41 protein-coding genes are annotated in these 42,249 nt (G+C 29.0%); 5 read left to right on the top strand and 36 right to left on the bottom strand.

Translation table 11 applies throughout. The features are described from left to right. On the top strand, positions 1 to 245 hold a 245-nt coding region (locus I4V63_RS15500), incomplete at its 5' end, for an ATP-binding protein (protein ID WP_243280412.1). A 156-nt stretch (positions 246 to 401) separates the two neighbouring features. On the opposite strand, the gene I4V63_RS00205 is transcribed toward I4V63_RS15500, so the two are convergent. From I4V63_RS00205 to I4V63_RS00195, 3 genes are all read right to left on the bottom strand, one after another. Continuing rightward, a complete protein-coding gene (locus I4V63_RS00205; protein WP_195999305.1) occupies positions 402 to 809 on the bottom strand; it encodes a hypothetical protein in 408 nt (135 codons plus the stop codon). A gap of 31 nt (positions 810 to 840) precedes the next feature. Beyond that, the gene (locus I4V63_RS00200) at positions 841 to 1,584 is read right to left on the bottom strand and encodes an SDR family oxidoreductase (protein WP_195999304.1); all 744 of its coding nucleotides are present in this window, start codon (positions 1,582 to 1,584) and stop codon (positions 841 to 843) included. A 72-nt stretch (positions 1,585 to 1,656) separates the two neighbouring features. Then, positions 1,657 to 2,592 carry a metallophosphoesterase gene (locus I4V63_RS00195; protein ID WP_195999303.1) on the bottom strand — a complete coding sequence of 312 codons (936 nt, stop codon included), beginning with the start codon at positions 2,590 to 2,592 and terminating at the stop codon, positions 1,657 to 1,659. Positions 2,593 to 2,762: 170 nt separating this feature from the next. On the opposite strand from I4V63_RS00195, the gene I4V63_RS00190 reads away from it, so the two are divergent. Further along, entirely contained in the window at positions 2,763 to 3,929 is a 1,167-nt protein-coding gene (locus I4V63_RS00190) for an amidase domain-containing protein (RefSeq protein ID WP_195999302.1), read from the top strand. 164 nt (positions 3,930 to 4,093) lie between these two features. Here the strand turns inward: I4V63_RS00190 and I4V63_RS00185 are convergent, their stop codons facing one another. The 18 genes from I4V63_RS00185 to glyA form a co-directional block, all read right to left on the bottom strand. Further along, on the bottom strand, positions 4,094 to 6,193 hold the full coding sequence (locus I4V63_RS00185) for a sodium-translocating pyrophosphatase (RefSeq protein ID WP_195999301.1): 2,100 nt from the start codon (positions 6,191 to 6,193) through the stop codon (positions 4,094 to 4,096). Between the two features lie 394 nt (positions 6,194 to 6,587). Continuing rightward, positions 6,588 to 6,734, bottom strand: a complete 147-nt coding sequence (locus tag I4V63_RS00175; RefSeq protein ID WP_195999299.1) for a hypothetical protein — start codon at positions 6,732 to 6,734, stop codon at positions 6,588 to 6,590. A 37-nt stretch (positions 6,735 to 6,771) separates the two neighbouring features. Next, on the bottom strand, positions 6,772 to 6,921 hold the full coding sequence (locus I4V63_RS00170; RefSeq protein ID WP_195999298.1) for a hypothetical protein: 150 nt from the start codon (positions 6,919 to 6,921) through the stop codon (positions 6,772 to 6,774). A gap of 180 nt (positions 6,922 to 7,101) precedes the next feature. After that, positions 7,102 to 9,081, bottom strand: coding sequence for a YgiQ family radical SAM protein (locus I4V63_RS00165; protein WP_195999297.1), 1,980 nt, complete (start codon positions 9,079 to 9,081; stop codon positions 7,102 to 7,104). A gap of 193 nt (positions 9,082 to 9,274) precedes the next feature. Next, positions 9,275 to 9,913, bottom strand: a complete 639-nt coding sequence (locus I4V63_RS00160) for a hypothetical protein (RefSeq protein ID WP_195999296.1) — start codon at positions 9,911 to 9,913, stop codon at positions 9,275 to 9,277. 169 nt (positions 9,914 to 10,082) lie between these two features. Then, entirely contained in the window at positions 10,083 to 10,811 is a 729-nt protein-coding gene (locus I4V63_RS00155; protein ID WP_195999295.1) for an N-acetylmuramoyl-L-alanine amidase, read from the bottom strand. A gap of 76 nt (positions 10,812 to 10,887) precedes the next feature. Beyond that, positions 10,888 to 11,400: an AmiS/UreI family transporter gene (locus I4V63_RS00150; RefSeq protein ID WP_195999294.1), complete on the bottom strand. Its 513-nt coding sequence runs from the start codon at positions 11,398 to 11,400 to the stop codon at positions 10,888 to 10,890. 36 nt (positions 11,401 to 11,436) lie between these two features. After that, positions 11,437 to 12,639: an ammonium transporter gene (locus I4V63_RS00145; protein ID WP_195999293.1), complete on the bottom strand. Its 1,203-nt coding sequence runs from the start codon at positions 12,637 to 12,639 to the stop codon at positions 11,437 to 11,439. Between the two features lie 480 nt (positions 12,640 to 13,119). Next, entirely contained in the window at positions 13,120 to 13,968 is an 849-nt protein-coding gene (locus tag I4V63_RS00140; RefSeq protein ID WP_195999292.1) for an urease accessory protein UreD, read from the bottom strand. A gap of 1 nt (position 13,969) precedes the next feature. Continuing rightward, positions 13,970 to 14,581 carry an urease accessory protein UreG gene (ureG, locus tag I4V63_RS00135; protein WP_195999291.1) on the bottom strand — a complete coding sequence of 204 codons (612 nt, stop codon included), beginning with the start codon at positions 14,579 to 14,581 and terminating at the stop codon, positions 13,970 to 13,972. Positions 14,582 to 14,687: 106 nt separating this feature from the next. Beyond that, entirely contained in the window at positions 14,688 to 15,389 is a 702-nt protein-coding gene (locus tag I4V63_RS00130) for an urease accessory protein UreF (RefSeq protein ID WP_195999290.1), read from the bottom strand. Beyond that, positions 15,379 to 15,843, bottom strand: a complete 465-nt coding sequence (ureE, locus tag I4V63_RS00125; RefSeq protein WP_195999289.1) for an urease accessory protein UreE — start codon at positions 15,841 to 15,843, stop codon at positions 15,379 to 15,381. Before ureE ends, I4V63_RS00130 begins: the two co-directional genes overlap by 11 nt. 18 nt (positions 15,844 to 15,861) lie before the next feature. Beyond that, a complete protein-coding gene (gene ureC, locus I4V63_RS00120) occupies positions 15,862 to 17,577 on the bottom strand; it encodes an urease subunit alpha (protein WP_195999288.1) in 1,716 nt (571 codons plus the stop codon). Further along, a complete protein-coding gene (locus tag I4V63_RS00115) occupies positions 17,577 to 17,912 on the bottom strand; it encodes an urease subunit beta (RefSeq protein ID WP_195999287.1) in 336 nt (111 codons plus the stop codon). The genes ureC and I4V63_RS00115 overlap by 1 nt, the downstream gene beginning before the upstream one ends. A gap of 16 nt (positions 17,913 to 17,928) precedes the next feature. Then, positions 17,929 to 18,231 carry an urease subunit gamma gene (locus tag I4V63_RS00110; protein WP_195999286.1) on the bottom strand — a complete coding sequence of 101 codons (303 nt, stop codon included), beginning with the start codon at positions 18,229 to 18,231 and terminating at the stop codon, positions 17,929 to 17,931. Between the two features lie 72 nt (positions 18,232 to 18,303). After that, a complete protein-coding gene (locus tag I4V63_RS00105; protein ID WP_195999285.1) occupies positions 18,304 to 19,020 on the bottom strand; it encodes a carbonic anhydrase in 717 nt (238 codons plus the stop codon). 311 nt (positions 19,021 to 19,331) lie between these two features. Then, positions 19,332 to 20,084 (bottom strand): exodeoxyribonuclease III, encoded by a 753-nt coding sequence (locus I4V63_RS00100; protein WP_195999284.1) that lies wholly within the window; start codon positions 20,082 to 20,084, stop codon positions 19,332 to 19,334. A 224-nt stretch (positions 20,085 to 20,308) separates the two neighbouring features. Further along, positions 20,309 to 21,547 (bottom strand): serine hydroxymethyltransferase, encoded by a 1,239-nt coding sequence (gene glyA / locus I4V63_RS00095; RefSeq protein ID WP_195999283.1) that lies wholly within the window; start codon positions 21,545 to 21,547, stop codon positions 20,309 to 20,311. A 139-nt stretch (positions 21,548 to 21,686) separates the two neighbouring features. On the opposite strand from glyA, the gene I4V63_RS00090 reads away from it, so the two are divergent. Continuing rightward, a complete protein-coding gene (locus tag I4V63_RS00090) occupies positions 21,687 to 22,445 on the top strand; it encodes a threonine/serine exporter family protein (protein ID WP_195999282.1) in 759 nt (252 codons plus the stop codon). Between the two features lie 4 nt (positions 22,446 to 22,449). Then, on the top strand, positions 22,450 to 22,905 hold the full coding sequence (locus I4V63_RS00085; protein ID WP_195999532.1) for a threonine/serine exporter family protein: 456 nt from the start codon (positions 22,450 to 22,452) through the stop codon (positions 22,903 to 22,905). A gap of 42 nt (positions 22,906 to 22,947) precedes the next feature. Here the strand turns inward: I4V63_RS00085 and I4V63_RS00080 are convergent, their stop codons facing one another. From I4V63_RS00080 to I4V63_RS00010, 15 genes are all read right to left on the bottom strand, one after another. After that, positions 22,948 to 23,091: a hypothetical protein gene (locus I4V63_RS00080; RefSeq protein WP_195999551.1), complete on the bottom strand. Its 144-nt coding sequence runs from the start codon at positions 23,089 to 23,091 to the stop codon at positions 22,948 to 22,950. Between the two features lie 169 nt (positions 23,092 to 23,260). Next, complete coding sequence (gene aspS, locus I4V63_RS00075) at positions 23,261 to 25,048, bottom strand: aspartate--tRNA ligase (RefSeq protein ID WP_195999281.1); 1,788 nt, start codon at positions 25,046 to 25,048, stop codon at positions 23,261 to 23,263. 18 nt (positions 25,049 to 25,066) lie between these two features. Continuing rightward, the gene (gene hisS / locus I4V63_RS00070) at positions 25,067 to 26,314 is read right to left on the bottom strand and encodes a histidine--tRNA ligase (RefSeq protein WP_195999280.1); all 1,248 of its coding nucleotides are present in this window, start codon (positions 26,312 to 26,314) and stop codon (positions 25,067 to 25,069) included. 4 nt (positions 26,315 to 26,318) lie between these two features. Next, on the bottom strand, positions 26,319 to 27,752 hold the full coding sequence (locus I4V63_RS00065; protein WP_195999279.1) for a coproporphyrinogen III oxidase: 1,434 nt from the start codon (positions 27,750 to 27,752) through the stop codon (positions 26,319 to 26,321). Positions 27,753 to 27,767: 15 nt separating this feature from the next. Next, a complete protein-coding gene (locus I4V63_RS00060; RefSeq protein WP_195999278.1) occupies positions 27,768 to 28,385 on the bottom strand; it encodes an MBL fold metallo-hydrolase in 618 nt (205 codons plus the stop codon). A gap of 209 nt (positions 28,386 to 28,594) precedes the next feature. Further along, on the bottom strand, positions 28,595 to 29,044 hold the full coding sequence (gene dtd, locus I4V63_RS00055; protein WP_195999277.1) for a D-aminoacyl-tRNA deacylase: 450 nt from the start codon (positions 29,042 to 29,044) through the stop codon (positions 28,595 to 28,597). 13 nt (positions 29,045 to 29,057) lie between these two features. Then, entirely contained in the window at positions 29,058 to 31,235 is a 2,178-nt protein-coding gene (locus tag I4V63_RS00050) for a bifunctional (p)ppGpp synthetase/guanosine-3',5'-bis(diphosphate) 3'-pyrophosphohydrolase (protein ID WP_195999276.1), read from the bottom strand. Positions 31,236 to 31,399: 164 nt separating this feature from the next. Then, the gene (locus I4V63_RS00045) at positions 31,400 to 31,918 is read right to left on the bottom strand and encodes an adenine phosphoribosyltransferase (RefSeq protein ID WP_195999275.1); all 519 of its coding nucleotides are present in this window, start codon (positions 31,916 to 31,918) and stop codon (positions 31,400 to 31,402) included. Positions 31,919 to 31,980: 62 nt separating this feature from the next. Then, positions 31,981 to 32,835 carry a DHH family phosphoesterase gene (locus tag I4V63_RS00040; RefSeq protein ID WP_195999274.1) on the bottom strand — a complete coding sequence of 285 codons (855 nt, stop codon included), beginning with the start codon at positions 32,833 to 32,835 and terminating at the stop codon, positions 31,981 to 31,983. 348 nt (positions 32,836 to 33,183) lie between these two features. Continuing rightward, the gene (gene secF, locus I4V63_RS00035; RefSeq protein WP_195999273.1) at positions 33,184 to 34,056 is read right to left on the bottom strand and encodes a protein translocase subunit SecF; all 873 of its coding nucleotides are present in this window, start codon (positions 34,054 to 34,056) and stop codon (positions 33,184 to 33,186) included. A 6-nt stretch (positions 34,057 to 34,062) separates the two neighbouring features. Further along, positions 34,063 to 35,316, bottom strand: coding sequence for a protein translocase subunit SecD (secD, locus tag I4V63_RS00030; protein ID WP_195999272.1), 1,254 nt, complete (start codon positions 35,314 to 35,316; stop codon positions 34,063 to 34,065). Positions 35,317 to 35,571: 255 nt separating this feature from the next. Further along, on the bottom strand, positions 35,572 to 37,770 hold the full coding sequence (locus tag I4V63_RS00025; protein ID WP_195999271.1) for a DNA topoisomerase III: 2,199 nt from the start codon (positions 37,768 to 37,770) through the stop codon (positions 35,572 to 35,574). A 65-nt stretch (positions 37,771 to 37,835) separates the two neighbouring features. Then, positions 37,836 to 39,146, bottom strand: coding sequence for an MATE family efflux transporter (locus tag I4V63_RS00020; RefSeq protein ID WP_195999270.1), 1,311 nt, complete (start codon positions 39,144 to 39,146; stop codon positions 37,836 to 37,838). A gap of 73 nt (positions 39,147 to 39,219) precedes the next feature. Continuing rightward, positions 39,220 to 39,624, bottom strand: coding sequence for an arsenate reductase ArsC (locus I4V63_RS00015; RefSeq protein WP_195999269.1), 405 nt, complete (start codon positions 39,622 to 39,624; stop codon positions 39,220 to 39,222). A 52-nt stretch (positions 39,625 to 39,676) separates the two neighbouring features. Then, positions 39,677 to 39,994 (bottom strand): metalloregulator ArsR/SmtB family transcription factor, encoded by a 318-nt coding sequence (locus I4V63_RS00010; RefSeq protein WP_195999268.1) that lies wholly within the window; start codon positions 39,992 to 39,994, stop codon positions 39,677 to 39,679. Between the two features lie 181 nt (positions 39,995 to 40,175). On the opposite strand from I4V63_RS00010, the gene I4V63_RS00005 reads away from it, so the two are divergent. Then, the gene (locus I4V63_RS00005; protein WP_195999267.1) at positions 40,176 to 42,188 is read left to right on the top strand and encodes a penicillin-binding transpeptidase domain-containing protein; all 2,013 of its coding nucleotides are present in this window, start codon (positions 40,176 to 40,178) and stop codon (positions 42,186 to 42,188) included. Positions 42,189 to 42,249: the final 61 nt, after the last annotated feature.

Raw genomic sequence — 42,249 nt, 5'->3', positions numbered from 1 at the left:
TAATCTCAATAGAAAATAAAGGTATTACTATACCTGATAATGAATTAGAAAATATATTTGCAAAATTTTATAGATTAGATAAATCTGGAGATAGAAGTAAAAATAGCTATGGCCTAGGTTTAGCAACAGTGGAAAGAATTTTGACCCTTCATAAAAGCAAATATTCTATAAGTAATACTGAAAATGGTGTTATTTTTAAATTTACATTAAAAAAGCAAGATTTAGTAATTGATGAATTTGAATAATACTACTAAAAAATAAAGTGTTCTTAATTCAAATATAAATTAATTAACCTAATTATAAATCAATATTTTTATTAATAAAAATGACAAGTTGCAAGTTGAAAAATATAATTACTTTATGTTAACTTTATTTTCTAACTTGTCACTTGTCACTTTAGCCTAAACATACACTCTTTGAATTTTTTTGAATATAATTTCTTTCTTAATTTCTAAAGTATCTTTATTTATTTCAATTTTGAAAATATTAGGACACCCTTCTTCTCTCCATCTTTTCATATATTTCGCATTAGCTTCTAAAATATAAAAATATTTCTCATCGAAGTCATCGGAAAATTCCAAAAAAGATAACTTACTATATCTATCAAGTTTTATATTTTCTTTATCTATATTATTCATTATCGGCACAAAATATTTTAGTGGTATTTCATATTTATATATACCTGAAATTTCTTTTCCTTCAATTAATGCTCTTTTTAAGAATCTTTCTTCCTTTTCACTTAAATTTTTAAATCCAAGTTTAAATATTGGTTCATTTAATCTATTTTTCTCTATTTTAACTTTGATCATTGACATCACCAACTTCACTTTCCTTAGTTTATTATAAAAATCCGCCGTCGATCCTTATTATTTGCCCAGTTAAATACGAGGTATTACTTTGGCATAAAAATAATACAGTGTTACTAACCTCATCAACAGTCCCAAATCTTCCCATTGGAATTTCATTCATTAATTCTTCCTTTTCAGTATCTTCTAAAAAACTATTCATTTCAGTATCAATTACGCCTGGCGCTATTGCATTTACTCTTATTCCAAAAGAAGCAACTTCTTTTGCCAAAGATTTAGTAAATAAATTTAATCCACCTTTTGTAGTTGAATATACAACTTCACAAGAAGCACCACTTTCTCCCCACATTGATGAAATATTAATTATATTCCCACTACCTTTAGAAGTCATAAATGGTAATGTCGCCTGAGTTAAATACATTGGAGCTAATAAATTAACATTCATTAATTGCTCTATAATTTCCTTTTTAAAATCCATAAATAATCCTACTTCTGATTTAGCTGCATTATTTATTAATATATCTATTTTCCCAAAACTTTCTATAACTTCATTTATTAAATTAAGACAATTATTATAATCTGAAATATCCTTCTTTATTACCTTTGCATAACCGCCATTATCTGTTATTTCTTTTAATGTATTATTAGCTCCTAAATCATCCTTTGAATAATTTATAACAACACTTGCACCATTTAAAGCTAACTTTTTTGCAATAGCACTTCCTATTCCCCTTGATGCTCCAGTTACAAGTGCTACTTTTCCTGTTAAACTGCTCATTATAGTCTCCTCTCTAGTTTTAATTATATTATAATTTAATTCTTTCTTTATATCAAAAATAATTAAATAAATCTACTTTTTTCTCTTTCTTAATCTTTCTTCTTTTGCATAGTTTAAATACTCGGATATCTTAACTGGTCCTGCAATATTTTTTCTAGTAACCCAAAGAGAGCCAGTATCCTGCGCATCTATAATCCATTTAACTAATTTAATCATCCCTTTTTCTATTTCAATTGCCGTTATTGCATATGGATAAACACAGCATCCATCATTAAAATATGGTGGTTCATAAAGTCCTGGAAATCTTGTATTATGAGTATGCCCACATAAAAGCATAGTACAGTTATCCCTTGCCCAATCTTGTAGTTTTATATCTATTCTACTTCTTTTAGTCTTACTCTTTGCTGACCTTGTAGGATCTTTAAATCCAGCTATTCCATTTAAGAATTTCCATATATATCGTACTAAAAATTCATTTATTCTCCAAACTTCATTATTCCAAAAATCAAGTTGATGTCCATGTACAACTAAAAACTTTTCTCCTAATGGCTTATACATTAAATTCATTCCAGGATAAAATGTTACATTTTTAATGAATTTAATAAATTCATCACCATAATCTGCTCCAATTTTTTTTAAAGCCTTTTCCTCCTTGTCCTTAAAATTTCCACATTTCTTAACAATATCATGATTGCCAAATATACAATAAATACTATTCTTTTTATTGAATTTATTTAAAATTTTGAAGATATCATCATAAAAAAATGAAATTTCATTAAAATCTTTATTTTTCCATAGTTCATCTCCATCTCCAACCTCTATATAAATATAATCATTTTTTAAATAATATTTCAATGCAGTTATATATATATTTCTATTAGGTAAAAGTGAATCTGAATATGTTCCATCACCCCTATGAACATCTGAAATAAACACTATTTTACTATTATCATCAAAATCTAATGTAAATCCATTTTCATATATGTTTTCTAATTCCTTTACTGACATGCTATCCTCATTTAAATTATTTCTAATATATTATGAATTATAAATACTAATTGATAACCTATTAATAATTTATATATAAAAAATGTATTAATAGCACAAACTATATTTAATATTATTTATAAATTTACTAAAGAAAAAATAAACTTAATTCATAAGGAGTAATGATTGTTATGAAACTATATCTTTACAAGAAAAATTATTTTTATAAGATACTTTCATTTATATTAATTATATGTAATCTAGGATCTGTAACTGCTTCGGCTCATGTATCATTAGACAAATGTAATTTATCTTTAGAAAATACAGATATAACACAAAATATTGATGATAAAAATCATCAATTAATAGAAGAATTCCAGCCACTTGTTGAAAATATATTTTTAAATAGGAATTCTGCAATTCTAACTGGAGATAGTGAAGGCTTAAAGCTATTCTATGATTTAGATAAAAAAGTTGGCAAATGGGCTTATGAAAAAGAAGTTACTAAAACTGATTACTTTAATCATTGGTGTAAAAAACAATGTGTTTCCTTTACAAAAATAAATTCAATAATAAAAGTATGCAATGTAAAAGAAATAGAAAAAGATGTTTATAATGTTGTATGCTACGCATGTACAACGTTTTGTTATAGCTATGAAGATCAACCTACAATTGAAAATTTATTTAAACTAGGTACATGTCATTATATTAATTTAAAAAATAATGGTAATAGATATATTATAACTAAAGAGTGGTATACTGATCCACTAGCTGATTCCTTAGATTTAGAAAATCTTAACTGTGATGATATTAAATCAACTATTTTAAATCATACTAAACCTGATTACACACCTGATGAAAGAACTCAAAAAGCAATAGATTATGCTCACGAGTATTGTGGAATTAGTGATAATGAAGAACATTTATTTAAATATAATAAAGATTATAAAAACTTTAATCCAGATGGTGGTGATTGTGCAAACTTTGCTTCTCAAATTATGTATGAGGGAGGTGGATTTAAGAAAAATGATACTTGGTCTTATTGTAACAAATCTGCTACAAAAGCATGGGTCAATGCACAAGGATTTAAAAATTACTTAATAAGTAGTGGACGCGGCTCTTATATTGCTAAAGGTAACTATTGTGAAACTTATAAAGCAGCCTTTAATTTACGTCCTGGTGATATTGTTGCATATGAGAAAAAAGGAAGAATAACTCATGTTTCAACAGTAACAGGGTTAGATTCAAAAGGTTATCCTCTAGTAACGTGCCATAATACGGATAGAATGCTTGTACCATATGATTTAGGTTGGAGTAATAGTAATATAAAATTTCATTTAATTGATGTACACTATTAGATAGTTAAGAGTTAATAGTTTTATATAGTTTTGAGTTAATAGTTAAGGTTGAAACTCCTTAAGAAGCTCCTTAATTATATATTTTTTAAATTCAGCTTAGCTGAATTTATTCCTTAACTATTAACTCTTAACTATTAACTCTTAACTATTAATTATTAACTACTTTAAAATATGTGGAATGATAATATAACCATGCCAAATACAATTGATACTATTGACATTAACTTAATTAATATATTTAAAGCTGGTCCTGAAGTATCCTTAAATGGATCTCCTACTGTATCACCAACAACGGCTCCTTTATGACATTCTGAACCCTTACCACCATAATTTCCTGATTCAATATGTTTCTTAGCATTATCCCATGCTCCACCAGAGTTAGACATCATTACAGCTAATACAAATCCACATATAGTTGCACCTGCTAATAGTCCAGCAACACCATTAGGACCTAAAATAAAGCCTACTATCAACGGAGTTGCTATTGCTATTACTGCAATAACTATAAGCTCCTTTTGAGATGATTTTGTACAAATATCTACACATGAAGCATAATCTGGCTCTGCTTTACCATCCATTAACCCTTTAATTTCCTTAAATTGTCTTCTTACTTCAACAACAATCTTGCTAGCAGCTCTTCCTACCGCACTCATAGTACAAGATGAAAATACAAATGTAACCATTGCTCCAATAAATGCACCAATTAAAACTTGTGGATTCAAAACCGATAAATCAAATTCAAATGCTATATTATTACTTGAAGCTAATACCTCTATAGAATTTTTATATGATGCTATAAATGCTAAGGCAGTTAATGCAGCTGATCCAATAGCAAAGCCTTTTCCTGTTGCAGCTGTAGTATTTCCTAACGAATCTAAAGCATCAGTTCTATCTCTTACCTCTGAAGGTAATCCAGCCATTTCAGCAATTCCTCCAGCATTATCTGCAACTGGTCCATAAGCATCTGTAGCTAATGTAATACCAAGTGTAGATAACATACCAACTGCTGATATTGCTATTCCAAATAACCCCATATTAAAATTATTAAATCCCCCTGAAGAAACAAAACTTATTAAAATAGAGCACCCAATTATTATTACAGGCGCTGCTGTAGATTTCATCCCCACTGATAAACCAGTTATAATAACTGTTGCAGCACCAGTTTCTGAAGATTTTGCAATACTCTTTGTTGGATTATAATTATCACTAGTATAATATTCTGTGAAGAAGCCTATTAACAATCCCGCAACTAAACCACAAAGAATTGAAATATAAATACCTATGTGTCCCCTTCCTAATACATTAGATACAACAAAGTAAGATGCAATTGCAATAACTATTGCTGAAAAATAAGTACCTCTCCTTAACGCACTTAACAATGCCTTTTGAGAAACATCTTCTTTAGATTTTACAAAGAAACTTCCAAGAATAGATGCCACTACTCCAATAGAAGCTATTACTACTGGAATTACAGCTCCATTTACTGATAGCCCTGCTGCAACTGCTAAAGCACAAGAAGATAATATAGACCCAACATATGATTCATAAAGGTCAGCTCCCATACCAGCAACATCACCAACATTGTCACCAACATTATCAGCTATAACAGCTGGATTTCTTGGATCATCTTCTGGTATTCCTATTTCAACCTTACCAACAAGATCGGCACCCACATCTGCTGCTTTAGTGAATATACCTCCACCTACTCTTGCAAATAAAGCCATTGATGAAGCCCCCATGCTAAACGTTAACATTGTTGTTGTTATTATTGTTATTCTTTCATCTAAAGGCATTGCACCATAATAAAAATTTAATATACCAAACCAAATACTAAAATCAACTAATGCTAAACCAACAACAACAAGCCCCATTACTGAGCCACTTGAAAATGCAACCCTTAATCCGCTATTTAAGCTCTTAGTACAAGCATTTGCTGTTCTACTATTTGCATTTGTAGCGATTTTCATACCTAAATAACCACTTAGACCTGAGAATATTCCACCTGTTAGAAATGCAAATGGCATAAAGATACTAACAAAATTGAATCTTGATAAAATAAATAAAATGATAAACATGATTACGAAAAATATAGCAACACCTTTATATTGGCGTTTTAAAAAAGCGTTTGCCCCTTTTCTTATACTACTTGCAATATACTTCATCCTATCAGTTCCTTCATCAACCTTAAAGATTGTATAAGTATAATATGCAGCAAAGAGTAATGCTAATGTCGCTCCTACAGGTGCAAAAACTATTAATTTCATAATCCTCTCCCCCTTGATAATATTAATATTATTCCTTCTACATTTCTATATATAGTTTTTACTCTTCATAATAGAACTTTTAACCATTAATATTTTGAAAAATTTTAAGCATATATAATTAAAAAATTTAATATAATCTAACATAATGAAAAGAGAAATGGAGCAATGAAAAAATGAGTAAACAAAAACGTGGAAAATACATTAAAACATTACCAAACTGGCGTGGCACATGTCCAATTTGTGGAAGAAAAAGAGTAAAATTGGTATGGTCAAAGAAAGACGAAAATGGAAAAACTATAAATGTATGCAAACAATGTTCTCTAAAATAGATATTATATATTTAAAAAGGGGTTGTATAATTTTATACAACCTCTTTTTAAATTTATTATATTTTTTAAAAACCTTTTTTCTTTGCTTCTATACCACTTTCATTAAGAGCAGGTTCTTCAATTGTTGTTACATATTTATTTTTTGGATTATTACTTTGTGTTTTATTTCCATTTTTTAAATAATTTTCTTTAGTATATTCTCGCTTGTTCATTTTAACTCCTCATTTCTCAAATAAAATTTTATATAATTTAGAATTTTGGATTTATCTCATCTCTTTGAATATGTTTTAAGTCTTTTAATCTTAAATGTGTTGTTTCCATTATTTTATTCCAAGGTTCACCATCAATGATCATTTTTTTTGCTACATCTCTACTTAGTAATGTATCTATTTTTTTCATTTTAAAAACCTCCTTATCTTTTGATACTATTATTTTATGGCTTTTTCAAAAACTTATTCGAGTTATAAATTTCATATTATTAACGCTTTAATGCATTTTAGAATAATTATCCAAGCTTAATATTTCTATTTATAATAAAACAGTGTAGTAAACAACTTTACTACACTGCTTTCTTTTTAACTATCTACGACTTTTTTTATTTTTAGAATTTCTATTATCTTTTCCTCGACGAGAAGAATTCTCTTTTCCTCTTCTTGAAGAATTTTTATCATTTGCCTTACCATTTCTACTTGAAGATGATTTATGTTTTCCATTATTCTTAGACTTTGGTCTAGCTAATCCATGAGCTTCCTTATATCTTTGCTCTTTAGATTTAATTAAACACTTAGGCCCATTACCAATTAAATCTTCTCTTCCTGCTTTTATTAAAGCATCGTATACTAAGTTATAATTCTTAGGATTACTAAATTGTAATAATGCTCTTTGCATAGCTTTTTCTTCTTTTGTTTTTGGAACATAAACTGGCTTTAATGTTATTGGATCTAATCCAGTATAAAAAATTGTAGTTGATAAAGTTCCCGGCGTTGGATAAAAATCTTGTACTTGTTCTGGTTGATATTTAATATCTCTTAAATACTCCGCAAGTTCAATAGCTTCTTTTAATGTACTTCCTGGGTGACTTGACATTAAATATGGAATTATATATTGTTTCTTTCCAGCTCTTTCTGTTAATTTAAAGAACTTCTTTCTAAACTCTTCATAAGTTTTTCCTGCTGGTTTACCCATATACTTTAATACTTGTTCAGATACATGTTCAGGAGCAACTTTTAACTGTCCACTTACATGATGTTCAACTAACTCTTTAAAGAATGTATCATCTTTATCAGCCATTACATAATCATATCTAATACCTGAACGTACAAATACCTTTTTAATTTTAGGTAAACTTCTTACACTTCTAAGTACATCAACAAATTCTTTATGATCTACCTCCATATTTTTACATACCCCTGGACTTAAACATTGCTTAACTTTACATGCACCTATTGTTAATTGATTATTACATGCAGGTTTTCTAAAGTTCGCAGTAGGACCTCCAACATCGTGAATATACCCCTTAAAGTCTTTCATTTCAGTCATTTCTTTAGCTTCTTTTACTATAGACTCTTTACTTCTACTTTGAACTGCTCTTCCTTGATGGAAAGTTATTGCACAGAATGAACAATTTCCGAAGCATCCTCTAGAACCTACTATACTAAACTTAACCTCTTCTAGTGCTGGAATTCCTCCCATAGGTTCATAAATAGGATGATATTCCTTTGTAAAAGGTAAATCATAAACTTCATCTAATTCTTCTCTATTTAAAATAACTTCCGGTTTATTTACTACAAGATATTTATCACCTTGATCTTGTACTATAGTTCTACCTCTAATAGGATCTTGTTCTTGATATGTAATCTTGAAAGCTTCACAATATTTAAGCTTATCAGTTGAAACCTCTTTATATGATGGAATTACAATATGTTCTTCATAAACCTCTTCTAAGCTATCAACTAAATAACATGTTCCTGGTATATGTCTAATATATTTAGCCTCAAAACCTTCATTTAAATAATGAGCCACTTCAACTATTTGTTTTTCACTCATACCATATATTAATAAATCTGCACCACTATCTGTTAACATTGATTTTCTAACCTTATCTTCCCAGTAATCATAATGTGCAAATCGTCTTAAGCTAGCTTCAACCCCACCAATACAAATATTTATATGTTTATATGCTTCTCTTATTTTATTACAATATACTATTGTAGCCCTATCAGGTCTCAAGCCCATTTGTCCGCCTGGAGAGTATAGATCTTTTCCTCTTACTCTTTTACTAACAGTATAATGGTTAACCATAGAATCCATATTACCTGCATTAACTAAAAATGCTAATCTAGGTCTTCCAAGTTTCATAAAATCTTCTGTACTATGCCAATCTGGTTGTGCAATTATACCAACCTTATAGCCAGCATGTTCTAATACTCTTGAAATTACAGCTGTACCAAAACTATGATGATCCACATAAGCATCACCAGTTACAATAATAAAATCGCATTGATCCCAGCCTCTTTCATTCATATCTTCTCTACTAATAGGTAAAAATTTATTGTTCATTTAATCACATCTTTCATTTTAGTAAATATCTATTTAATACTATTATTTTTAATTTATCTATCTATTAATATAGCATCCTTTTGCATTAATGTTAATACTTCATAATAAATTACCATAATATTTATTAAAAGAAAAGAGTGTATAAATAAAAAATATTTATAATCACTCTATAAAAGCATACTATTGACTTGTTTTAAAATACTAATGTATTACTTAAATATGTTCCTAACCTTTTTAACATAAATGGATTATTATCAATACCATCGAATAATGCAATTATTTGATTTTTATTTAAATCCATATGACTTTCAAGTTCCTCTAACATATTATCTTCTTCAAATTCTTTAACTAAATCTCTACCTATTTCCTTTACATTCTCAAAAAATTCTACTTTTGAAAGTATTCCAACATCACCATGTCTTCTTTCATTAGTCATATTAAAAAATTTTTTCAAATCTTCAATACTAAATTTTTTTTTCAAATCTTCAATAAAATCATAATCATCTTTAATATCCTTTATTAATTCAAGTTTATGAATATTCTCAGCATCTTGTATTAATTCCATAGTTTCATAATAGTCTAATGCATCTAAAAATATAGTATCTTCCTCTTTACCAAATACCTTAGTAATATATGTTGATGGTATTAATACATATTTGATAAAAGAAATTAATTCTTGTATGCATTTAAACGAATACCAGTTACAAAAGTAATCTCTACTATAGGAATTCACTAATGAAACCTTTAAAACATAAGCATCTGGTTTAAACTCCATATTTTCTTGATTTATCAAATAATTTTGCCAATAATAAATTAAATCATACTTTTTCAAGATTACCCCTCCTAATACCATAGCCTATTAGATTAGCTTGTACATTAATATTTTCAAATCACAAAACATTTAATATATTAATCCTTATGATTCATGTTTTTATTTTATCCATAATTTATATTTTTATTTCAATTAATCATTTAACCTTTAATCCCCTCCCCCCAAGTCTTTAAGTATTCTTATATTCATCTATTGCACTTGAAACACATTCCATTAATTTCATTTGGTATAATTTATCTGCTAACATTTTATCTTCATTATAATTACTCATAAATCCCATTTCTAATATAACTACAGGAACCGTAGACCAATTAAATCCAGTAATATCACTTCTTTCAAATATTCCATTTACTTTTATATTACCTTCTTGTAACTTACTCTTTAATATTTCAGCATATTTATTGCTCGCTTCAAAAATTTTACTTGTATATTTACCGTCTTTAGCTGGAACTAAAATTACCGTACCTGTTTTTCCTCCATCATTTATGCTATCACAATGTATTCTTATAGTAATATCAGCTTTTGCATTATTTGCAATTTGTGCTCTTTCTGCATTACTAATATTTACGTCGGCTTTTTCTCTTGTCATAACAACCGTATAACCTTTTTCTAATAATAACTCTTTTAATATTAACGCTGCTTCCAAATTAATAGCATGCTCAGGATTTTTTGTCGCTATCCCAGCAGTTCCAGATGAAACTCTTGGTTTAGTATTACTTGAATTTGGTGCAACAGGCTCCCCTCTTGAATCACCTTTTCCTTGATGACCTGGATCTATACAAACTATAAATTCATCTTCATCATTTTTTACATTTACATTAGCCATTGCTGAATTTATTGAAACTAAATTAATAAATAAAAATATTACTACAAATAATAATAGTACTCTTTTAATCATTTTTTCTCCTTTGTTTCATCAAAAATCAAAAGGCTAATACATAATTGTAATTAGCCCTTTATTTTTATAATATTTTCTATCTAGGATACATATTTATTAATAATAAAAATCCTGGAATCCATGCGGTTACAATACCATCAAATACTGATAAATATCCTACAAACTTTCCTAAATCTTTCTTCAAAACTAATTCTATGAATCCAGTTAGCCATAATAATCCCCATAATAACCAAATAATTACCCAATAAATATTTCCTACTGTAAAGTCTATAAATTTAAAAGTATTAGCATCTATAAATGCAAGTGGTATTGTATTTATTGCTACAAACAAACAATACCATCCATATAATCTTCCATCTAAATTAAATATATTTCTTGCTGCAATATATAGATATGTAAATCCAAATAACAATCCAGTGCCAGCTGCAAAGTAATTACCTTGTATTACCGCTACAATATTTAGAATAAATGATAACAGCCCTGTAAATACATTGAATACGGCACTTGATTTAGCATCTATATTACACAACCTTCCTATTCCATTTAAAATAAGGACTACTCCTACGTAAATTAAAACTACTCCTAGCATAGTACTCCTCCTTTGTATTTTTAATATTATGTTCTTCTATTCATTCTTAGTTTCATAACTTTCTTTAAAGAATTCTTGATCTAATCCCTTTAATTGAACTTCTTCACTTACCTTTATTGTTTTAATCATATCCAAAACTTTAAAAATTATAAATGTAACTAAAATAGAATATACTGCAATTATAGCTGATCCAAGAAGCTGAATTAAAAATTGATGTAATCCTGCACTTACTCCATTTACTCTAGGATCTGCAAACACTCCAATTAATAAAGTTCCTAATAAACCACCAACTCCATGAACTCCCCAAACATCTAGTGCATCATCCCACATTTTTCTTTCAAATTCAACACAAAAGAAACATACTATTGCACCCAAAGCACCTATAATTACAGCACTTAAAGGAGTCACATATCCTGAAGCTGGTGTTATAGTCGCAAGTCCTGCAACTGCTCCGATTATAGCTTCTAAAAAAGATGCTCTTTTAGCATGAATTGCATATAAAATAAGCCATACTATCATACCAGCTGCAGATGCAACACCTGTATTAGTAAAAACAATTGCTGCTATATCTGCAGCTGCTATTGTTCCACCAGCATTAAATCCATACCATCCAAATAATAACAATCCAGCTCCTATAGCTACTAATCCTAAATTAAATGGTCCATTCTCATTTTTAACGCTTCTTTCACCTAATACATAAATTCCACCTAAACAGCCAAAACCAGAGGTAATATGTATAACTGCTCCACCGGCAAAGTCTACGAATCCTAATTTACTTAAGAATCCTCCACCCCAAACCCAGTGTGCAACAGGGAAGTAAATAAGTATCATCCAAATAATTAATATCTTTATCCACCCACTAATAGTTAATCTATTTGCAAATGCTCCTGTCATTAATGGTGCTGTAATAATCGCAAACATCATTTGATACATAAAAAAAAGAATAAATGGTATTGTTTCACTATACCTCAAATCCATTTTAAATGTTACATTATTTAAGGCAAAAAATTGAAGTGGATTACCAATTACACCACCAATATCATCACCGAAAACAAGACTAAATCCTCCAAATATCCACAATAAACCTACTATACCAATTGAAATAAAAATTTGAAACATAATAGTTAAAGCATTTTTTCTTTCCACTAATCCACCATAGAAAAATGCTAATCCTGGTGTCATAATTAAAACTAGTATAGTAGCTAATATCATAAAAGTAACATCACCATGAATAATCATAGAATCACTCCTTTAACTTTTGTGTTAGCGTAAAGCTTATATTTACACTACTTTTCTATTTAAATCTTTATATATCAAGATCTCGGCAGTTTTTTTGTATAAAAAATAACGCTCACCTAATTTCATGTTACTATTGAATTACCACAAAATTAAAACTTACATAAAAGGTTGTCATTATTATGGATTCATTTATAATTTAGTTACTTATATATAATCAATATCCAATCACAGTTGTCGGTGAATTACTTTTATTATCTTTTGATAAATTTAAGATCTTTCCTTGAAAAGCTTTGAACTCCATTGCCAGTGATTATATTGCTTCCAATCCAAAAGGTCTTTTATCATATTCAACTTTCAAAATTCAATCGATATTGCAAAGTTATTTTAAAATTATTCTTTAAAATTAGTCATGATCTATTTATTCATACTAAACTTTCCACTCTTACTTTTCTTTTGATTAAACTTAGAATATAATTTATTCTAGTATTTTCTTATAACTAAATTATTAGATCCTAAAAATTTTCTTCTTACATAATTATGACAAGCGCCTATTGCCGTTTCTATATGTTGTGTTAAATTTCCTAATACTCTAAGAACAAATCCATTAACTTCTAATCTTGATATTCCAAAATCTATAGGTAAATTTAATTTTTCAATTATACCTCTTAAATCACTTATTACAAATTCATTTATATTTTCATTAATCACAAGCAGCGTTCCAAAATTTGAATAATCTTCAAAAAAACCCAATTTAGTAACATCATTTTCACTTGGATTAACAAATAAATTATCTAATAAAACGAGCTTATTATTTACATAAACATTACTTTTCAATTGAACACTTTTATATGTAAATTTATCCCCATCTGGAGACCATCCTGCTGTAATTCCATCACTATAAATAAGTGTAGAACTCTTATCTAAATAAATATTATTTACTTGTTTATATATAGCATCTTTATATAAAATGACACTATCAGTTATATATTCCAAAATGCTATTTTTTCCCAACCCTATTTCTGTTTCTTGCTCAGTTTTAATTCCATTTAAACACTTATAAACTTTTGCTGAGGCTTGTGTTGTTATTATAGCCCTAGTATTATCTTTTAACCTAAATACATTTTTATATTTTTCTCCCTCAATATATCCTCCACCAAGTTGTAAAAGATAATATGTAGGTATATTTTCTCTATCCATTTTAATAGTTGGCGATACTTTTACTAATCCTTCATAATACTTTTTCGTTGCAATTGTTTTATCATCTTTTTTATCAAGTACTAAATCTATGAAGCCTGAATATTTACTTTTCTCTTTTGCTTCTTTAAACATATTATGAAATTCCTTCTAACAAACAATTTTTCTTAATCCAACTAATAACACTATTAATTCCTTCATCAGTTTTTAAATTAGTAAAAATAAAACTATTCTCATTTCTAAATGCTAATGTATCTTGTCTCATTATATCTAAATTAGCACCAACATATGGAGCCAAATCTATTTTATTAATTATAAACAAATCACTTTTAATCATACCTTGACCTGCTTTTCTTGGAATCTTTTCACCTTGAGCAACATCAATAATATAAATTGAAAAATCAACTAAATCTGGACTAAATGTAGCTGCTAAATTATCTCCACCACTTTCTAAGAAAATAATATCTAAATCATCAAATTTACTTTTTAATTGTTCAAGTGCTTCAAAATTCATAGAAGCATCTTCCCTTATTGCAGTATGAGGACATCCACCTGTTTCAACTCCAATAATTCTATCATCATCTAATACAGAGTTTTTAACCATGAATTTAGCATCTTCTTTTGTGTAGATATCATTTGTGATAACTGCACAACTATACTCATTATTCATAGCTCTTGTTAATCTTTCTATTAGTAATGTTTTACCGCTTCCTACTGGTCCACCTACTCCTATAATTACTGGTTTCACCTATTCAACACCCTTTCAGTTTTAAATTTAAAATTGACATTAGTTATTTGAGTTATGGGTAAGTGTATCTTACTCATAACTCAAAGTAATTTATATCTTTTTTTATTTACGACATAAATAATCTAAATTCCATTATTTCATGTTTAATTTGTGACATTTCTAATCCTGGACTATTTGCTCCAAAATAATCATAATCTAAATTAATAATAATATTATATAGTTCTTCAAATTTCTCACTAAATTCCTTTAGTAATAATTGCCCATCTTTTTGACCTAAAGGAATACTTCTAACCGCATTACTAATTAATGTAGATACTGTACTATACATATAATAAATTATAGCTTCCTTCATATTAAAACCTAGAGAATACATCAACATCCCAAATACTATTGCTGGATGACCAAAAGCTTCTTTACTTCTAATTTTTTCATTATATTCATTTAATAAATTAAAATCATATAAGTCTTTAAAAATTTTAAGCATTCTACTTGCAACTAACTTTCCTGCAGTTCTAGTTTCAATGGCTACACTTTGAACTGTAATATTATTATCTAAATTCCAAATACTATTTAAATCCTCATTATTTAAATATTCGTATAACATTCTTATAGCTAAACCATCACTATATATAAATTGTTCATTTAAATACACCTTTATCCATTCTCTAAATGTTTTTGTATCATAAACTTTTTTTAATCTCAAATAAGTTTCCATACCATAAGAATGGTTAAATGAACCTATTGGAAAGTTAGAATCACATATTTGTATTACTTTTAATACATCCGTAATGCTATTATTAATTGGCATGTGTATGAGTGTGCCCAAATTCTACGTGCCTAAAGGCTTTCTTTAACTTCAAATTTTCTCTAGAATAATTAATTTTATCTCTCTTTAATTCACCTTCTACTAATGCATCATATTGAATTATCATTTTTCCATCTTCAAATTGAGCTTGTAGATGTCTATTTCCAAGAGAATGTGCTATAATTCCCATTTCAGTTATATTATTAGGCTTAATAACTAAAACATCATCACCTTTAATCTTTACAATAACAATATTTTTATCATCCTTATAAAGTATATCTCCATCTCTTAGTTCTACATTTTCTTCTAATGCAATCCCATATTCATGATTATGATCTGAATTAACTCTTAGAATTCTTTTTAAAGCATCTTCACTACTTATATAAATTTTTTCTAAATGAATATTATCTAAATCTTTATATTCATCAATATTTCCTAATACCTTGTTAAAAATCATATAACCTTCTCCTTTATATTAAAACAAGAAATATCTTTGAGCCAATGGTACTTCACTCACTGGTTCACAAGTTACTAATTCTCCATCAACAGTTACATCATAAGTTTGTGGGTCAACTTTAATTTCTGGAGTAGCATCATTAAGCTTCATATCTTTCTTTGTTAAATTTCTTATTCCTCCTACTGGTAATACCATCTTTTTCAATCCTAATTCTTCTTTAATTCCATGTTCATAAGCATATTTTGATACAAAAGTAATGCAAGTTGATTCCTTTGCTTTTCCAAGTGCACCATAACAATCTCTGTATATAACTGGTTGGCATGTTGGAATTGATGCATTTGCATCTCCAATTATTCCTCTGACTACCATACCTCCCTTAATTACCAAATGTGGCTTAACACCAAAATATGGTGGTTCCCAAAGTACTAAATCTGCTATCTTTCCAACTTCTATTGAACCAATATATTTAGACATACCTTGTGCAATAGCTGGATTAATAGTATACTTAGCTATGTATCTTCTAACTCTATTATTATCGTTATACTCACTATCATTTGGGAATGTTCCTCTTTGCTTCTTCATCTTTGAAGCTGTTTGCCAAGTTCTTGCTACAACTTCTCCGATTCTTCCCATTGCTAAAGTATCTGAACTCATAATACTAAATATTCCCATATCTTGGAATATATCTTCTGCTGCAATTGTTTGATGTCTTATTCTTGAATCTGCAAATGCTATATCTTCTGGAACTTTTGCATCTAAATGGTGGCAAACCATAAGCATATCTAAATGTTCTGCTATTGTATTAACAGTATATGGTTTTGTTGGGTTTGTAGATGCTGGTAATATATTTATTTGAGATGCGACTTTCATTAAGTCTGGTGCGTGACCGCCTCCTGCTCCTTCTGTATGATATGTATGAATTACTCTTCCTGCTATAGCTTGGATTGTATGTTCTACAAATCCACCTTCATTTAAAGTATCACTATGTAATGCAACTTGTATATCATACTTTTCAGCAGTTTCTAAAGCATAATTAATAGCTGATCTTGTAGCTCCCCAATCTTCATGAACTTTAAGTCCAATTGCCCCTGCTTCTATTTGTTCGGCATTAACATCAATATTAGCTCCACTACCTTTTCCTAATAAACCAACATTTATTGGCCATTCTTCTGCTGATTCTAACATCCTCTTAATATTCCATGGTCCAGGAGTTGAAGTAACAGCATTTGTACCATCTACTGGACCTGTTCCACCACCTACTAATGTAGTTATTCCATTTTCTAATGCAACTTCAGCACATCCAGGATGAATATAATGAACATGGGTGTCAATACCTCCAGCTGTTAATATTCTTCCTTCACCTGCTAGTGCTTCAGTTCCTACCCCTACAAGGAAATCTACATTATCCATTGTGTCTGGGTTTCCACCTTTACCAATAGCTAATATTTTACCATCTTTAATACCTACATCTGCTTTATAAATACCAGTATAGTCAACAATTGTTGCTCCTGTTATTATTAAATCTGCTAATTGTGGATTTTTACTAGTTTGTGTGGCATTTTGACCCATCCCATCTCTAAGAGTCTTACCTCCACCAAATTTACATTCATTACCGTACCCAGTATAATCTTTTTCAATTTTTATAAAAAGATCTGTATCAGCAAGCCTAATACTATCTCCTTCTGTAGGACCAAACAATTCTGCATATCTATGTCTATCTATTTCAAAACTCATTACTTTTCACCGCTCCCTTTTGACATTCCATCTAAAAATCCATCACACATATTTCTAATACCATAAACTCTTCTATATCCACCTATATCAATCAAATTTATTTCCTTTTTATCTCCAGGTTCAAATCTCACTGCTGTTCCTGATGGAATATCTAACCTTTTTCCCCAAGCAGCTTTTCTATCAAAATCTAAAGCATCATTTACTTCATAAAAATGATAATGTGAACCTATTTGTACTGGTCTATCTCCAGTATTTACAACTTGTAATTTTATAGCTTTTTTTCCTGCATTATATTCAATATTTCCTTCTTGTACTTTTATTTCTCCTGGTACCATACTATATTATCCCTCCTTATTTAATTGGTTCATGTACTGTTACTAATTTTGTTCCATCTGGAAAAGTACATTCAACTTGAACAGTATGAATCATTTCTGGAACTCCTTCCATAACATCATCTCTAGATAATATTTTTGTTCCATAATCCATTAAATATTCAACTGTCTTTCCTTCTCTAGCCCCTTCTAGCATTTCATCTGTTATAATTGCCATAGCTTCGGGATAATTTAATTTTAATCCTTTGCTTTTTCTTTTAAGAGCAACATCTGCTGCAACAGCAATCATTAATTTTTCTTGTTCTCTAATTGTTAAATGCAAAATACATTCCTCCTTATTTTTTATATAATAAATTTACTTTATTAAACATAATTTTCCCATTTCTTAATGCTATTATTCATTAAAATTAACAACTCCATCTAAATTATAGTATGCTCCTACAACCTTAATTTTCCCTTGTTGTATAAGTGTTTTAATTGCTTCATCTTCTGAAATCTCTTGTACAACTCTATCTATATTTGTATGAATTGCATCATCAACTGTACCTTCTTTATTGATACTAGGAGTAATTTTTTCAACAAAAGATTCCATATTTCCAGTAACTTTTTCACCTTTAATAACGTCATTATATGTAGCTGTTACTGCTCCACAACTTTCATGCCCCATTACAACAACTAATGGAGTATTTAAATGCTCTACTGCATATTCAATTGAACCTAATGCATCATCGTCAACTACATTTCCAGCAAGTCTTACATCAAAAATTTCTCCTAATCCTGCATTGAAGATGGTAGTTGGAGTAACTCTAGAATCTGAACATGATACAATAACTGCATAGGGATTTTGACCATCTTTTAATTCATTTCTTCTTTCTGAACTAATATTTCTTAATATAGATGTATCGGTAGAAAATCTAACATTCCCATCCTTCAACATTTGTAATGCCTCATCAGCTGATGAAATTGTCGTATCGACTACTACAATTTCACTTTTATTTTCACTTGCACTATTATCTCCTTTATTATTAGGCATATTATTAGTTGTATTATCTCCACATCCAACTAAAATAAATGAACCAATAATTAAAGCTGCTATCAAATTCTTCTTCATATTCTTAACTCTCCTTAATAAATTTGTATAATATAACTAGCAATATATTTAGTTAAACGCTCTAACTATAATATCAACCAAAATTCAATAACATATTCATAAATTTTTACTTTTAGATAGTAGTAAACTTAAAAATATAAAAGCTTTCCTATAAATATTACTTGCAATATTTATAGGAAAGTCTACTTAATTCTTTATTTATATACCTAGTACCAGAAAGCTTCACTTTAAAGATTTTATTGACAAAATTATTTATGACATAAAAAAAAATGGTTGTAAGCTAAATTAAAAAAATTCAACTTACAACCACCCTATTTTATAATTAATTCAATAGGACAATGATCAGATCCTAAAACTTCTGTATGTATTTTAGCATTTTCTAGTCTATCTTTTATTGCTTCTGATACTATAAAATAATCTATTCTCCATCCTGCATTATTTTTTCTAGCATTAAATCTATATGACCACCATGAATAAATCCCTGTAGTCTCTGGATAAAAATATCTAAATGTATCAATAAACCCATCATTTAATAATGATGTGAATTTTTCTCTTTCTTCATCAGTAAATCCAGCATTTTTTCTATTAGTTTTTGGATTTTTCAAATCTATTTCTTTATGAGCTACATTTAAATCTCCACAAACTATTACAGGTTTACCCTTTTCAAGATTTTTTAAATATTTTTTAAAATCATCTTCCCATTTCATTCTATAATCTAATCTAGCTAGTTCATTTTGAGAATTTGGAGTATATACAGTGATAATGAAAAAGTCCTTAAACTCTAATGTTATAACTCTTCCCTCTTTATCATGTTCTTCTATACCTAAGCCATAAGATACTGACATAGGTTCTTGTTTAGTAAATATAGCTGTTCCACTATATCCTTTTTTATCTGCATAGTTCCAATACTGATGATATCCCTCTAACTCTAAATTTATTTGCCCTTCTTGAAGTTTACTTTCTTGAATACAAAATATATCAGCATCTACTTCATTAAAGAAATCTAAAAATCCCTTCTGAACACATGCTCTAATTCCATTTACATTCCATGATATTAATTTCATCTCTTCCTCCTGTATATTTCCGCAAAATATATTTTAAAATGTCACTCCTAATATAAGAAATACTAAAGCCATCGTGTATAACTTCTTTAAATAATAAATGACAAGTGACAAACTAAGATAAATTATACCCTAACTTGAAACTTGCCACTTTAATTTTATAACTAACTAAACTATTATATTTTCAGTATATATTAAAAAAACTTTTCAATATAATTTTTTCTTTATTATTTAATATATAAAGGGTGTTTTCTACAAAGTGCTTTTACCTTTGTTTTTAACTCTGATAAGTCAGAATCTTTATTTTCAATTGCTTCATTTATAATACTTGCAATTTCTTTCATTGCTTCTACATCAAATCCTCTAGTTGTAACAGCTGCTGTACCAATTCTTATACCTGATGTTACAAATGGACTTCTTGTTTCATTTGGAACAGTATTTTTATTAACTGTTATTCCTATATTATCCAAAAGTATTTCTGCTTCTTTACCTGTTATGTTTTTATTAGTTAAGTCCACTAATATTAAATGGTTGTCTGTACCATTAGATACTAATTTAAATCCATACTTAACCAATTCTTCACCTAATATTTTACAATTCAAAACTACATTTTTCATATATGTTTTAAAACTTGGATCTAATGCTTCTTTAAAACAAACTGCTTTTGCAGCTATAACATGCATTAATGGTCCGCCCTGCATACCTGGAAATATATTTTTATCTAAATCCTTAGCATATTTTTCTTTACAAAGAATTAATCCACCTCTAGGGCCTCTTAAAGTCTTGTGAGTAGTAGAAGTAACAAAATCAGCATACGGTACTGGTGAAGGATGTTCTCCAGCTGCAACTAATCCAGCAATATGAGCCATATCAACCATAAAATATGCATTAACTTCATCACATATTTCTTTTAACTTTTTAAAATCTATAACTCTTGAATAAGCACTAGCACCTGCAACAATAAGTTTTGGCTTATGTTTTAATGCTATCTGTCTAACATTTTCATAATCAATTCTTTCAGTTTCACTATCTACTCCATATGATACAAAGTTAAATAATTTTCCTGAAAAGTTTACTGGTGAACCATGAGTTAAATGCCCACCATGGCTTAAATCCATTCCAAGAACAGTATCTCCTGGCTTTAAAATTGTAAAATACACAGCCATATTTGCTTGTGAACCTGAATGTGGTTGAACATTAACATGTTCTGCTCCAAATAATTCCTTGGCCCTATTTCTTGCAATTTCTTCAACCTGATCAACTACTCCACAGCCCCCATAGTAACGTTTCCCAGGATATCCTTCTGCATACTTATTAGTTAAATGAGATCCCATAGCATCCATAACTGCTTCTGATGCAAAATTTTCTGAAGCGATAAGTTCTATCCCTTCTTCTTGTCTCTTTAATTCTTTTTCCATTAACTCATAAATTTCTTTGTCTTCATTCTTTAAATTTACAAAATTCATGTAATCACCCCAATTATCTTTTTATAAAATTATAAATATAAATTAGAAATTATTCAACTACTTTTTTATATTATTCTACATTTATAATTTTTATTATGGTATAATACATAAAAAATATTAAAAATTGAGGTTTTATATTATGAATGAAATACTTCAAGTAGCTATGCTTGCAGGACAGATGATATTAGAAAATGGTGGTGAAACTTATAGAGTTGAAGAAACGATTTGGAGAATTTGTAAAATTTACGGTGCTGAACAAGCTGAAAGTTTTGCAACTCCAACTGGAATTATGGCTTCTATTTGTCATGGTGGTAAAATTTATTCATTGACTAGAAGAGTGTCAAATAGAACTGTAGATTTAAATAAAATTGATAAAGTAAATGATTTATCTAGGAGTATAGTATCTAAAGGTTTATCTGTTGATGATTTTAAAAATGAATTAAATAAAATCAATAAAGGTGACACTTATTCTCAACCATTGATTATTATTTTTTCAGCATTAGGCGCTGGATCATTCTCTGTATTATTTGGAGGTACTTTTAAAGATGTTTTTGCAGCCTTTTTAATTGGATTAGTAATAAAAACATTAACAATAAAATGGTCTGAAATAGGTATTAATGCTTTTTTCATTAATAGTATTTGTAGCGGTATAACTGCACTTCTTGCAATAATACTTTTTAAGCTGGGAATAGCAAGTCAATTAAATCAAACTATAATTGGCGCTATAATGCTTCTGGTTCCCGGATTAGCCATTACTAATGCTATTAGAGATACTATGTCAGGTGATTTGCTATCTGGTGTTATAAGAGCTTCTGAAGCGTTTTTAGTTGCAATTGCTATTGCAGTTGGTACTGGTGCTGTTTTAAGCTTCTGGATTACTAATATTGGAGGTCTTTAATATGATTATTATAGCTACACTTATTTCTTTTTTTGCAACATTTGGTTTTTGTATTGCTTTTAATATACGTGGCAAAAAGATATTCTTTGCAGCACTTGGTGGCGGAATTAGTTGGTTTTTTTACTCTTTACCTCTTCAGCTAGGTGCTACAGAAATTACATCACTTTTTATTTCTTCTGTAATTTTCAGTATCTATAGCGAAGTCCTTGCTAGAATTTTTAAAACACCTGTTACAACTTTTGTTGTATGTGCTTTAATTCCACTAGTTCCTGGTAGTGGTATGTATTATACAATGCGTGAAGCAATATCAGGTAATATTATTAAATCATTAGAATTAGGATTAAATACCTTTGCAAGTGCTGGCACCTTAGCATTAGGAGTTTTATTTGTTTCTACATTAACACGATTAATATTTAGTGCTAAAAGAAAAAAAGAAAGAAAAAAGTTTGCTCAAAAATAAAAATAATCTCAACAATTAATTGTTGAGATTATTTTTATTATATTATTTTTTTCCCTTTAATTTTTTATATACTTTAGCATTTGTAACTAAGTCCTTGAAATCCTCAGCCATTTCCATAAGAAGATTGCCTTTCATTTTAGCCTTACGAAGTTTTCTATTTGCTTTTTTCATCATCTTGCTTTTCATTAACGATTCCTCCTTAGTAACTATAAGTATATGTACTTACATATATTATTTTATTCAAAAAACTTATTTTTATCCTTTCTTGATGCTCTTTTAAATTAAAATAATCTATATAATTTTTCTTTTATTTATATAAAACAAAACCCCAACAATAGTTGGGGCTTATTATATATTATTCTTTATCTTCTGGTTTAATAATTAATCCTAATTCATCAATTTGCTTTTGATCTACAACATTAGGCGCTTCACTTAAGTAGCAATAAGCATTTTGATTTTTAGGGAATGCAATAACATCCTTAATATTTTCAGTTCCAGCCAAGAACATTACCATTCTATCAAGACCAAATGCTAAACCTCCATGTGGTGGTGGTCCAAATTTAAATGCATCGATTAAGAATCCAAATCTTTCTTGTGCTGATTCTTCAGTGAATCCTAATGCTTTAAACATTCTTGTTTGAAGAGCAGAATCATGTATTCTTATAGATCCTCCACCTAATTCTTCACCATTTAATACTAAGTCATATGCCTTAGATCTTACAGCTCCAGGATTAGTTTCAATCATATCTAAATCTTCATCCATTGGTGATGTGAATGGATGGTGAGCTGCATGATATCTATCTTCTTCTTCATTATATTCAAATAATGGGAACTCTGTAATCCATGTAAAATTAAATTCATTTTTATCTTTAATTAAATCAAATTGCTTAGCAAGTTCTAATCTTAATGCTCCTAGACTTTGGAATACTACTGAGTTCTTATCTGCAACTATAAGTATTGCATCTCCAGTTTCAGCTCCCATAGTCTTAATTATATTTTCAGTAACATCATCAGTTAAGAACTTAGCTATTGAAGATTTAACTCCATCTTCCTTTAATTGAATCCAAGCAAGACCTTTTGCTTTATATCCTTTAACAAAGTCTACTAACTTATCAAGAGGCTTTCTTCCAAGGTCTGCACCACCCTTTAAGCATAAAGCTCTCACGCTTCCACCGATTTCTAAAGCAGATTTAAATACTACGAAGTCCATATCTTTAACACAGTCAGTAATATCAGTTATTTCCATACCGAATCTTAAATCTGGTTTATCTGAACCGTATTTTTCCATAGCTTCTTTAAATGGCATTCTCTTAATTGGAAGCTTAACTTCATGACCTAAAACTTCCTTAAATACATGAGCTATTAAACCTTCATTTAATTCCATAATATCATCTTGTTCAACAAAACTCATTTCTAAGTCGATTTGAGTAAATTCTGGTTGTCTGTTTGCTCTTAAATCTTCATCTCTAAAACATTTAGCAACTTGATAGTATTTATCAAATCCAGATACCATTAATAATTGCTTAAATATTTGTGGTGATTGTGGAAGTGCATAGAACATACCTGGATAATTTCTAGATGGAACTAAGTAATCTCTAGCACCTTCTGGTGTACTCTTATTTAATATTGGAGTTTCTATTTCTAAAAATCCATTATTATCAAGATAATCTCTTACAGCTTTTGTCGCTCTATTTCTTATCATAAAGATTTTTTGCATATCTGGTCTTCTAAGATCTAAATATCTATATTTTAATCTTATATTTTCAGCTGCATCTAATCCTTCTTTAATATATATTGGTGGAGTTTCAGATTCTGATAAAACTTTAATGCTTTCACATTTCAATTCTACCATTCCAGTTTCCATAGAAGCATTTGGTGCTTCTCTTAAAACAACTTCTCCTGTTACAGCTACACAATATTCTGGTCTTACTGCTTTAGCTTTTTCAAAGCTTTCTGCATTAATTTCTTCACCAAAAACTATTTGCATAATTCCTGTTCTATCTCTAAGATCTATAAATTGAAGACCTCCAAGTTTTCTATTTCTTTGAACCCATCCCATAAGAGTTATTTTTTCTCCTACGTTTACTTCTCTAGGTTCACCACACATCATGGTTCTTTTTAATCCATTTAAAGCCTCACCCATTGGTAAACTTCCTCCTAACTATTTAATAGCATTAGCTATTTCTTGTATATTATCTAAACTTACTTCAAATTGCTCTCCATCACTCATTCTCTTAAGCTTTATTGATTTATTTTGAAGTTCGTCATCACCTAAAATTGTAGTAAATGCAGCACCAACTTTATTAGCATATTTCATTTCTGCTTTTACGCTTCTTCCCATATGATTAACTTCTGTCTTTATACCGGCTTCTCTTAACTTATTAGCTAAAGTAAATGCTTCAAATTTAGCATCATCACCTCTAGCACCTATGTATAAATCAAATAGAGTTTCATTTGGAATTTCTATTCCTTCTTTTTCTAAAATCATGATAAGTCTTTCTATTCCCATCCCAAACCCAACAGCTGGCATTTCAGGACCGCCTAATTGTTCAATAAGCTTATCATATCTTCCACCACCACAAACTGTAAATTCATCATTTAAGATTTCAAATATTGTTTTAGTGTAATAATCTAGTCCCCTTACTATTCCTGGATCAACTGTAAATGGAATATTTAATGCTGTTAAATACTTTTTAACCGAATCAAAGTGAGTATCACACTCTTCGCACATATAATCAAGTATTATTGGAGCATTTTTAGTTATTTCATTACATTTTCTCTCCTTACAATCTAATATTCTCATTGGATTCTTTTCGAATCTTGATTGACATAAAGGACATAAGTTATCATAATTTTCTTTTAAGTAATTCTTTAGTGCCTCATTGTAATTAGGTCTGCACTTTGGACATCCTAAATTATTTATATTTAAGCTTAAGCTTTGTAGTCCTAAGGTTTTTAAAACTTGCATAGCTAAGGCAATTACTTCAGCATCCATAGATGGTTCTTTTGAACCATATACTTCTGTTCCAAATTGATGGAATTGTCTAAATCTCCCCTTTTGAACATTTTCATATCTAAAACATGGAGTTATATAATAAAGCTTTGTTGGTTGTGCTTCATTAAATAATCTACTTTCTATAAAAGCTCTCCCTGCTCCTGCTGTTCCTTCTGGCTTTAATGTAATACTTCTATTTCCTTTGTCATTAAAAGTATACATTTCCTTTTGAACTATATCCGTAGTATCTCCAACACCTCTTGCAAATAATTCAGTGTGTTCAAACATAGGAGTCCTAATTTCTCTCATCCCATAATATTTTGCTACATCTCTAAATGTTTGCTCAACAAAATGCCATTTATACGCATCTTGTGGCAGCATATCTTTCGTTCCTTTTGGAGCTTGCATTTCCATTTAATTATTCCTCCTCTTTTAGATAAAGGCTATCTAAGAGCTTTATCTTACCTTCTATCATTTCTTCTATTCTACTTACGTATTCTCTAACATCTTTGATATTGGCAAATCTTTCTATTCTATTTTCATCTAAGAAAACAACTTTTGAAACTGCATCTGCACCTAAAGCAATAATAGTTTGCTTATCTTCTATCATTTCGATATTATAAATACATTCTGCACCTTTTCTAGAATAACCTAAGTTCTCCATATTTCCAACCATATTTTTTTGTCTGTACATATAATAAGGTTTTAGCCCTAATTCATTAGCTAATTTTCTACTTTCTTCATACATTGCAGCTAATTCATTTTGCTTCTTAACTTGAATTCCCTTTTTAAGAACAAAGTTTTCATAAAGAATCGATGCCCTCTTTAAAGAAAGACCATGAACTGTTAAGCTATCAGGTTTAAGTTTTAATATTTCTTCTTTAGTATGAAGAACTTCTTTTATACCTTCACCTGGAAGACCTATTATCATATCCATATTTATATCATTAAATCCCATACTTCGAGCTAAATTAAACTTTTCTATAACTTCACTTGAATTATGTCCTCTTCCTATCATTTTTAAAGTATCATCATTCATAGTTTGAGGATTAATACTAATTCTTGTAACATCATAATTTAACATAGTTTGTAGTTTTTCTCTTGTAATGCTATCTGGTCTTCCACATTCAACAGTAAATTCTTTAACCTTTTTATTTTTAACAAACGCTTCATAAGCTTCTTTCATAACAATTTCAAACTCTTCGTTATTTACTGCTGTAGGAGTTCCTCCTCCAAAGTATACAGATTCTATATTAAGCTTTCTATCATTAACATACTTTTTTATTGCTTTAATTTCTTTAATTAATGCTTCTAAGTATGGGCTCACTAACTTTTTATTCCCCGTTATAGGATTTGCTGCAAAAGAACAATAAAAACATCTTGTAGGACAAAATGCCATCCCAATATAAATTGCAATACTATTACTGCTTTTATTTACAAAACTTTCTTCCGCTTTTGCAATTTCTATACATAACTTTGCTTTTTCTTCACTTGCTAAATGCTTGTTTTTAAAAATTTCAATAATTTCTTCTTCTGTTTTTCCTTCTTCTAAATATTTAAGCGCTATTTTAGAAGGTCTTATACCAACTAAAATTCCCCAAGGATATTCTTCTTTTGTAAGGTCTTTTAATGAAGAAAATACTAGTCTTTTAATGTCTTCTTTAATATTTTCAAAGATTTTAGTTTCATTGTAATAGTCTCTATACTTAAATTCCACTTTATCATCTAAAATACTAACAATATAATCTCCATCATCTAAAAATTTAATTTCATCTAATGGAAAATAAATATTAAACATCTGATATACATCATATCTGTATTTCATGTCATTTAATTTAATTTTTACTTCCATAATATCTCCTTTTGTTTAGAAAATCTCAAATTCATCTTGTAGGAATGGATTTCTTAATCTTTCATATCCTATATTCGAAGATTCCATATGTCCTGGATAAACCTTGATATCATTATCTAAAACCATTAATTTCGTTTTGATTGACGTAATAAGCTCGTTAAAGTCTCCACCAATAAAATCACTTCTACCTACTGATCCTTTAAATAAAGTATCCCCAGTAAATAAAGCATCTTTATAAAGATAGCACATTCCACCTTTAGTATGACCGGGCGTATGAATACATTTTATTACATCATCCCCAAATGGTAAAGTATCTCCATCTTTAACAATGTTATATTCTTTTGGAAGTTCACCAAAAACAGTTTTATCAGTTTTCATAAAATTAACTTCGCTTTCATTCATATATATAGGTGCTTTAAACTTTTCAGCAACTTCATTTAAAGCTTCTACGTGATCAAAATGCCCATGAGTTAAAAGAATATATCTTACATTACAATTTAATTCTTCAACATTTTTAATTAATATATTTCCATGCCCTCCTGGATCAACTATACATGCATCTTTACTATTTTCGTCTATTAAAACATAAATATTTTCTTCATATACTCCTAAAGGATACGTTTTTATTATCATAATTTCACCTCACCAATTATATTAACACAAAAAAAATATTCAAAATCAATACTTTTCTTTTTAGGTAAGAAGTAAAAGTTAATAATACTAAAATACCTATAAATTAAGATACATTAATATAATATCTACTTAATAAAGCTTCTTAGTAATTTCACTCTTACCTCTTACTCCTTACTTTTTTAACTTTTCTAAATCCATATAGAATTTAGTTAAAAATCTTTGTTACTATCAAGTAATATAGTCACTGGGCCATCATTTTGGATATCCACTTTCATATTAGCTCCAAAAATTCCAGTTTCTATTTTTAATCCTGTTTCTTTCATCATTTCTATAAATTTATCATAAAAAATCTTAGCTTCATCTCCACCTAAAGCATTCATAAAGTTTGGTCTTCTTCCTTTTCTTACATCACCATATAGTGTAAATTGAGAAATTATAAGAAGTTCACCTTTTATATCTAACAAGGATAAATTCATTTTATCATTTTCATCTTCAAAAACTCTAAGATTTATTACCTTGTCTTTAATATATTTCATATCTTCTTCAGTATCTTCTTTTGAAATACCTATAAGTACATTAAAACCTTTGTTTATTTCACCTACAATAGATCCATCAACTTTTACATTGGAATATGTTACTCTTTGTACAACTGCTCTCATTATATATCAACCTCTAATTATTCATTCTATATACATCCATTACTCCAGGTAATTTTCTTATTTTTCTCATTAATTCTTTTAATTGATCTACAGTATCAATTTTAACTTTAATATTAATATAAGCTAAATTTCCCTTTGCACTTTTCGCATTTAAAGCATTAAGTGGTAATTTTGTATCCATAATAATATTCATAACATCAGAAAGTATACCTGATTTATCTTCAGTTTTAACTTGAATCTCTGCCATATAGGCAACACCTTTAGATATACCCCATGATACCTCTACAACTTTTTGTGGATCCTCATTGATAAGAGTCTTAAGATTGTTACAGTCCTTTCTATGAATTGAAACCCCACGGCCTTTAGTTATATACCCTAAAATATCATCACCAGGAACGGGATTACAACACTTTGCAAATCTAACCATTAAGTTATCTACACCTTTAACTGTAACACCATAATTATTTTCTTTTTTCTTTTTCCCACTTTTTTGAATATTTTCTTCAATAGCTTTATTTAATATTTCTTCCTTTTCATCCTTAGCTAAATTTTCTTCCTTAAGTTTAGCTATGAATGCTGAGGCTACTACTGCTCCAAGTCCAACTAAAGCATATAAATCATCCATACAATTAATATTATATCTCTTTATAAACTTATCGTAGAATTCACCTTTAGCAATATCAGCGTAATGAACTCCTTGCTTTTTAAGCTCTCTTTCAAATACTTCCTTACCTTTTGTAATATTTTCTTCCTTCTTAGCCTTTTTAAACCATGCTCTAATTTTACTCTTAGCTTGATTACTCTTGGCAATATTAAGCCAATCCATGTTAGGACCTTTAGAGCTATTTGATGTCAATATTTCAACTATTTGACCAGTTTTTAACTTATAATCAAGTGGAACTATTTTACCATTTACCTTTGCACCAACACATTTATTACCTATATCAGTATGTATTCTATAAGCAAAGTCTATAGGCGTAGCTCCATTAGGTAAATCTATTACTACTCCCTTAGGAGTGAATAAGAAAATTTCATCTGTAAAAAGATTAATTTTAAACCCTTCCATAAATTCTTCTGCATCTGAAGTTTCCTTTTGCCATTCAAGCATATCCCTTAGCCATACTAGCTTATTTTCAAATGATTTTTCTTTATTATCAGAAGTGTCACCTTCTTTATACTTCCAATGAGCTGCTATACCATATTCAGCTGTTTTATGCATTTCAAATGTTCTAATTTGAATTTCAAATGTTTTACCTTGTGGGCCTATTACAGTAGTATGTAATGATTGGTACATATTAGGCTTAGGCATTGCAATATAATCTTTAAATCTACCTGGAATTGGTTTATAAATTGTATGAACTATACCTAATACTTCATAACAATCCTTTACTGAATTAACAAGTATTCTTATAGCAGTTAAGTCAAATATTTGTTCTATACTCTTGTTTTTTGTCACCATTTTTCTATAAATGCTATAAAAATGCTTTGGACGCCCATCAATATCTGAGTCAATTCCGGCTTCTTCAAGCTTATTGTATAAATCATCAATAATTTCAGATATATACGTTTCTCTTTCTACTCTTTTTTCAGAAATTTGATGTACTAAATCATAATATTCTTCTTCATGTAGATATCTAAAACATAAATCTTCAAGTTCCCATTTAACCTTAGAAATACCTAATCTATGTGCAAGTGGAGCATATATATCTAATGTTTCCCTAGATATTCTCTTTTGCTTCTCCTTTGGCATATATTTTAATGTTCTCATATTATGTAATCTATCTGCTAATTTTATAATAATTACTCTAATATCGTTAGCCATTGCTAAAAGCATTTTTCTAAAATTATCTGCTTGCTGTTCTTCTTTAGATTTATATTCCATTTTAGTTATTTTAGTTACACCACTAACTAAATTTGCTACTTCCTCACTGAATATATTTTTAATATCGTCATATGTATAATCAGTATCTTCTATAACATCATGGAGCAATCCTGCAACTATGGTACTAGTATCCATACCTAACTCTGCTAAGATAATAGCAACATCTACTGGATGAATTATGTATGGTTCTCCCGATTCTCTCTTTTGCTCCTTATGTGCTTCAAAAGCAAAATTAAATGCCTTATTGACAATATTTAAATCTACATTAGTACAATTTTCTTTTATTTTCTGTATCAATACCTCAACCATTAGGATCCTCCCTTTATATATTCTAAAAAAATTAATAGTGAATCTACTATATTTAATTAATTATAACCATTATTTATAAAATTTTATTTAAAATTTATGGCTGGTTAAATAAACCAGCCACCTTTACAATTATTATATATTAAAATTTAAGGTATTTCAATAAGTTATATATCATATTGAACTAATGACATTACTTCGTAACCCTTTAATTTTTCTCTTCCTTTTAAATCTGTAAGTTCAATAGCAAAATCTAAAGCTACAACTTCTCCACCAGCTTCTTCCACTAATCTTGTTACAGCTTCAATAGTTCCACCAGTAGCAAGTAAATCATCAACTATAGCAACTCTTTGCCCTTTTTTAATTGCATCTTTATGAATTTCTAGCACATCAGTTCCATACTCTAAATCATAGTTAACAGAAATTGTTTCAAATGGCAGTTTACCTTTCTTTCTAACTGGAATAAAACCTACCCCTAATGCATATGCAACTGGAACACCAAAAATAAACCCTCTAGCTTCTGGCCCTAATATAATATCAACATTCTTATCTTTTAAATGTTCTGCAATAGTATCTATTGAATACTTAAATGCTTCTCCATCTGCTATTAAAGTTGTAATATCCTTAAAGCTGATACCTTGCTTTGGAAAGTTCTCCACTATTCTAATGCTTTTTTTTAGATCCATTACAAATCCTCCATATTCACTTATTCTTGTATTTATTATAGTCAAAAATCATTACATTTATATTATACATTTTCCTTAGACTTATTTAAATACTTAGTTATTTGTTCTGCCCTTTCTTTTCTATTTGTAATTAATAACTCTATAATAATTCTAGCGTTATCAGTCATAGTAACGACATTAATAGTAGGTGTTATAACATCTATTATCTTTTCTATGCTTTCTTCATTTATACTTATCATATTATAGGCTTCCATTATAGATCTTAATCCATAATTATTTGTATTAATTAAAAATTTCATTCCTTCTTTTATAATGACAAAATTCTCGCCTTTTTTAGGCGCCTTCGCCCACTTTTCACCTATTAAAACTAAATCCAAATACTTATTAATACTTTTAATATTATAATAAATTGCAATTGCTTGCATTAATTTAAAAGTTAATCCACTAATTGATAAATTTTTATATCTATATTGACATCCTTTTTGATTAGGATTTAAGTATATGTAATCATACTCATAATTTATGTCTCTATTTTCTATAACTATCAAATCTATACCAAGATTTTTACAAAGCTCTTCTTCTTCACTTGATTTTAAATCTATTCCTAAGGCTATAAGCAATTCTCCACCTAAAAAATGCACATTATTAATTATATCCTTTGCAGTAATCTTCGATTTAACTGAAGAATCATCATGGACTACGTATTCAATATCTGCATTTAAATATTTCAAAACCAGTATAAGGGATGAAATAGCACATAATCCATCTACATTAGGTATCCCATAAACAACAATTTTTTTTCTATTATTAATTGCTGATACCATACGTTCTATTGCTTTATTCATATCTTTAAGTATAAAGGGATTATATCCACTTATGTAATTTGGACTATATATACTTTCCCAAAACTTACGCATGATAAACTCCTCCACATTAATAAGAAAACATTTATATTATAATGTAATTTTATCTATATTACAAATGTTTTCTTAAAAAGAATGGCATTTTATAAGATTTTTCTGATTTTTTTTTAATTCTACCCAATTATTTGTTATGTAAAAGCTTTTCACACCTGAATCGCCCTACTATTTTATGTCATTATATCATATATTTTGCATACCCAAATTAGTATTATTCTCCAAATTTTAATTTAACTATATATTAAAATATATAGTTAAATATCATTAAATATTCATAAATCAACATTTAAGCTATAAAATTTAATAACAAAAAATAACTGCTCAACCGAGCAGCTATTTTTTATACTATGCAGCCTTCACAGACTTTTTCTTATTCATTCTATTCTTTAATATTACCCAAATAGGTGAAGCAATAAATATTGATGAATAAGCCCCTGCCGCTATACCAATTAATAGCGGGAATGAGAACTCTCTAACTGTAGGTACAAACACATTTACTGCACCAATAACAATTAATGTAGTTAATGATGTATTAATAGATCTTGCTAAAGTCTTATTAATACTTACATTAGCAACTTCAGTTGGATTGCTTCTTCTCATATTATGATTATTTTCTCTTATTCTATCAAATACAACTATAGTGTCATTTATAGAATACCCTACAATAGTTAACATTGCCGCTATAAACGAACTATTAACCGGTATATCAAAGATTGCATATACAGCTAAAGTTATTAACACATCATGTAGTAAAGCTCCAATTGCAGCAACACTAAATGCAAATTCAAATCTAATTGCTATATAAACTAGCATAGCTATGCATGCTACTAAAACAGCAATTATTGCATTCCTACTAAGCTCTTTACCTACTGATGGTCCTATTTGAGTTTCAGAAACTAATGCTGAATCTTCTAATGAATACTTTTCTTTAAGAGCATCAAATAATTCCGCCGTTTTTGTTTCATCTAATTCTGTTGATTTAATTTCATATTGAGTCCCCTCAACAGTTTTTGTTATTGCATCTGAAGCATAACTTTTTACTATTTCATCAACTTCTACCTTATCAAAATTATCACCAAGCTCAACTACTAACTTAGTACCACCCTTAAAATCTATACCAAAGTTTAATCCTCTAGTACACATTAAAACTACACCTATTAATATAATTACAAGGGATATTGAAAACCAAATTTTTGACTTTTCTATTATCTTAAACATATCTCATTACCCCCTCTTTACTCTAAACTGCCAATTAGACTTTAACATTCCCATATTAACAGCCCATTTCATTAATGTCTTTGTAACAACTATAGCGGTAAACATACTCACTGCAATACCAATCATTAATGTGACAGCAAATCCCTTTACACTACCTGTACCCATAAAATAAAGTACTAACGCTGCTATAATAGTTGTTATATTAGAATCAACGATTGATGATAATGCATTGCTAAATCCCTTTTCAACTGCTGATTTAACAGACATACCATTTTTCAGTTCTTCTCTAACTCTTTCAAATATAAGTACATTTGCATCAACTGCCATACCTACTGTTAACAAGAATGCAGCAATTCCTGGAAGAGTTAATGCAACATCAGCTTCAACAAATACTAATAAAGTTAAGCAAACATATAAAGTTAATGCGATACATGCAATAACACCTGGAACTCTATAATAAAGAATCATAAATAAGAATATAATTGCTATCCCTATAATTCCAGCCTTAACTGCATTTGGAAGTGCCTCTGCACCCAATTGTGCTCCTACATTTTCAATTTGTATAGCTTTAACTGTAACAGGAAGTGCACCTGCATTAATTAATCCTGCTAAATTCTTAGCTTCATCTATAGTACTACTACCTTCTATAATAGCGTTTCCACCTGTAATAACACTATTAACTGTCGGCGCTGAAATCTCTTCATCGTCCATATAAATATAAATCTTCTTATAAAGGTTATTTTCAGTTGCTTCAGCAAACTTTTTTGTTCCTTCATCAGTTAACTTTAAAGTTACAACTGGTGCATTGCTTGTAGAATCAAGCATAGTTCCAGCTTCTTCTACATCTGAACCGCTTAACACTTCATTTCCATCTTCATCTTTAAAAGTTAAATTACCAGTTTTAGATAAGCTATCAACTAAATCTTTTGAATCGTATTCACCAGGAATTTCAACTCTTACTCTTCTATCACCTTCTGCTGTTACCGAAGTTTCAGCAACACCAAGCTTATTGACTCTTAAATCAATAAGTTGTCTCGTCTTTTCTAGGTCCTCTTTTGTTACATCTTCATCTTGTATCTCCATTAACACAGAAACTCCACCTTGTAGATCAAGCCCCTTAGTAATAGCTTTATTGAATGATTTAAATTCCCATCCCGCTATTTCAACGCCTCTAGCACCTGCAAAGGCAAATACAACTATAACAATTAAGGTAAGAATAAATAATATAGCACTTCTACCTTTTGTATGTCCTTTTTTCATGGTCTTCCCCCTTTTATTCTTTTTGGTTCAACATTAATTATATTATGTCTACTTTCCAATATCAAGTAAGATTAAGTTTTTCTCCATTTATTACATATATTTTTCACATTTCTTTCAGAAAATTTTCCTTTACTATTTATATTATAGCATTAAAAAGCAAAATTATTCCTAATTTTGCTTTTCAATACACTTTAAAATACTAAATAACTTGTTTTTTCTTATACCTAATATTTTTCTATATACTATTTTATTGTATTACTTATCATCAAAGTTCATATTTCCTAATAAAGCTGCAAATGGATTATCCTCTATAGCTTCTTTCTCCGCTTCTTTTTTCATTTTAGCCATAATTCTTTGAGTTTCTCTCTTATCTACTTTTCCCTTTTTATCAAATCTCTTTTCGAAGGAAGAAGCTTTTTCTCTAAAGTTACAATTAGCGCCAGTACATACATAAATCTTACCTTCCCCTTGACCTCTAACTTCAAGCTTCTTTTTACATTCAGGACATCTAGCATTAGTAACCCTTGCTACATTTTCTCTATATCCACATTCTCTATCTTGGCATACATTCATTGTACCGTTCTTACCTTTAACTTCTAAAAGATATTTGCCACAATTAGGACATTTCTTTCCTGTTTTATTATCATGGACAAATTTAGAATTTGAGGACTTTACATCTTCTACTAAAGCTACAGAGTAATTTTTCATATCTTTGATAAATCCATGATCATTTCTCTTGCCTTTAGCTATTTCATCAAGTTGCTTTTCCCACTTAGCTGTAAGTAGTGGTGATTTCAAATCAGTCGGTACAAGCTCTATAAGTTGTTTTCCTTTAGATGTAGGTACTATTTCTTTACCTTTCTTTTCAATAACAAATGAATTAAATAACTTTTCAATAATATCAGCTCTAGTTGCAACTGTTCCTAGTCCTCCAGTTTCTCCTAAAGTCTTAGCAGCTTCTTTTCCTACATTAATATACTTATGAGGATTTTCCATTGCTGATAAAAGTGTAGCTTCCGTAAATCTAGCTGGTGGTTTAGTCTGCCCACTCTTTAACTCTACCTTTGTCAAATTAACTTTATCACCTTTATTAACTTGTGGTAGTACTTGTTCTTTTATATCATCTTCGCTACTATCTTCATCTAAGTGATCATATAGCTTTTTCCATCCTTTGGCTTTAACAACTTTTCCTTTAGCAATAAGTCTTTCACCTTCAACATTTGCTTCAATGGTAGTTTGCACATATTCAAATGGTGGAAGCATTACGCTTAAGAACCTCTTAACTACTAAATCATAAATTTTTCTTTCTTCTGATGAAAGTAAAGCTAAATTTGGTTTTTGTTCTGTAGGAATAATTGCATGGTGATCACTTACCTTTGAATTATCTACAAATCCTTTATGACCATTAACCCTTGTTTTAAGTAATGAATCTGCTGTAGCTCTATATTCACCAATTGCAATTGCTTTTAATCTATCTGGAATAGTTGCTACTATATCAGTAGTAATATATCTTGAATCAGTTCTTGGATAAGTTAAAATTTTATAATTTTCATAAAGTCTTTGCATAATGCTTAATGTTTGCTTAGCTGAATACCCCCAAATCTTATTGGCATCTCTTTGCAATTCAGTTAAATCATATAAAGCTGGTGCATATTTTTTCTTATTAGCTTCAGTAATATTTACGATTTCGCCTTCAGCATTTTTTAATTTACCTTCAATTTTCTTCGCAAATTCTTCATCAAATATCCTTGAATTATTATCTTTATTAACCCATGATAATTTATATCCATTAGCATTAGCACCTAAAGTATAGTAAGTTTTAGGCTTGAAATTCTTAATCTCTTCTTCTCTATTAACTATCATTGCAAGGGTTGGTGATTGTACTCTTCCTGCTGATAATTGAGCATTATGCTTACACGTCAAAGCCCTCGTTACATTTAATCCTACAAGCCAATCTGCTTCTGCTCTACAAACTGCTGCCCTATACAGATTTTCATATTCTTTGCCATCCCTTAAATTTTTAAATCCATCTAAAATGGCTTTATCTGTTTGAGATGAAATCCATAATCTTTTAAGTGGCTTATTTACTCCAGCCTTTTCAATAGTCCATCGAGCAACAAGCTCTCCCTCTCTTCCAGCATCTGTAGCAATTATAATTTCGCTGACATCATTTCTATTCATAAGCTTCTTAACTTCATTAAATTGTTTTCCGGTTTTCTTTAACACTACCAACTTCATATTCTTAGGTAGCATAGGAAGTGTTTCCATCTTCCATTCTTTATATTTATTATCATAACCTTCTGGATCCATAAGTCCAACTAAATGCCCCATAGCCCACGTTACAATATATTTACTTCCTTCTATATATGAACCTTTATTATTATTACATTTTAAAACCTTTGCTAAATCTCTTCCTACCGATGGCTTCTCTGCCAATACTAATACTTTACTCATATCTGCTCCTTTTTCATTTGGAATTTTAACTAATTATATCATACTTTCCTAAAAACACATATTCTCTACAAAATCTTTCTAATCTTAGTTTCATAAACTAAGTAAGAACATACTCCCTTTAAAATACTAGATATACAAATACTAATCCAAATTCCACTTATCCCAAAAGGTTTAATTAATAATAGAGCTAGAGGAATCCTAAGACTTGTAAATACAATACTAATAGTTGCAGGAATATTTGGCTTTCCTATACCAGTAAACATTCCATTAGATATCATTTCAACCGCGCTAAATACCTGTGAAAAAGCTACTGCTTTTAAATAAGCCCCTGCAATTATGATGGTTGATTCATTACTTATAAACAACCTAATTAATGGTCTATTAAACACTAAAAATACGCCTGCCATAACTATTGCATAACTCACACCAACTAGCAATGCACTTTTATACCCTTCTTTTATTCTATTTGATTTCCCTGCTCCAAAATTTTGCCCAGTAAAACTTGCAATAGCACCATTTAGTCCTCCAATTATCATATATGCAATAGATTCTATTTGAACGCCTATTTTTTGTGCGGCAATTGCCTCTGCTCCAAATATGGCTATAATCTTAGCTAAGATAATATTTATACTTGTAAATAAAACTCTTTGAAATGCCATAGGAAAACCAAGCTTTATTATTTCTCTCATCTTTTCAAAATCAACTTTTAAATCATATTTATAAGTAAGTATACCATTTGTATTTATTCTAAACAAAATAAACATTATAATATTTGCTATTAATGTACTTACCCCAGCACCAATAACACCAAGTTTAAAAACATAAATACATACAGGATCAAGAATTATATTTAAAATAACACCAACTGCATTTATCTTAAGGGCAAATTTATTATTACCAAAACTACCCAATATTCTCGTATACATCATATTGAAAAATGCAAAAAATAAAATAGGAGCATTTAGAGCCAAATAATAATATGCATTACGTTCTACTTCACTATTATTTAAGTTTAGAAAACCTATAAAATTCCTTCCTAAAAATATTAGAATTAGACCAAAAACAGTACCTATAATTAGGTTTATTAATATTCCCGAATTGATATATCCATTTATTCCCTTATCATCTTTTCTACCAATTGCATGTGCAACCATTATTCCCGTTCCAATAACAACTAAAGAATTTAGAGCATTACCAATATTTATATATAAACTTGAAGAGCCAATACTTGCTACAGCATTACTACCAAGGCGCCCTACCCACATCATATCAATTAAATTATATGTAAATTGTAATAGTGAACTTCCCATTATAGGTAATGCTAATGCTGCTATAACTGATATTACTTTCCCCTTGGTTAAGTCTATTTTTTTCATATTATCTCCATTCACAAATCAAAGTCTTAGTTTAATGTTTAATAATAATCTACTATAAAAAAATTATTATACTTTAAATTTCATTATTTTTAATTTTTTTTACTAACTCCTGTACCTTTTCTTCTATTACTTTAGCTACCTTTATGAATTCTTCATCACTTTTCCCAGTAGGGTCTTCTAATCCCCAATCTTCAATATGCTCTGCATAAAGATATGGACACACAACATTACACCCCATTTTTATCACTATATCTACTTTAGGAATATCACTTAACAGTTTAGATTTTTGAGTTTTATTCATATCTACTTTATATAAATCTTTTATTATTTTTACTGCCTGCTGATTTATCATTGGCTTTCTTTCTGTTCCTGCTGAATAACTTTCAAATTCTTCACTTCCATAAATTTTTCCTAATGCTTCTGCCATTTGCGACCTACAAGAATTATGCACACAAATAAAAGCTACTTTCTTCTTCATCCTAATCATCCTTTACTCATTTTATATTCTTTATTTCATAAATATAATTTTTTTAATTTTTACACTTTGAGTTATCTACATTTTCATTACTATATACTTTTGTTAATAACTTTAATAGCTCCATTGCATATTCACATCCTTTATCATTTATTGAATAATATGTCCATTTCCCATCCTTTCTATTTTTAACAACTCCAGATTCACATAATATTTTCATATGATGTGATAAAGTAGATTGACCAATACTCATCCTTTCCAATAAATGACATCCGCATTTTTCACCACTTTGTAGAATTTCGAGAATCACTAATCGGTTTTCATCACAAAAAGCTTTAAATACTTTAGAGTTTGCTACATATTTACTTTCCATTATAACACCTCATATCTATTTTTATCGATATGATAATTGTATATATTTATTTTTTATTTATCAATACACTTCGTATTTAAATAGCAGTATTATTAAAAATTTTTAAATTACTATTTTTATTTGGAATGTTTTACTTAAAATAGTATAATAAACTATATTAAACAATCAAAGGAGGATGATTATGAAAAACCTAAATAAGCTACTTTTACTTTTATCATTAATTATAGTAATAATATTTTCATTAGGTTGCTCAAAAACAAGTAAATATAATGAAGCTTTTAATTCCTATGTTGAAAAATGGATTAAAAGTGATTTTTCTGGAATGTATTCCATGTTAACAGAGGAATCTAAGAGTTCAATTGATGAGGAAACTTTTGTTAATAGATATACTACTATCTATTCAGCAATTGACTTAGATAATTTAGACATTTCCTTAAATGGTGAGCTTGAAAAACAGGACAATTACTATACTGCCTCATTCACTTTAAAAGGAACTACTATTGCGGGTGAATTAAACCTAAATAATTTCAACGTTGATATTTATAAGGAAGGAGACAACTATCTAATTAAATGGGATGAAAGCTTGATTTTCCCTGATATGATAAAGGATGATAAAGTTTATGTTAGAACTACAAGTCATGCTAGAGGAAAAATATTAGATAGAGATGGTAATATTTTAGCTGAAGATGGTACGGTCTCAGTAGTTGGAATTCATCCATCTAAATTTAATAATGAAAATCGTGATTCTAAAATTACAGAACTTGCAAATACATTAGATATTAGCGAAGAGACTATTATAAGTAAGTTAGATGCAAATACTGACCCAGAACTTTTTGTTCCAATAGTTAATATAACTACTACTGATGAAAAGCTACAAACTCTTACTAATAGAAATGAAGAGGGAATCCTTATTAATAATAAAACTTCAAGAGTTTACTATGGTGGAGAAGCATTTGGAAGATTAATTGGTTACGTTGGGGCAATTACTGCTGAAGAATTAGAGAACAAAAGTGATTCTGGTTATACTTCAACAAGTTTAATTGGTAAAGCTGGAATCGAATCTGTTTATGAAGATACTTTACGTGGTGAAGATGGTGCTGAAATTTACATTAAAAGAGGTTCTGATGAAATAAGTATCTTAAAAAAAGAAGTTATTAATGGCGAAGATATTAAACTTACAATAGATTCAACTTTACAAAGTAATTCTTATACACAATTAAATGGAGAAAAAGGTGCGGTAACAGCTGTTGATCCTATTTCTGGTGAAGTTTTAGCTTTAGTAAGCTCTCCATCATATGATTCTAATATGTTTACAACTTATGTTACTAAAACTAAAGCTGCAGAAAGAGAAGCAAATAATTACACTGATACTGTAAATAGATTCAGTAAAACATATGCCCCTGGTTCTACTATGAAACTAATCACAGCTGCAATTGGCTTAAACACTGGAAAAATTAATCCTGATGAAGCTATAGAAATTAATGGATTAACATGGCAAAAAGATTCAAGTTGGGGTAATTACAAAATAACTAGGGTAGAAAATGTTAGTCCAGTTTCATTAAGAGAAGCCGCTAAGCATTCTGATAATATTTACTTTGCCCAAGCTGCATTAAAGATCGGTAGCGATGATTTAATTAGTGGTATAAAAGGATTTGGTATAGGTGAAGAAATGACTTTCGAATATCCAATGACTGATTCTAGTATTTCTAATGATGGAAGCTTAAATTCTGAAATTTTACTTGCTGATACAGGTTATGGTCAAGGTGAATTAATGGTTACTCCTTTAAATATGGCCTTAGCATATAGCGCTTTAGCTAACAACGGTAATATTATGACTCCTATATTGGTTTTATCTGATAATAGTACTGCTTCTATCTGGAAAGAAGCTGCTATTAAACCTGAAAACCTTCAAACTTTAATTGAAGATTTTTCTGCTATGGTAAATGATGAAGATGGTCATGCATATGAAATAAAAATTGATGGATATAATATAGCTGCTAAAACAGGAACTGCTGAAATTAAATCATCTCAAGATGATACTAATGGAACTGAAAATGGATGGTTTGTTGCAGTAGATACTACTAGTTCAAAATTAGCTATTGCAACAATTATAGAAGATGTTAAAGATAGAGGTGGAAGTAGCATTCCAATTCCTATGGTTAAAAACATTATGGAAGAATATTTAAATAGATAGTAAAAAAAAGGGGCTGTATCAGATTGAATTAATAAATTCAATCTGAATACAACTCCTTTTT

The sequence above is a fragment of the Clostridium sp. 1001271B_151109_B4 genome, assembly GCF_015670405.1.
In the GTDB taxonomy this organism is placed as follows: domain Bacteria; phylum Bacillota; class Clostridia; order Clostridiales; family Clostridiaceae; genus Clostridium.
Note: the sequence above shows the minus strand (reverse complement) of the source record. Positions and strands in the feature narration are given on the sequence as shown.

Coding starts and splice junctions, on each gene's coding strand:
- I4V63_RS00205 (WP_195999305.1), bottom strand. CDS start 809: ATGATCAAAGTTAAAATAGAGAAAAATAGATTAAATGAACCAATATTT.
- I4V63_RS00200 (WP_195999304.1), bottom strand. CDS start 1,584: ATGAGCAGTTTAACAGGAAAAGTAGCACTTGTAACTGGAGCATCAAGG.
- I4V63_RS00195 (WP_195999303.1), bottom strand. CDS start 2,592: ATGTCAGTAAAGGAATTAGAAAACATATATGAAAATGGATTTACATTA.
- I4V63_RS00190 (WP_195999302.1), top strand. CDS start 2,763: ATGAAACTATATCTTTACAAGAAAAATTATTTTTATAAGATACTTTCA.
- I4V63_RS00185 (WP_195999301.1), bottom strand. CDS start 6,193: ATGAAATTAATAGTTTTTGCACCTGTAGGAGCGACATTAGCATTACTC.
- I4V63_RS00175 (WP_195999299.1), bottom strand. CDS start 6,734: ATGAACAAGCGAGAATATACTAAAGAAAATTATTTAAAAAATGGAAAT.
- I4V63_RS00170 (WP_195999298.1), bottom strand. CDS start 6,921: ATGAAAAAAATAGATACATTACTAAGTAGAGATGTAGCAAAAAAAATG.
- I4V63_RS00165 (WP_195999297.1), bottom strand. CDS start 9,081: ATGAACAATAAATTTTTACCTATTAGTAGAGAAGATATGAATGAAAGA.
- I4V63_RS00155 (WP_195999295.1), bottom strand. CDS start 10,811: ATGATTAAAAGAGTACTATTATTATTTGTAGTAATATTTTTATTTATT.
- I4V63_RS00150 (WP_195999294.1), bottom strand. CDS start 11,400: ATGCTAGGAGTAGTTTTAATTTACGTAGGAGTAGTCCTTATTTTAAAT.
- I4V63_RS00145 (WP_195999293.1), bottom strand. CDS start 12,639: ATGATTATTCATGGTGATGTTACTTTTATGATATTAGCTACTATACTA.
- I4V63_RS00140 (WP_195999292.1), bottom strand. CDS start 13,968: ATGTTTAAAGAAGCAAAAGAGAAAAGTAAATATTCAGGCTTCATAGAT.
- I4V63_RS00130 (WP_195999290.1), bottom strand. CDS start 15,389: ATGCCAATTAATAATAGCATTACGGATGTATTAAAAGTAATACAAATA.
- ureE (WP_195999289.1), bottom strand. CDS start 15,843: ATGATTTTTAACAAGGTATTAGGAAATATTGATGAATATAAAGATTTA.
- ureC (WP_195999288.1), bottom strand. CDS start 17,577: ATGAGTTTTGAAATAGATAGACATAGATATGCAGAATTGTTTGGTCCT.
- I4V63_RS00115 (WP_195999287.1), bottom strand. CDS start 17,912: ATGGTACCAGGAGAAATAAAAGTACAAGAAGGAAATATTGAATATAAT.
- I4V63_RS00105 (WP_195999285.1), bottom strand. CDS start 19,020: ATGAAGAAGAATTTGATAGCAGCTTTAATTATTGGTTCATTTATTTTA.
- I4V63_RS00100 (WP_195999284.1), bottom strand. CDS start 20,084: ATGAAATTAATATCATGGAATGTAAATGGAATTAGAGCATGTGTTCAG.
- glyA (WP_195999283.1), bottom strand. CDS start 21,547: ATGAATTTTGTAAATTTAAAGAATGAAGACAAAGAAATTTATGAGTTA.
- I4V63_RS00090 (WP_195999282.1), top strand. CDS start 21,687: ATGAATGAAATACTTCAAGTAGCTATGCTTGCAGGACAGATGATATTA.
- I4V63_RS00080 (WP_195999551.1), bottom strand. CDS start 23,091: ATGAAAAGCAAGATGATGAAAAAAGCAAATAGAAAACTTCGTAAGGCT.
- aspS (WP_195999281.1), bottom strand. CDS start 25,048: ATGGGTGAGGCTTTAAATGGATTAAAAAGAACCATGATGTGTGGTGAA.
- hisS (WP_195999280.1), bottom strand. CDS start 26,314: ATGGAAATGCAAGCTCCAAAAGGAACGAAAGATATGCTGCCACAAGAT.
- I4V63_RS00065 (WP_195999279.1), bottom strand. CDS start 27,752: ATGGAAGTAAAAATTAAATTAAATGACATGAAATACAGATATGATGTA.
- I4V63_RS00060 (WP_195999278.1), bottom strand. CDS start 28,385: ATGATAATAAAAACGTATCCTTTAGGAGTATATGAAGAAAATATTTAT.
- dtd (WP_195999277.1), bottom strand. CDS start 29,044: ATGAGAGCAGTTGTACAAAGAGTAACATATTCCAATGTAAAAGTTGAT.
- I4V63_RS00050 (WP_195999276.1), bottom strand. CDS start 31,235: ATGGTTGAGGTATTGATACAGAAAATAAAAGAAAATTGTACTAATGTA.
- I4V63_RS00045 (WP_195999275.1), bottom strand. CDS start 31,918: ATGGATCTAAAAAAAAGCATTAGAATAGTGGAGAACTTTCCAAAGCAA.
- I4V63_RS00040 (WP_195999274.1), bottom strand. CDS start 32,835: ATGCGTAAGTTTTGGGAAAGTATATATAGTCCAAATTACATAAGTGGA.
- secF (WP_195999273.1), bottom strand. CDS start 34,056: ATGTTTAAGATAATAGAAAAGTCAAAAATTTGGTTTTCAATATCCCTT.
- secD (WP_195999272.1), bottom strand. CDS start 35,316: ATGAAAAAAGGACATACAAAAGGTAGAAGTGCTATATTATTTATTCTT.
- I4V63_RS00025 (WP_195999271.1), bottom strand. CDS start 37,770: ATGAGTAAAGTATTAGTATTGGCAGAGAAGCCATCGGTAGGAAGAGAT.
- I4V63_RS00020 (WP_195999270.1), bottom strand. CDS start 39,146: ATGAAAAAAATAGACTTAACCAAGGGGAAAGTAATATCAGTTATAGCA.
- I4V63_RS00015 (WP_195999269.1), bottom strand. CDS start 39,624: ATGAAGAAGAAAGTAGCTTTTATTTGTGTGCATAATTCTTGTAGGTCG.
- I4V63_RS00010 (WP_195999268.1), bottom strand. CDS start 39,994: ATGGAAAGTAAATATGTAGCAAACTCTAAAGTATTTAAAGCTTTTTGT.
- I4V63_RS00005 (WP_195999267.1), top strand. CDS start 40,176: ATGAAAAACCTAAATAAGCTACTTTTACTTTTATCATTAATTATAGTA.